Here is a 57,341-nt window from a genome sequence, read left to right on the forward strand (position 1 = left end):
TGGTTTCGCCCTTTGCGCAACCGGCCCCCGTGCGCCGCAGTGCGCCGCCGCCCGTTGCGGGCAGCACGGCTGCGCGCGCGGCCGCCGCGGCCGCGCCGCAAGCGCGTCAGCAAAAGCCGCAACGTCCGTTCGTCTGGCCGACGAAGAGCACGCCCAACACGGCGCAACGCACGCCCGGAACGCGGTTCGGCATGCAATTCAGTGCGTCCGCAACCGCACCGCTCGCGGACGCCAGCCAGGTCACGCCGGCCTATTCCCGCCCGGCGCACGGTGCGGCATCCGCGCCGCAGGCACCGCTCTCGACGAGCGTGCTCGAAACCTTGCGCTCGATCGAGGAAAACGCCGCCCGCTGGACGACGCTCGCGGGTGCGAGCCTCGCACGCCGCAACAGCATCGACCAGCCCGCTGCGCACACCGACGTGCCCGCCCATGCAGGCGCTGCCGTCGCGCCCGGCGATGCGAGCCCTGCCCCGGCGAGCGCGCAGTTTCCGCTCATCGCACCGCAGATCGCGCAAGCGCCGCAGACGGCGGCGCAAGATGAAGCGGCCCCGGCTGATGCAGCAGGCGAAGATTCCGCCGTGCCTTCCGGAGTGACTTCCGCCGTGCCTGCGGACGCCGCACCGGCGCAATTCGCTCAAGAGCCCATGAGCATGCGCGACGATGCAGCGCCCGCTTCGCCGTTTCTGGCGCAGCCGGACGAATCCGTCTTTGCGCCCGTGACGCCTGCGGCCCCGATGGCGGCGGTTACACGACTCGACACCTCCGAGTCTGGGGAACCGTGGACTTACGCCGACGACGCCTCGACCCCGATCTCCCTGCCCTCGTTCCTCATCGATGCGCAAGAAGACGACGCGCCGCCGGCTGCTGTTGCATCGGCACCGGCATTCGCCGCGCAGGCCGTGGCCGAAACAACACCAGCGGAAGTCGCCCCGGTCGCGCCCGCCGCAACGGCAACGTCGCCCGCTGCAACGCCACCGGCAGAACCGCCCGCAAGCTCGCCGATCCACTGGCCGAGCTTCGATCAAGGCATGCCATGGGTCTTGCTCGACGATGAACCCAACGCAGCCGAACCGGCAATCACAGCCGCCGACGAAGCCGCCTCGACCGCAGAGCAATCGCCTCACGTGACCGGCCTTCCGGTGTCTGAAGGCACTGCCGCGACTATTGCCGCGCAGTCGCCCGTGCCGCCCCGGCATGACGACGCCGCAACCGTCACGCACGAGCAGTGGTGGCAGCAATCGCCTCACGTGACCGGCCGTCCGGCGCCTGAAGGCATTGCCGCGACTCATGCCGCGCAGTCGCCCGTGCCGCCCCGGCATGACGACGCCGCAACCGTCACGCACGAGCAGTGGTGTGAGCAATCGCCTCACGTGACCGGCCTTCCGGCATCTGAAGACATCGCCGCGACTCATGCCGCGCAGTCGCCCGTGCTGCCCCAAAAGGACGATGCCGCAACGGTCACGCACGAGCCGCCGCTGCCAGAGGCAACGCGCGATGCGTCCGAACCGGAAAGCGCCGAAAACGTCATCCGCTTCCCGCGCATTGCGAGCGAACCGTTGCACGCTGTCCAGCCCACACCGGCAGGTGCCAGCGCCATCGCACAGGATCCACCTGAGAGCGCCGCGCAGCCCGACGACGCTCCGCTCGACCACGATGCGCCGACGCTCACGCCGCATGCCAGCGCTTTCACGCCGGCGTTCCTCGTTGAAGTGCCGTCGTTTCTCGCCGCCGCGCCGGTTACCACGCATCCGGCGCCCGTTACGCCGGCAAACTTCGCGCCCTGGTCGCCTGTGCTTGCCCCCACCCCGCCGATGCCGGTCTCGTTCGCTGCCGCGTCCGTCCGCGCGACCGATGCGCCCGCTACCGCGGCCTCCGGCTCGCAGTCAGAAGAACCGTGGCAGCCGGGTCCTGCGGCACCGCACGCCACCACGGCGGCGCCGGCATCCGCAGTGGCTGGCCCCGCAAGCGCGCCCGCCGTGACCACGACTCCCGCGCCGGAGCCCGTGCCTGGCGCAGCGTCGTTCGTTGCAACGGCCACCGGAGCTGAACCGCAATCCGCCGCGCCTGCGACGACCACCGCGCACGATGCAACGGCGGCCCAGGCGCCCGCGAGCATTGCAGCAGGCGGCTACGTCAGTGCGCCCCCGCCCTGGGCGCAACCACAACCGGCCACAACCACAGCCCAACCACCGGCCGCGACGGTGGACCAGGACAACAGCGCGCCAACCGCGCCTGGTGGGCCTCAGCCCGAAGCGGCGCCGCGCCAGCCCGTGCGCGGCCATGCGCCGACCTCGTTCGAGTTCCAGCCGCTCAGCGCATCGGCGGTCGAACTGCCCGGCCTCGATCTGCTCGAATGCGCCTCGTCCGAAATCGAGCCCGTCTCCGAGCAGAAGCTCGCCGAAACGAGCCAGCTGATCGAGCAGCGCCTGCAGGAATTCAAGGTGCCCGTCATCGTGGTCGGCGCCTCGGCGGGCCCGGTCATCACGCGCTTCGAAGTCGAGCCCGCGCTCGGTGTGCGCGGCAGCCAGATCGTCGGCTTGATGAAGGACCTCTCGCGCGGCCTCGGCCTCACGTCGATCCGCGTGGTCGAGACCATCCCCGGCAAGACCTGCATGGGCCTCGAGCTGCCCAATGCGCGCCGGCAGATGATCCGTCTCTCGGAGATCCTCGAATCGGCGCCGTACCATCGCTCGCAGTCGAAGCTCACGATCGCGATGGGCAAGGACATCGTCGGCCATCCGATCGTCACGGACCTCGCCAAGGCGCCGCACATGCTGGTCGCGGGCACGACCGGCTCGGGCAAGTCGGTGGCGATCAACGCGATGATCCTCTCGCTCCTCTACAAGGCCACGCCCGAGGACGTGCGGCTCATCATGATCGACCCGAAGATGCTCGAGCTCTCCGTGTACGAGGGCATTCCGCATCTGCTCGCGCCCGTGGTCACCGACATGAAGCTCGCCGCCAACGCGCTGAACTGGTGCGTGGGTGAGATGGAGAAGCGCTACCGGCTGATGTCGGCCGTGGGCGTGCGCAATCTCGCGGGCTTCAACCAGAAGATCCGCGACGCCGAAGCGCGCGAGAAAAAGATCGGCAATCCGTTCTCGCTCACGCCCGAGGCGCCCGAGCCGCTTTCGCCGCTGCCGATGATCGTGGTGGTGATCGACGAGCTCGCCGACCTCATGATGGTCGCGGGCAAGAAGATCGAAGAGCTAATCGCGCGTCTCGCGCAAAAGGCGCGCGCCGCCGGCATCCACCTGATCCTTGCGACGCAGCGTCCTTCGGTCGACGTCATCACGGGTCTCATCAAGGCGAACATCCCGACGCGCGTGGCCTTCCAGGTGTCCTCGAAGATCGACTCGCGCACGATTCTCGACCAGATGGGCGCCGAGTCGCTGCTCGGCCAGGGCGACATGCTGTTCCTGCCGCCAGGCACGGGCTATCCGCAGCGCGTGCACGGCGCGTTCGTCGCCGACGAGGAAGTGCATGCCGTGGTCGAGTATCTGAAGCAGTTCGGCGAGCCCGAGTATGTCGAGGGCATTCTCGACGGGCCGGCCGGCGAAGGCGCGCCGCAGGACCTCTTCGGCGACTCGCCCGACGCGGAAGCCGATCCGCTCTACGACGAGGCCGTGGCGTTCGTCGTGCGCACGCGGCGCGCGTCGATCTCCTCGGTGCAGCGGCAATTGCGCATCGGCTATAACCGCGCCGCGCGACTTGTCGAGCAGATGGAAGCGGCGGGCCTCGTCTCGCCGATGGGCATCAACGGCAGCCGCGAAGTGCTCGTGCCGGGCCAGGCCGAGTAAGGCTCGCGGCAGTCGAAACCAGCAATGCAAAACGCCGTGCCGGATTCGTCCGGCACGGCGTTTGTTTTTTGTCCGCGACAAACCGCTTGCAGAGCGATCAGGGCGCGACGAACTTGAAGTCGACAGGCGAGCCGATATCGATACGCTTCGGATTCGGCTCGAGCAGCCCCGTCTCCTGATTGCGGCGGAACACGTAGGCCGTGTCGCTGTTCTGGTTGCCGACGACGAGCCACTGGCCGCTCGGATCGATAGCGAACTCGCGCGGCGACTTGCCGAGGCTCGACTGACGGCCCACACGCTTGAGTTTGCCGTTGTGCGTGTCGACGGCGAAGATCGAGATATCGTTGGCATCGCCGCGGTTCGAGACGTACAGGAACTTGCCGTCCGGCGAGAGGTGCAGCGCCGCCGCGCCCACCGCGCCCTTGAAGCCCGGCTCCGCCAGTTTCTCGACCTGCTCGAGCGTCATGCGCCCGTCGTGGTAGCCGAACACGCTCACCGTGGCGGCCAGCTCGCTCGTGAGGTACGCGAAGCGGCCGTCGTTGCCGAAGACGAGGTGACGCGGGCCCGAGCCGGCCTTCACGTCGGTGTAGCGCCACTCGGCCGGGCTCACGAGGCCGCGGCTGCCGTCGGGCGTGTAGCGGTAGGTCCAGAGCTTGTCGGTGCCGAGATCCTGGGTGAAGAGGTAATGGCCATCTGGCGAGAACACTGTGGAATGCACGTGCGCGTTGTCCTGGCGCCCCTTCACCGGACCGCTGCCCTCGTGGTGCACGGTGAGCACCGATGCCCCAAGCTTGCCGTCCTGCTCGACGGGCAGCACCGCGAAGCTGCCGCCGGGGTCCGCCGCCACCGAATAGTTGGCGACGAAGAGATAGCGGCCGTCCGGCGAGAGTTTCAGATAGCACGGATCGTTGCCCTGCGCGGACACCTTGTCGAGGAACGTGAGCTGGCCGCTCGCGGCGTCGAAGCCGAACGCGCTCACGTCGCCGCGCAGGCTCGCCGGGCCGTTGTCGCCGGGCAGCTCGTTTACGGCATAGACGAAGCGCTTGTCCTGGCTCACCACGAGATACGACGGATTCACCGTCTTCGCGACGCTCACCTGCTGGGCGTCGCCCGTCTTCGAATCGAAGCGATAGACGTAGATGCCCTCGCTCTTGCCACCGGTATAGGTGCCGACGAGCAGGTCGTAGACGCCATTGGCTGCCGCGTCGGCGGGCGCCGTGCCCGCGCTGGTCTGGGCGAGCGCCTGGGTTGCGGCGAGCGTTGTGGCAACTGAGGCCATGATGGCAATACCCTTGATGATCTGATGAATGAGGCCGCGCTTCTTCGCGCGCGGCGCACGGTGCCGATACGCAGGCACGGGCATGGCGATTGCGGCGTCATGGGCCTGAAACATGTCGACCTCCTTTTTTCTTGTCGAAGCTGGGGCGGATCGGCAGCGCGCGGCGGCACGAGTCGGTGCGAGTCGATGCAACCGAGCGTTGCGCAAACACCGATGTGCCGGCGCCAACGTTTGAGGGATTGAGGCCCAGTATAAGAGAGCTTGCGCGTGGCTGGGCGTTGCGCGCGCAGCCCGCCTCCCCCCACCGGCTTCGCAACACCGGCCTTGCACCCCCCAGGGAGAAAACATGGACCTCCATCTCGCCATCGGCCCGCTCGTCTCGCTCATCGCCGGCATCCTGATCCTCGTGGTGCCGCGCCTGCTCAATTACATCGTCGCGTTGTATCTCATCATCATCGGTCTCATTGGGCTGTTCGGCACGAACGGGCATCTCGGGCATTTTTGATGCTTGCGGCCGCGGCGTTGGAATCTTCGCGAAAGTGCGGTGAAAGTTCCCGCACGAGTGATTTGTGCGCGACAGGCAGTAAAACGCGTTGCGCGAGGCCCCCCGCACCCACTAATCTTGTGCGTGCCCGTGCCGTATCCGCTCCAGGCACAATGCTGTCAATCTGCTTACCATGCCTGCACTCATCGAAGACTATGCAATGATCGGCGACGGCCACACGGCCGCGCTCGTGTCCCGCGAAGGCTCCATCGACTGGCTCTGCTGGCCGCGCTTCGACTCCGGCGCGTGCTTCGCGGCACTGCTCGGCACCGAAGAGAACGGCCGCTGGCTGATCGCGCCGGCCCCGCCGGCCGACGGCTCCAAAGCCGAAGTCAAGACCACGCGCCGCTATCGCGGCGACACGCTGATCCTCGAAACCGACTTCGAGACGCCCGAAGGCGCCGTCACGCTCATCGACTTCATGCCGCCCGGCAACGGCTGGAGCGAGCTCGTGCGGATCGTGGTGGGCCGGCGCGGCACCGTGCGCATGCAGTGCGAGCTCGTGCTGCGCTTCGACTACGGCTTTTCGGTGCCGTGGGTGAGCCGCCTCGCTTACGAGAGCGGCATCAAGGCAACCGTCGGCCCGGACACGGTCGTGCTGCGCACGCCCGTCGACCTCGAAGGCGAGAACATGCGCACCGTCGCCGAATTCGACGTGAGCGCAGGCGAGCGCGTGCCGTTCTCGATGGCCTACGCGGCCTCGCATCTGCGCCCGCCGCCGCCGCGCGATCCGTTCACGGCGCTCGCGCGCACCGAGAACTTCTGGGAGGAGTGGTCGGCGCGCAGTACCGTCGAGGGCCGCTGGGCCGAACCCATCCGCCGCTCGCTCATCACGCTCAAGGCGCTCGCCTTCGAGCCCACCGGCGGCATCGTCGCGGCGCCCACCACCTCGCTGCCCGAGCAGCTGGGCGGCTCGCGCAACTGGGACTACCGCTATTGCTGGCTGCGCGACGCCACCATCACGCTGCTCGCGATGATGCGCGGCGGCTACTACGACGAGGCGCGTGCCTGGCGCGCGTGGCTCGGCCGCGTGATGGCAGGCTCGCCCTCGCAGTTGCAGATCATGTATGGCCTCGCCGGCGAGCGCCGCCTGCCCGAGTTCGAGCTCGACTGGCTGCCGGGCTACGAGGGCTCGAAGCCCGTGCGCGTGGGCAACAACGCGGTCGGGCAGTTGCAGCTCGACGTCTATGGCGAAGTCATGAACGCGCTGCACCTCGCGCGCGTGGGCGGCCTGCAGGCCGACGAAACCGCGTGGTCGATCCAGTGCGCGATGCTCGAGCATCTCGAGAAGATCTGGACGGAGCCCGACGAAGGCATCTGGGAGACGCGCGGCGGGCGCCAGCACTTCACCTTCTCGAAGGTCATGGCGTGGGTGGCGTTCGACCGCTGCATCCGCTCGGCCGAGAAGTTCGACCTGCCGGGCCCGCTCGATCACTGGCGCGAGCTGCGCGACACCATCCACGCGACCATCTGCGAGCGCAGCTTCAATCCTTCGCTCAACTCGTTCACCCAGATCTACGGCGGCACCGATCTAGACGCGAGCCTCCTGCTCATGCCGCTCGTGGGCTTTTTACCGGCCTCCGACCCGCGCATCGCGGGCACGGTCGCGGCCATCGAGCGCGACCTGATGTGCGAAGGCTTCGTGATGCGCTACCGCACCACCGACTTCAACGACGGCTTGCCGCCCGGCGAAGGCACGTTCCTCGCCTGCAGCTTCTGGATGGTGGACAACCTCGCGCTGCAGGGCCGCATGGACGACGCGCGCAAGATGTACGAGCGCCTGCTCGCGCTCGCCAACGACGTCGGGCTGCTCGCCGAGGAATACGACCCGATCGCTGGCCGGCTTGTGGGGAATTTCCCACAGGCGTTCTCCCATGTGGCACTCGTTCATACGGGTCTGAATTTGATGCGCCATGAGCAGGAGATGGCCCGGGCGACGGGGCATCCGGCGGTTGGCGGCGTTCTGCCGATCGATTCCGATCTGGCAGCGGCGACAAACAACGCATCGTAAAAGTACGAAACCGCACGCAAAGCCCCCATACACCGGCGTCAAGTGCGCTACACTTGGAATCTGGGTTGCTGCGTTGCACAACGAACTGGAATTCGCCGGAAGTCAGGCTGCGGATTCCGGCACGAGGATTCTCGTTCGCTCGCGGCAAGCCGTATGCCGTGCCGCTGAACCGGCCGGCCCCAAAGCCGATAAACAGGCTGACCGACCAACTAGTGGCCCGCTTCTGCGCCGCGCAATCCCTGCGCGGCCCGGGGGCGAACCGCCCCTGATGCTGGAGCGTCCATGCTCTACCAAATCCGTGAATTTCAGCGCGCCTTGCTGAGCCCGCTTACCGCGTGGGCGCAAGCCGCCTCCAAGTCGTTCTCGAATCCGTCGAGCCCGTTCTCGCTCGTGCCGGGCGCCACACGCCTCGCCGCGGGCTACGAGCTGCTCTACCGTCTCGGCAAGGACTACGAGAAACCCGAGTTCGACATCCGCCAGATCGAGAAGGATGGCTTCAACATCCCGATCGTCGAGCAGACCATCATCGAAAAGCCGTTTTGCCGGCTGTTGCGCTTCAAGCGCTTCGCCGACGATCCGTCGGCCGTCTCCGCGCTCAAGGACGAGCCCGTGGTGCTCGTGTGCGCGCCGCTCTCGGGCCACCATTCGACGCTCCTGCGCGACACCGTGCGCACGCTGCTGCAGGACCACAAGGTCTATATCACCGACTGGATCGACGCGCGCATGGTCCCGCTCGAAGCCGGTCCGTTCCACCTGGACGACTACATCGCGTACATCCAGGAATTCATCCGCCATATCGGCGCGAAGAACCTGCACGTGCTTTCGGTGTGCCAGCCCACGGTGCCGGTGCTCGCAGCCATCTCGCTCATGGCGAGCCGCGGCGAGCCCACCCCGCTCACCATGACGATGATGGGCGGCCCGATCGACGCGCGCCGCTCCCCCACGGCAGTCAATTCGCTCGCCACCGAGCATTCGATGGAATGGTTCGCGAACAACGTGATTCACACGGTGCCCGCCAACTATCCGGGCGAAGGGCGCGAGGTCTATCCGGGCTTCCTGCAGCACGCGGGCTTCGTCGCGATGAATCCGGGCCGCCACACCAGCGCGCACTGGGACTTCTACAAGAGCCTCTTGCGCGGCGACGAAGAGGATGCCGAAGCACATCGCCGTTTCTATGACGAATACAACGCGGTGCTCGACATGGCCGCCGAGTACTACCTCGAAACCATTCAGACGGTGTTCCAGGACTTCAGCCTCGCCGAAGGCACGTGGGACGTCGCGGGCGAGCGCGTGCGGCCGCAGGATATCCGCGAGACGGCGCTCTTCACGATCGAAGGCGAGCTCGACGACATCTCGGGCTCCGGCCAGACACACGCCGCGCACGACCTGTGCACCGGCATCCCCGAGCACGAGAAGCATCACCTGACGGCGGAAAAGTGCGGCCACTACGGCATTTTCTCTGGCCGCCGCTGGCGCACGATCATCTATCCGCAATTGCGCGACTTCATCCGCCAGCATCAACGCACGAAGCAGAATGCAAAGGAAAGCGCCGTAGCGTGACCTCGACGCTTTCGGGCGCCAACGAAGCTCGAAGCCTGACACAAACGCAGGCCAACGCAATGCCGGACGCCGCGCTCTGTTCACTCAGAGCGCGGCGTTTTTCATTGGCCCGTCAGTTGCGGCTCATTTGCGCATCAAGAACGCGAGCAGCATCTCGGTGTTGAGCTGAATGATCTCGGCGCGCTCGGCGCTCGTGCTGAAGTCGCGTCCGAGCGTGGCGTTGAGCGTGTAGCGGTTGGACACGATGTAGTAGCCCATGCCCGAGAGCGTCACGTACAGGCGCAGCGGATCGACGTTCGCGCGAAAGAGCCCGGCGGCCTCGCCGCGCGCGAGGATGGAGCCGAGCGTGGCGACGATCGGCGAGACCATCTCGTGGATGCGGGTGGACTTCTGCATGTAGCGCGCCTCGTGCAGATTCTCGTTGTTCACGAGCCGCAGGAGGTCGGGATGATCGCGGTAGTAGTCCCAAACGAAATGCGCGAGCCGCGTGATCGCCTCGACGGGTGCGAGCCCGGCCAGGTCGAGTGCGCGTTCGGCTTCGTTCAGCGCGCCGAATGCGTGCTCCAGCACGGCGGTGAACAACTGCTCCTTGCTGCCGAAGTAGTAGTAGAGCATGCGCTCATTGGTTTCCGCGCGGCGCGCGATCTGGTCGACGCGGGCGCCGAACAGGCCACCGCTCGCGAACTCTTCCGCTGCGGCAAGCAGGATGCGGCGGCGCGTGCCTTCAGGATCTCTTTTGATTTTCGTCTGATTCATGGTGGCAGGATCGCTCGATAGGCGCGCGGCTTCCCACTTTGCGCTGCCGGGCCTCTCCAAACCCATCGTGCGGCAGCGTGGCATGGAGCGCGCCGGGTTAATGGACTGACACCCTTCGCTTCCCGGTCTTTCTTTGTTTGCAGTCGTCTTGACCCCTCGCCCGACGCTGCGTATTTGACGCCGTCCTGCGGACTCGATCCGATGTCGTGCGCGGGTGGTGCAAGCACGGCCCGAACATTCGAATTAAGTGCTTTGATTATGGCACATGGCCCGCCGATGGCAATGCGGGAAATCGGCGATAATGCGGGCTTTGGCGGCGCATGTGCGGGCCCGCCCTGACATCGCAACCGTGAACGATTCCAAGACCCTGGCAGATCGCATCGAAGATCTGCTGCCCCAGACTCAATGCACCAAGTGCGGCTACGACGGCTGCCGGCCTTACGCCGAAGCCGTCGCCGCCGGCACCGCCAACTACAACCAGTGCCCGCCGGGCGGCGCCGAGGGCGTTGCGCGCCTCGCGAAGCTGCTCGGCAAGCCGGTCATCCCGATCAATCCCGTGAATGGCGTCGAACGGCCGCGCCCCGTGGCCTTCATCGACGAGCAGCTGTGCATCGGCTGCACGCTGTGCATGCAGGCGTGCCCCGTCGATGCGATCGTCGGCGCGCCCAAGCAGATGCACACCATCGTCAAGGACGAGTGCACGGGCTGCGACCTGTGCGTCGCGCCCTGCCCCGTGGACTGCATCGCGATGATTCCAGTGACCGGCGAGGCAACGGGCTGGGACGCCTGGAGCCAGCAACAGGCCGATGCAGCACGCTTGCGGCACGACCGCCGTCAGGCGCGGCTCGCCGCCGAACGCGACGCAGCCGTTGCGCGCGCCGCGGCACGCCGTGCGGCAGCGGCGTCCCCGGTTGCCGCTTCGGGCGCTGCCGGAGGCGCGGCGGCTACTGTGGCCGGGAGTGCACCTGCAGGCGCCGACGATGCCGAAGCGAAGAAAAAAGCGATCATCCAGGCAGCGCTCGAGCGCGCGCGGCGCAAGAAAGCGGAGCTGGCCGAGCATGGCGTTGCCCCGCGCAATACCGAGCACGTGAGCGCCGACGTGCAGGCGCAAATCGACGCCGCCGAGGCACGCCGGAAGCGCCTGGGCATCGGCGCCGAAGCAGATGTTGCAGGTGCTCCAGCGCAGGCTGCCTCCAGCGAGACCACGGGCGCCTCAACTGCCCCTGCCACCCCCGCTGCAGCCGAGCCGCCCGCGCCGGACGACGGCCAGCAAGAACACCAGGACCGCAGCGAGCGCGACGAGCAGGACAACCACCCGCACGACGACAAACCCGCATGAGCCGCATGAACCGCATGAGTCACATCAAGCGGACGGCCCTCGCAGACAAGCCATGAACGCCACCAAGCGCCGCGCCATCTACGAAACGCTCCAGAGCCTCAACCCGCACCCGACGACCGAACTGGAGTTCACGACGCCCTTCGAACTCCTGATCGCCGTGATGCTCTCCGCCCAGGCCACCGACGTCTCGGTGAACAAGGCCATGCGCAAGATGTTTCCGGTGGCCAACACGCCGCAGACGGTGCTCGCGCTGGGCGAGGAAGGCGTCGCCGACTACATCAGGACGATTGGCCTTTACCGCACCAAGGCGAAGAATGTCATCGCCACCTGCAAGATCCTGATCGAGCAATACGACGGCGAGGTCCCGCAGACGCGCGAAGCGCTCGAGGCGCTGCCGGGGGTCGGGCGCAAGACCGCGAACGTGGTGCTCAACACGGCGTTCGGCCATCCGACCATCGCCGTGGACACGCATATCTTCCGCGTCGCCAACCGCACCGGCCTCGCACCCGGCAAGGACGTGAAGGCGGTGGAAACCGCGCTGGAGAAGGTCACGCCGGCCGAATTCCGTCAGGACGCCCACCACTGGCTGATCCTGCACGGCCGCTACGTGTGCAAGGCGCGCCGCCCGGAATGCTGGCATTGCGTGATCGAGCCGCTATGCGAATTCAAGCCGAAGACGCCGCCGCCCGAGCTCTGACGCACCCGCTGGCGCCCCGGCGCCGGTGCGCGCACCGGCGTAAAATCGGCGCTTGAGCCACCGCATCTGGCGAATTTGCGCCGATTCGGGCCCTCGCCAGCAGCCCTCACCAACGCACGTTTTCAGCACGATTCACGATGTTCAATCCCAGCCGCGACGAAGTCCGCCAATTTTTCACCGAGACCTGGCGCAAGCAGCGCGCGGGCGAAATCCTCACGCCGCTCGAGGCGATCGCCGCCGACTGGATCGTCGAGCACCCCGAGTACCACGCGCAGCTCGCCGACGCTGAAGCCGCCGCCGCACAGGACTATTCGCCCGAGCGCGGCCAGAGCAATCCCTTTTTGCATCTGTCGATGCATCTCGCCATCAGCGAGCAGCTCTCGATCGACCAGCCGCCGGGCATCCGCGCGGCGCACGACCGGCTCGCGGCGCGTCTGGGCTCCACGCACGACGCGCAGCACGCCATCATGGAATGCCTCGGCGAGACGATCTGGGAGGCCCAGCGCACCAATACGCCGCCCGACACCGACGCTTACCTCGCCCGCATCGAACGGCGCGCCTCGCGCGACTGAACTACGGCCGAGGTCGGGCTGAGGTTTGGGACGAGCATGAAAAAAGCACCCCGTGCGAGGCGGCAAGGCGCATCTCAGGGGGTGCTTCGCATTCGTATTTGCGCGAGCGCGCCATGCATATCGCATGACGCCTCTGTCATCAGGACGCGCCCGCGCGCACGCTGCGCTTACTTTTTCTCGACCAGATCGCCCTTGAGCGATTCGACGTAGGCGGCCAGATCCTTCAGGTCGCGCTCCGAGAGGCTCTGCACCTGCGCCTGCATGATCGGATTGTTGCGGCCGAGATTCGGGTTGCCGGTGCCCATCTGATACTGGCGCAGCGCCCAATAGATGTAATCGGCGTGCTGGCCCGCGAGCTTCGGATACTCGGGGCTCACCGGCTTGTTCAGGTTCACGCCGTGGCAGGCCGCGCAGTTGTGGCTGTCGGCGAGCACCTTGCCGTTGGCGGCGTCGGCGGCGTATGCCGGCTGCAGGGCAAGCGCGGCCGTGAGCGCTGTGCCGGCGCAAACCGCAGAGGCGATCTTGAGAAGCGAGGCGCGGGCGGCAACAACGCCGCGCTCAGACATGTGCTCGGCCGTGTAGGGCTTGTTCATGGATTCTCCTGTCCTGTCCCGTGCCGGTTACTTCTCGGGATTGTTTTTCGTGGCAGCCGTCTGCGACGAGTAATACGCCGCGATATCGGCGATGTCCTGGTCGGACAGCGTCGTCGCGATCGCATGCATCGTCCCGAAGTGGCGGTCGCCCTTCTTGTAGCCGTGCAACGCGTTTTCGATGTATTGCGCGTTCTGGCCGCCCAGGATTGGCACGTGATAGACCTCGGGATAGGCGGTGCGGTAGTCGGGAATACCATGACAGCCGATACACATCGCAACCTTGCCCTGCCCTGCCTTCGCGCTGCCCACGACATCCGCGTGTGCCGTGGCCGCGAAGCCCGCCAGCACTGTCAATGCGCCAAACATGACGTGCTTGCCGACAATTTTTTTCATAGCATCCAACCTGGCTTGAGGGGATTCGAACGCCCGAACCGCAGGCCACGGCCTGCGCCGCATTACTGCTTGTTTTACTTTTGGGTCGCCGTGCAGGCCGAAAAAAATCGGTCCGAGTATACCGCGACGCCCCGCCGCACGTCCACCGGGCGAGCGCCGGGGCAATGCCCGCTCACGCCCGCCGGACGGGGCTCGGGCGTGAATGAGAAAATTCGCGAGCGGTCTGGCAGGGTGGCGTGCGGGTCATCCCTGATGTGTCCCGCGCGCTTCATACAAGCCGCAAACGGGTGCCGCATCGGGCGGACCCAACGATACGCGAGCGCCCCCCGGCCCAACACCCCTTCTGACTTATACTGGGATTTTTTTAGCGAGCGGTTCATCATGCGCGCCACGCGTTTCGAAGGCTCTTCGCAGTACGTCGCCACCGACGACCTCAAGCTCGCGGTCAACGCCGCGATCACCCTCAAACGGCCGCTCCTCATCAAGGGCGAGCCCGGCACCGGCAAGACCATGCTGGCCGAGGAAGTGGCGGCGGCGCTCGACATGCCGCTCATGCAGTGGCACATCAAGTCCACCACGAAGGCGCAGCAAGGCCTCTACGAGTACGACGCGGTCTCGCGCCTGCGCGACTCGCAGCTCGGCGACGAGCGCGTGAAGGACATCCGCAACTACATCGTGAAGGGCGTGCTGTGGCAGGCGTTCGAGTCGGAGCAGCAAAGCGTGCTCTTGATCGACGAGATCGACAAGGCCGACATCGAATTCCCCAACGACCTGCTGCGCGAGCTCGACCGCATGGAGTTCTACGTCTACGAGACGCGCGAGCTCATCAAGGCGAAGCAGCGCCCGCTCGTGATCATCACGTCGAACAACGAGAAGGAGCTGCCCGACGCGTTCCTGCGCCGCTGCTTCTTCCACTACATCAGCTTCCCCGACCCGGCCACGATGCAGCGCATCGTCGAGGTGCACTATCCGGGCATCCGCCGCGATCTGCTCAACGCGGCGATGGAAAGCTTCTTCGAGCTGCGCCAGGTCGCGGGCCTGAAGAAGAAGCCGTCCACGTCCGAGCTGCTCGACTGGCTCAAGCTGCTGCTCGCCGAGGACATTCCGCCCGACGCCCTGCGCGCGGCGGACGGCTCGAAGTCCATGCCGCCGCTCGCCGGCGCACTGCTCAAGAACGAGCAGGACATGACCCTCTTCGAGCGGCTCATCTACATGAACCGTCACAACCGCTAACACACCGCCAGGAACAGCCGCCAGGACAGCCGCAAGGCGCGGGGCACGCTCGCAAAGCCGGAGAACCAGCATGCTGATCGACTTCTTTTACACGCTGCGCGACGCGAAGCTGCCGGTCTCCGTGAAGGAGTACCTCACGCTCGTCGAAGCGCTCAAGGAGCGCGTGATCGCGCCCTCGCTCGACGACTTCTATTACCTCGCGCGCATGACGCTCGTGAAGGACGAGCAGTACTTCGACCGCTTCGACCAGGCCTTCGGCGCGTACTTCCGCGGCATCGAGAAGAAGTCGGAGCTCGCCTTCGAGATTCCCGAAGACTGGCTCAAAAAGAAGCTCGAGCGCGACTTCACACCCGAGCAGCGCGCGCAGATCGAGGCGATGGGCGGGCTCGACAAGCTCATGGAGCGCCTCAAGGAGCTCTTCGAGGAACAGAAGGAGCGCCACGAGGGCGGCAGCAAGTGGATCGGCACGGGCGGCACCTCGCCCTTCGGCAACGGCGGCTATAACCCCGAGGGCATCCGCATCGGCGGCGAAGGCGGGCAGCGCAGCGCCGTGAAGGTGTGGGACGCGCGCGCGTACCGCGACTACGACGACCAGGTCGAGATCGGCACGCGCAACATCAAGGTGGCGCTGCGGCGCCTGCGCCGCTTCGCGCGCGAAGGCGCCGCCGAAGAGCTCGATCTCACCGACACGATCCGCAGCACGGCCGCCAACGCCGGCTGGCTCGACCTCAAGATGGTCCCGGAACGCCACAATAACGTGAAGGTGCTGATGCTGCTCGACGTGGGCGGCTCGATGGACGATCACATCAAGCGCACCGAGGAGCTGTTCTCGGCCGCGAAGGCCGAGTTCAAGCACCTCGAGTTCTACTACTTCCACAACTGCGTCTACGACTACCTGTGGAAGAACAACCGCCGCCGCCACGCCGAGCGCACGCCCACCTGGGACCTGCTGCACAAGTTCACGCCCGACTACAAGCTCATCTTCGTCGGCGACGCGACCATGAGCCCCTATGAAGTGCTGCAGCCGGGCGGCTCGGTCGAGTACAACAACCCCGAGGCGGGCGCCGTGTGGCTGCGCCGTCTGGCCGACCAGTTCCCGCATTTCGCGTGGCTCAATCCCGAGCCCGAGCGGCTATGGGAATACCGCCAGTCGGTGTCGGTCATCCGCGAGATACTCGGGCATCGCATGTATCCGCTCACGGTCGCCGGGCTCGAAACGGCCATGCGCGTGCTGAGCAAATAGCGCCACCTAACCATCTTCGCCCTGTTTCACAAGGTTTCGCCGCGTAGCCCGAAGCGCGCGGCCAGACCGTTGCGCACACAACCATAAAACGAGGAGATTTCCAGCATGACCGCGCCTTCGTCCCCGGACCTGCCTTCGACGTTCCGGCCGGGACCACTGCGGCCCTTTGCCGACACGTCGGTTGCCACGATCGTCGCGGGCTTCGTCGCAATGATGACCGGCTACACGAGCTCGCTCGTGCTCATGTTCCAGGCCGGCCAGGCCGCGCATCTCTCCCCGGCGCAGATTTCCTCGTGGATCTGGTCGCTCTCGATCGGCATGGGCGTGACGACCATCGGGCTATCGCTCTGGTATCGCGCGCCCACGGTGATCGCCTGGTCGACGCCGGGCGCGGCGCTCCTGATCGCCTCGCTGCCGCATGTGCCCTATGCCGAGGCCATCGGCGCGTATATCGTGTGCGCCCTGCTGCTTACGGCCGTGGGCGTGACCGGCTGGTTCGACGCGCTCATGAAGCGCGTGCCCGCCGGCATCGCGGCGGCGCTGCTCGCGGGCATCCTGTTCGAGATCGGCATCGAGATCTTTCACGCGGCGCAAGTGCAGACGCCGCTCGTGCTCACGATGTTCTTCGCGTACCTGCTGCTCAAGCGCTGGGTGCCGCGCTATGCGATCGTCGGCACGCTCGTGGTGGGCGTGGCAACCGCCGCGGCGCTCGGGCTGCTCGACTTCAGCCACTTCCGCGTGGCGCTCGCCAAGCCTGTGTTCACGATGCCCGCGTTCTCCGTTTCGGCGATCGTGAGCATCGGCATTCCGCTCTTCGTCGTGGCGATGGCCTCGCAGAACGTGCCCGGCATCGCCGTGCTGCGCGCCGATGGCTACAACACGCCCTCCTCGCCGCTCATCGCCACGACCGGCATCGCCTCGCTCGTGCTCGCGCCGTTCGGCTCGCACGGTATCAATCTCGCGGCCATCACCGCGGCGATCTGCACCGGACCGCACGCACACGAAGACCGCACGAAGCGCTATATGGCGGCCGTCTGGTGCGGCATCTTCTATCTGATCGCCGGCATCTTCGGCGCGACCATCGCGGCGCTATTCGCGGCGTTTCCGCCGGCGCTCGTGGTCTCCATCGCGGCGCTCGCGCTGTTCGGCTCGATCATGAGCGGCCTCACCAACGCCATGCAGAACCCCAAGGAGCGGGAAGCAGCGCTCGTGACGTTCATGGTGACGGCTTCCGGGCTCACGCTGCTCTCCATCGGAGCGGCGTTCTGGGGGCTCGTGGCGGGCGTGATCACGCAGGTGATCCTGACCGCGCGGCGGGCCTGATTGCGCGGGGATCGACGATGCATTAGCGATACCGCGGTGCACGTCATCGCACCGCCACCCGATCCGCCATAAAATGATGGCGTAGGCCGTGCCCACCGGCACGGCATCGCGCGCCGCCCGCGCTCCGTCCCCGTACTTGCGGAAGACGGTGTCCGATGCGGCGACGCAGCGCCTCTTCGCGTTTTCAGGCGTTTTCAGGCGTTCTGCATTTCGCGTTCCGCCCTTCGCGCCGGGAGCCAGCAGCTCGGGCGCGCGAGGCCGTTCAACTCCTACCGACGCCGGCGCGCATGCGCCTACAAGGCCTGACATGACTACCGCACTCGATCAGCTCAAGCAGTACACCACCGTCGTCGCCGATACGGGCGACTTCCAGCAGTTCGTCCAATACAAGCCGCGGGACGCGACCACCAACCCGTCGCTGATCCTCAAGGCCGTGCAGAAGGCCGAGTACCGGCCGCTGCTCGAAAAAACCGTGCGCGATCACGCGAACGAGTCGGTCGAATCGATCATCGACCACCTGCTGGTCGCCTTCGGCACCGAGATCCTCAAGATCATTCCGGGCCGCGTCTCGACCGAAGTGGACGCACGCCTCTCGTTCGACACGAAGAAGTCGATCGACAAGGCGCATCACATCATCGACCTGTACAAGCAGGCCGGCATCGCGCGCGAGCGCGTGCTGATCAAGCTCGCCTCCACGTGGGAAGGCATCCGCGCGGCCGAAGTGCTGCAAAAGGACGGCATCCGCTGCAACATGACGCTGCTGTTCTCGCTCGCGCAGGCCGCCGCGTGCGCCGAAGCGGGCGCGCAGCTGATCTCGCCGTTCGTCGGCCGCATCTACGACTGGTACAAGAAGGCCAAGGGCGCCGACTGGGACGACGCCAAGGACGGCGGCGCGAACGATCCGGGCGTGCAGTCGGTGCGCAAGATCTACGCGTACTACAAGAAGTTCGGCTACCAGACCGAGGTCATGGGCGCGAGCTTCCGCAACACCAGCCAGATCGTCGAGCTGGCCGGCTGCGACCTGCTCACGATCAGCCCGGACTTGCTGCAGAAGCTTCAGGACAGCACTGAGAAGGTCGAGCGCAAGCTCGTGCCGGAAGCGTTCAAGGACGCGCAGATCGAGCGCGTGGGCGTGGACGAGGCGTCGTTCCGCTTCCAGCTCAACGAAGACGCGATGGCGACGGAGAAGCTCGCGGAAGGCATCCGCGCATTCGCCGCCGACTCGATCAAGCTCGAAAAGATGATCGAGGAGCTGCGCGGGCGGTAAAGCCCGCAGGGCCCTGCACCAGGCGCTCATGGACTGCGCGGCGGATCGTGCGGTCGATCTCGCGTAGTGCGCATCGTCATCCAGGCCCGCTTCGACATCCGCACGAAGCTGCTACTGAGCCTCCGCCGGGGCCGCACATGCAACATGTGCGGCCCTCTTGCATTTCGCGCCTGACCGGCGCCCCGATTTTTCCGGCGGCAAGCGGCGCAAACTCCATTCCCGTCTGCGCTCTCGCAAACCCTGACGACACATGCCCCCAAAAAGTGCATGCGGCCATCCGGAGCGCCTAGAATCAGGGCAGCGGCGCAACATGCCGCGCCACCCCGGCCCCGCTCTGCCGCGCAGCGTCACCCAAGCCGCGCGGCGCTCCTTCATTGGGCCGGTCAACCAACCCGTCCAGTGCGCAAGGAAATTGACGATGCAAATCCAGCCCTATCTGTTCTACAACGGCAACTGCGAAGAGGCGATCGCGTTCTATCGCGAGGCGCTCGGCGCGCAGGAGCTGATCAAGATGCGCTTCAAGGACGCGCCACCGAACCCCGAGCAGCCGATGGCGCCCGAATTCGCCGAAAAAATCATGCACGCAACGATCCAGGTCGGCGACGCCCAGCTCCTGATGTCCGACGGCGGGTGCATGACGCAGAACGACAAGTTCGCCGGCTTCGGTGTCTCGCTCACCGGACCCGACGCCGCCACAGCGCAGCGCTATTTCGACGCGCTCGCCAAGGGCGGCCAGGTGACGATGCCGTTCCAGAAGACCTTCTGGTCGCCCGGCTTCGGCATGCTGACCGACAAGTTCGGCGTGCCGTGGATGGTCAGCGCGCCTCCGCTCGAAAGCCCCGCTGCCTGAGCGGCGCCATCACGTTTGCGGACGCGCGCCTCACACCATGCGGTGCATATGCGCGCGTTCGATGTTCCATCTCGGCTCGGTTTCGAGGAGCAAGGCACGCAGTTGCCCCACCTGCTCCTCGAAGCGCTGTTCGAGCCAGTAAGGCCCCTGCATCTCCGGCGCGAGCGGCGCGGCACCCTGCTCCAGTGGCGCAACACCTGGCAGCCCCGCTGGCACTCTTTCCGGGACCGCGCCCGGCACGCCGCCGCCTGACCCAACCTGGCCACCCATGCCACCCGACGCGGCCTCGAGCGCGCCCGCACGCAACGCACGCGCGGCCGCCTCCGGATGCCGCGTGCCGCCAAAACGCAGCGCCCGGGCCGTCGCCAGCAGCGCTTCGCGCACGCACGCGCTGCGCCCAGCGAAGGCCACCCGCACGAGCCGCTGCTCGTAGTTTCCGAGGCCCGTCGACATCATCTCCAGCGAGCTCAGCAGCGAGCGGTGCAGGCGCTGCACCTGCTCGAGCCGCGTGAGCGGCACGTCGATCTCTTTCGCGACCGAAGGCATCAGGGCGCGCAGCTGCACGAGCCGCCCATTCAGGCGCCGGAAGGTCTCCACCTGCGCGTCGGTGTCCACGTGCGCTCCGCTCACCACCTGTGCATAGACACGCGCAATCTCGCGCAAATTGTCGGCAAGCCGGTAGCGCCACGAATAGGTGGCGTGCAGCGGCAGCGCGAACGAGAACGCCAGCGCGATCACGATGCCGATCATCACATTGAGCGTGCGCCACAGGCCCGTGTCGATGTGGTTGTCGCCGTGGCCCGCGACGATGCACATCGTGATGGCTGTGAGCAGCGGCACGTAGCCCGCCTTGCCGATCGCGTAATAGCTGCACACGGCCGCGACGATGGCCATGAGCGAATACGTGAGCCAGGTGAAGCCCGTCACCGCCTGCACGACGATCAGCGTCAAGCCGATCAGAGCGCCGAGCACGGTGCCGAGCGCCCGTTCGGCGGCCTTCTTGCGGATGTTGCCATGATGCTGGAGCCCGCCGATCACCACGAGCAGCGTGACCGACGCCCAGATGCCGTGCGGGATGTCGATGCCCGTTGTGGCGAAAATCGACACGAGCATTGCGAGCCCGACGCGCACGCCGTGAATGATCCCGGCATTGCGGTAGCGATAGAACGGCGAGGTGAGCGCGCGCCAGACGCGCGCCACGCGTGAGCGCCGGCGTACGGGCTTGCGGCGCACGGGCTTGCGGCGGCCGGCGGCGCTCGTGCCCTGGCGCGACGCATCGTCAGTGGCGGCGGAGGATGCGGTGTCGGGGTCGTGGTCGGACGAAGCCATGGCGCGCTCGAAGCCTGCTGGACGTGATGCAAGTGGGCGAAAGATCGGCGCAGAGCCGGGAACGGCGCCGCCCAGGAGGTTCGTCCCTGCAAGCATCGTGCACCAGAAAAACAAATGCCCGCAACCATGACGTTGCGGGCATTGCGCATGAAGCGGGTTGCGCGCGCGGGGGCCCAAGCCCTGGCGCGCGCCGGATCAGCTCTCGATCGGGTCGAGATAGTCCTCGGGGCGCGTGCGGTCCTCGCCCTTTTGCATGCCGACCAGATGCACGAGCACCGAGACCACCACCGCCACCACGAGGTTCACGACCAGCGACCACACCGCCGCGTAGCCCGGCACATCCATGCCGAACAGATGCACGACGAAGATCGAGCCCTTGAGGTGCAGCGAGATGGCCATCCACGTGCCGGTGGCGATGCCCGCCGCCCAACCGAGCAGGAGGCCGCGCCAGTCGAGCATGCGCGTGTAGAGGCCGAGCACGATGGCGGGCAGCGTCTGGATGATCCAGATGCCGCCGAGCAGCTGCAGCTGAATCGCATAGGTGAGCGGCAGGCCCAGGATGAACGCCACCGCGCCCACTTTCACGATCAGCGAGACCAGCTTGGCGACATTGGTCTCCTGCTCGTGATTCATGTTCCGGTTGATGAACTCCTTATGGATGTTGCGCGTGTAGAGGTTGGCGGCCGCGATCGACATGATCGCCGCCGGCACCAGCGCGCCGATGCCGATGGCCGCGAACGCCACGCCCACGAACCACGACGGGAAGTACTGCAGGAACAGCGCCGGGACCGCGAAGTTCGGGCCGAAGGCCTTGAAGTACGGCGCGTACTGCGGCATGTCCTTCACGCCCGAGGCGAGCGCCATGTAGCCGAGCAGCGCGAGCAGGCCGAGCACGAGCGAGTACGCGGGCAGCATGGCCATGTTGCGGCGGATGGCATTGCCCGACGAGGACGAGAGAATCGCCGTGACGGAGTGCGGATACAGGAACAGCGCGAGCGCCGAGCCCACCGCGAGGGTCGCATAGGCGCTATAGCCGTTCAGGCTCGAAGCATCCGGGGCCTTGAGCAGCAGCTTGGCCGGCGGCACCGCGCTGAAGATGTGACCGAAGCCGCCCATTTGCGCGGGAATCACGATAATCGCCACGATGATCGTGATGTAGATGAGCACGTCCTTCACCACGGCGATCATGGCCGGCGCGCGCAGGCCCGAGGTGTACGTGTAGGCTGCGAGAATCGCGAACGCGATGATGAGCGGCAGGTCGCCGACGAAGCCCGTCGTGTCGAAGCCGAGCGCGCCGATCACCACTTCGATACCCACCAGCTGCAGCGCGATGTACGGCATGGTCGCGACGATGCCGGTGACCGCGATGGCGAGCGCGAGCATGCGGCTGCCGTAGCGCGCGCTCACGAAGTCGGCCGAGGTGACGTAGCTGTGACGCTTGGCGATGGCCCAAAGCTTCGGGAACACCACGAACGCGAACGGATAGATCAGGATCGTATAGGGCAGCGCGAAGAAGCCCGTTGCGCCCGCACCGAACACGAGCGCCGGCACCGCCACGAAGGTGTAGGCCGTATAGAGGTCGCCGCCGAGCAGGAACCACGTGACGATGGTGCCGAAGCGCCGGCCGCCGAGACCCCACTCGTCGAGATGGGCGAGGTCGCCCTTGCGCCAGTGCGCAGCGAGGAAGCCGACAATCGTGACACCGATGAACAACAGGACGAAGACGAAGGTTGCGATGACGTTCATTGCGCCCCCCCTGCCTTGCCGGCGCCCTTCGAACCGTCCTTGGTCTTGAAATAGACGAGCGCGGTGATGACGGCGCTGATCAGCACCCAGAGCAACTGATACCAGTAGAAATAGGGGAAGTCCCACAGCGTGGGCTCGACCTTGTTGTACGACGGCACCCAGATCATGGCGATCCAGGGCAAGAGCAACAACCAGAGCCAGTGCTTGCTGGCTTTCCCGGCGTCGGCGTCGTGAGCCATGACGTCTCCTCGTTACTTATGTAGTTATGGGGGTTTGGGTGCGGTCCACCGCCCGATATGGGCCGGTTCTTGGCCCGCGAGATCGTGCCTCGCAAGGTCCCCGAAAGCGCAGAAAAGAGTAGCGAGGCCGCGGCGGCGGGTCAAGAAGGGCGGACCCCAATTTAGACCACGTTGTCAAGACACAACTGGTACCGCGTTTGACCTGAAATTGTCAGCCATTAGAAAGGTGGTTGTGCGGGGCGAAAAAAAGACCGGCCCCATCGGTCATGTGGCCGGTCTTTCCTTGCGCATCCGGCATCCGCCGGCGCACCGTCATGCGCAGCGTCTTGCGTCGCTGGCGTCAGATAGCGAACGCTTCGCCGTTCGTGCCGCTCTTGCGGTTTTCGGCGTCGGCCTCGCGCAGCGACTTCACCCACTGGTGCGCCGGCAAGCCGAGCTTGCTTTCCAGCAGGCGCGCGCGCTTGTCGAGCGCTGCCCAGCTCACCTCGAGCGCCGGGCCCGAGAACGCCAGCGCGACGCGGTTGCCGTCGTGCACTTCGGGCAGCGCGATCACTCGGCCGTCGAACGCTTCCTTCAGGCGCTTCATGTTGCGCACGTAGCTCGGGTGGTCGCCGAACAGGTTGATAGTGGCGACGCCCGCATCGGCGAGGCACGCGCGCGCCGCGCGATAGAACGCCACGCTGTCGAGCACCGGACCGCGCGCGGTCGCGTCGTAGATATCGATTTGCAGCGCGCCGATCGTGCCGTGGTTCGCGCGGTCGTGCACGAAGTCCCACGCGTCGAGCTCGCGCACGGCGAGGCGCGCGTCGTCTTGCGGCATCTCGAACATCGTGCGCGCGGCCACCACGACCGCCGGGTTCAGCTCGATCGCCTCGACCTTCGCGGGACGCAGATAGCGATGCGCGAACTTGGTCAGCGCAGCGGAGCCCAGACCCAGTTGCACGATGCGCGCGGGCGTGGCGAGGAACAGCAGCCAGGCCATCATCTGCTGGGCGTACTCGAGCTCGATGTGCTGCGGCTTGGACAGACGCATTGCGCCCTGAACCCACTCGGTGCCGAAGTGCAGATAGCGCACGCCGCCCTCTTCCGAGAACGTCACGGGCGCAAAGCGCGGCTTGCGCGGCGCTTCGATGACCGGTGCGTTGTCGAGCCCGGCGTCGGCCTGCTCGGAGGCGGCCTTGCGGGCCTTCGCTGCATTGGCGGTCTTGCTGCGGGTCTTGCTGAATGCGCGCGCTTCAGCCGAAGCGCGCTTGATGAGATTCGTCATGTGAAGATGTCTTGCTTGTAAGGAGCAGATGCGAAATCCGCTGCGTTTTTCCGGTGCAAAATCGCTTGCGAATTCAAACGCAACGTCAAACGCAACTACGCGGGCGACCGAGAGCATAGCATTCGCGGCGTATTGGACAGCGTTTGGCCGACAGTGACCGTCCGTGCAAGCTGCCATCTCCACGTCGAGCGGTGACGGCATTGCGCGAATTTGCTCGGCCCCTGATGTTCAGGAACGCCTATAGTGTTTGAAGGAATCGCGCCGGCAGGCAATACGCCGGCTGTATTTCTTCGGAGGAAAAAGAATGAGCAATGGCGATCCTGTCGATCAGGCTGCGGAAGATACGCGCGCGCTGGCCATGGACTATTTCGGCATAGGAGACTCCGAAGCCGAAACATTGATGAAACTGGCCAAACGCTGTGCGCAGACCGCAGGTATTCCACTGGCCGGCACTGGCGGCATCGCACTGGCGGGAGTCGGCTCAATCACCGTGCCATTGGTAGGATCGGTTCCAGGCTATCTAGTAGGCGCTCTGGCCGGATTTGTTGGCGGCACTACTGCCTGCATGATTGCGCGTGGCTCCACTGCTGAGCACGTACGGCAGATCCTGAGTGAGAACAGCTTGACCGAAGAGCAGTTTAAATCCGGCGTATTGGCGCTCCTCTCCACGGCACATGGAAAAGCAGGTTACGTGTCGAAGATCTGAACGTCTCACGACGAGGCTTGCGCTCTTCAACTACCGAGTGCTCCCGTCTGAGCGCAAGAAGGGCGAGTCATGCCCTTCGAGACAACTGCGCAGCGTACGCCAGACCGCTAATTTCTGAGCGTAGGGAACAGACGCGTAAGCTGGGCTGCTCGACGGCAACCGGATGAGCCGATACCGATCAGCCTTCTCCCCCAGCGCCCGCACTCCAATCTTCTCCGCCGTTCCACCATTGAACGCGATTGCGACGAGATTCGGCAATGTTTCGATAAGCGCGACAAGGTCGTTACTCGCATGGTTGCGAATGCGACTATCCAGGCTCCCGATGCGCTGAGCTTGCGCCACGACGTCCCACAATCCGATGCGATGCTCGAGCAATGTCTCGAGACGCTTCAGATAGTCCATACCGACCAGATCGCGTCCTATCACCTCGCCCACCAGATGCCAGAAGCGGTTCTGCTTGTGCGCGTAATACTGCTGATGCGCGAGCGACGCCTCGCCCGGCAAGCTGCCGAGAATCAGCACGCGCGTATGCGCATCGACGACGGGTGCAAAGCAGCGCTTGAGGCTCATTGGTGAAGGCTCGCTGTGTGGAGCGGCCGTGCTCAACGCGCCGCGTGTTGCGACGGATGAGAGGCCCGCGAGGCCGTATGGCCAAGCGGCCCGCGCTCGCGCGCCGAATGCGCGGGTAACGCAGGCTGCGCATCGTGTGCGAGGCGCGCCCACAACGCGGGCAGCATGCATTCGGTCACGAGCAGCGGCGCGCCGTGGCGCTCGAACACGGAACGTCGCGCGACGAACCCATGCGGCACGTGCCCGTGCGTTTCGCGCGCGGCAAGCGCATGCAGCGGATGCCGCGCACTCACGCGCCGGCTCACGAGCGCCGAGCGCGCGACGCCGCTATCGGTGTAGAGCAACTCCGCGAGCGGGCGTGTGCGCAAGCGGCGCATAGCCTGCCAGATACCATGACTCGCCACGAGCGGCGTCACACTGTGCGCGGCCACGAATGGCACGCCATCGACTTCGAGCACGATCTCGCGCACCCATGCCCGTCCGCGCGGTGCGAGGCCGAGCGCGGCGCATTCGTCGGGCCAGGGCATGTCGACGGCTTCGCGCGTCACCCGCACCACAACGTGGCCGAGCGCGCGCAGATGCGCGGTGAGCGAACCGCCGCGCGTGAGCCAGTCTTTCTGATCGGCGCTGAAGGCCGCGAGGGGCGCGACGCGCCAGTGCGCGTCGGCGGCATCGAATCGGATGGGCATGGCGCGCATTATAGGCCGCGCATAGGGTGGCGTGCCGGCAGACTCGCCGCCCCCATTCCAGGTGCGCTCAACGGGCAATCTCAGCGCTGTTCCATACCGCGAATCCCACGCCAGCGACTTCCACCAACACACTAATGGTGCGAAGCCCGGGTCGACGCTTCAATGGCTTGCTCGACGGACGTGAGCGCAAAGCGCGCCGGGTTGACGTCGCCATCGAACGCATCGATCAAGCGCATCGAAAATTCGCGTGGATCGTTGGCCGGAACCTGCAGCGGCTTGCCTGGCTTTCCGGAAACGATCACCACCACGACGTGACTATCGCCGCCGAAATGAATTTGCAGAAGCCAGCGCCGCCGCCCCTCCTGCAAGTAGAGATCGAGCCAGTCGGGTTCGGTCTGCTCCCATCGGCTGCTCAAATTCGAACGATGAAAGAATGCCGAAAGACGCCCCCAGAGACTCTGATGCGCTCTCAGGACGTGATCGACCTCAAGGGCGAATTTTTGCCAGCGGAGCAGGACATCCGGAATTCGCGCTTCGCGTGCGTCGTCTGAGCACGAGAGAAGGCCGCTTTCCTCAACGAGCGTGCGGGGCGCGTGCGCTTGCACCATGCCGCCACTCGCCGGTTGGAGCCGCCCTTCCAGATACGCGCCGCCAGAACCTTCGAGCATGCCCGTGCGGCGCGATTGCGTATCCTGCGCTCCCATCGCCTTCCCGACTGTGGCCGGGTTATCGAGCAGTTCGCGATCTGAGTGGCGATAAGCGTGAAACCTTTGCAGCGGCTTGAAATTGTCGTTACGCGCGTCGCCCTCGTCGAGCGACGGCCCCGCTGATCTCAGCGTGCAGAAAAGACGCTCGGTCTGCGTTTCGTCTTCCAGCAACGCGGCGAGACGCTCCATGGCGAGCGTGCGGCTGGCGTCATCGCACAAGTTGCCGTCGACGCCGAGAAATGCTAACAACGCTCGCGTTTCCTCAACGGAAAACTGCGGTGCTGCGAAATCGTGTCGCTCGACTCCTCGTTCTCGATCGTTGCCAGTCATTCAACTCTCCCAAACCAGGCGCCGATCATCGTGGGTGGCGCAGAACCGTCTACCCGCCTGGTCGTCCATATAAAAGTACTCGCCAGGCATGGGGCGCCTGCAAGGCGATATGTAGCGCTTCGGATTGCGGATACGCGTCATGCCGCAGCGCTCGCCATAAAACTCGATCAACTTGCGTCCGCCTTTAGGATCCGCATGCAGAAAAACCGAAGCGTCGTTGTCGAGGTCGAGGCGCATCTGAATGGCGGTGTCGATGAGCGCCCTGGCGACACCCGCGACCGGGTCTAAACGCATGGTGACATAGAATTCCGCCGGGGCGTCCGCGAGGTACCAGACAAACCCCATTTTCGACCGATCTCCCTGCACGGGCGAGCCATAGGCAGGCACGGCTGTCAGAAGGCCAATCGGGATTCCACCGCTCGTGCTGGACAATTCGAGGCACCACGCATGAGCCTGCTCGCGCGCACTTGAAAGCGGCCGTAGATAGTTGTGACACTTGGCCAGCAGGAAAATTCGCTCCCAATCCCAGCCAACGTCGGCCCGAATGGCGCCGAGATCAATTCCGGCGGGATGAAGCCAATCGACGGGAACGGATGCCGGCCACTCGTCGTACAGCGCCTTGATCAACGGCTGAACATGGCGATTCCAGTATCTGACATCGGCCGAAGCCATTTGCCGGATATTAATGAGGCAGGAGCCAGTGCGGCTGTCCTGGCTGCCATAGGACGGCAGGCTTTTCAAAGGACGTTTGAGTTTGTTCAGGAGCATTGCGCAGTCCATGGATGCATCACGCGGTACACTGATGCATCCATCCTCAACGCTCAGAACCCCTGCACAAAACCAGAAAATTCCGAAAAATGCCGCCCGCGTAAGCCACGCGCGCGGCATTCAAGTACGAACATCAACCCGCCCGCGCAAGCAACAGCGCGTTGGTCCGCTTCACGAAGCTCGCCGGATCGTCGAGCGCGCCGCCCTCGGCGAGCAGCGCCTGATCGAACAGCAGATGGCACCAGTCGCCGAAGTCCGCGCTATCCGTGCGCAGCGCCTTCACGAGCGGGTGCTCGGGATTGACTTCGAGAATCGGCTGCATCTGCGGCGCCTGCTGGCCCGCGGCCTTGAGCATGCGCTGCAGGTAGCCGCTCATGTCGCCTTCGTCGGCCACGAGGCAGCTCGGCGAATCGGTCAGGCGGAACGTGAGACGCACGTCCTTGGCCTTGTCCTTGAGCGCTTCCTTCATCTGCTCCACGAGCGGCTTGAGCTCTTCGCTCACCTTCTCCTGCTGCTGCTTTTCCTCGTCGTTGAGCGCGCCGAGATCGAGGTCGCCGCGCGCCACGCTCGCGAGCGGCTTGCCGTCGAATTCGTTGAGGAACGAGAGCATCCACTCGTCCACGCGGTCCGTGAGCAGCAGCACTTCCACGCCCTTCTTGCGGAACACTTCGAGGTGCGGACTATTCTTCGCGGCCTGCCAGGTATCGGCGGTCACGTAGTAAATCTTCGACTGCTCGGGCTTCATGCGCGCGACGTAGTCGGCGAGCGAGACGGTCTGCTCCGCCGTGTCGTTATGCGTCGACGCAAAACGCAGCAGCTTCGCGATGCGCTCGCTGTTCGCGTGGTCTTCGCCCACGCCTTCCTTGAGCACCTGGCCGAACTCGGTCCAGAAGGTCGCGAACTTCGCCTTGTCTTCGTCCTTCGCTTCGGCGTCGGTCTGCGCCGCGGCCATCTCTTCGAGCATCGAAAGCACGCGCTTGGTCACGCCGTCGCGAATCGCCTTCACGTCACGGCTTTCCTGCAGGATTTCGCGCGAGACGTTCAGCGGCAGATCCGCCGAGTCGACCACGCCCTTCACGAAGCGCAGGTAGTTCGGCAGCAGTTGCTCGGCGTCGTCCATGATGAAGACGCGCTTCACATAGAGCTTCAGGCCGCTCTTGTGGTCGCGGTTCCACATGTCGAACGGCGCGTGCGCCGGCACGTAGAGCAGTTGCGTGTATTCGCTGCGGCCTTCGACGCGGTTATGCGTCCACGCGAGCGGATTCTGGTGATCGTGCGCGAGGTGCTGATAGAACTGCTGGTACTGCTCGTCGCTGATGTCGTTCTTCGCGCGCGTCCACAGGGCGCTCGCCTGGTTGATGGTCTCGTATTCGTCCTTCGTGACCATCTCGCTCTTTTCGGCATCCCATTCTTCCTTCTTCATCTCGATGGGCAGACCGACGTGATCCGAGTACTTCTGGATGATCGACTTCAGCTTCCACGCGGAAAGCAATTCGTCTTCGTCTTCACGCAGGTGCAGCGTGATGGTCGTGCCGCGCTGGGGGCGCTCGATCGCCTCGACCGAGAATTCGCCCTCGCCCGCGCTCGTCCAGCGCACGCCTTCGGCGGCCGGCAGGCCCGCGCGGCGGCTTTCGACGGTGATCTTGTCCGCGACGATGAAGCCCGAGTAGAAGCCCACGCCGAACTGGCCGATGAGCGCCGCATCCTTTTGCTGGTCGCCCGAGAGCTTGCCGAAGAATTCCTTGGTGCCCGAGCGCGCGATCGTGCCGAGATTGGACACGGCTTCGTCGTGGCTCATGCCGATGCCGTTGTCGTCGATGGTGACGGTGCGCGCAGCCTTGTCGAAGCCCACGCGGATGCGCAGGTTCGGATCGTTTTCGTAGAGCGCGCCGTTCGCGAGCGCCTCGAAGCGCAGCTTGTCGGCGGCGTCCGACGCGTTCGAGACCAGCTCGCGCAGGAAGATTTCCTTGTTGCTGTATAGCGAATGGATCATCAGGTGCAGAAGCTGTTTCACTTCCGCCTGGAAGCTCATGGTTTCTTGTGCCATGGTCGGGGGTCCTCGTTCGTTGCAGTCAGTAGGGTTGGCCGCGTGCGCAGTGCTGCGGCGCGTTGAGCGCGCATGTGGGGACGCGCCGCACCAGTTTCAAGAGCGCCGGCTTCAAGAGCGCCGGGCCAAAGCGTACCGGGCAACAAGTGCCGGGCTATGGTGCCGGGCTAAAGAGCGCCAGACTCAACGGCGCGGAATCAGGCGCGCCGCGCCACGCCGTCCAGATAGCCGGCGAGGAACGTCGGCAGCGCCGGATCGCCGCAATTCGCGATGTTAAAGCGCATCCACGTGGTCGGCGACTGGTGCGGCGAGAACAGGCTCCCCGGCGTGAGCAGGAAGCCCGCCTCGTGGCCGGCGGCGGTAAGGGCGTCGGCGTCCACGCCAGTGTCGGCCCACAGGAACATGCCCGCGCCCGGCGCGATGAAGAGCCTGCATCCCGCGCGCTCCAGCATGCGCGCGGCCTTGTCGCGCACGGCGTCCAGCCGCGCGCGCAGGCGCTCCACGTGGCGCCGGTAGTGGCCTTCGGTGAGCACGCGAAAAAGCACTCGCTCGTTGAGCTCGGGACTCGTCATGCCGACCAGCATTTTCTGGTCCGCGACCGCCTGCGCCACGTCGAGCGCACTGGCGATGAAGCCCACGCGCAGATTGGGCGCGAGCGTCTTCGAAAAGCTGCCGAGATAGATCACGCGGCGCAACTGGTCGAGGCTCGCGAGGCGCGTGGCCGGATAGCCCGCGGGGCACAGGTCGCCGTAGATATCGTCCTCGACGACGAGGAAGTCGTACTGCTCCGCGAGGCGCAGGATGCGAAACGCCTGCGCCGCCGTGAGCGAGGTGCCGGTGGGATTCTGCAGCACCGAGTTGATGACGAGCAGCTTCGGCCGCCAGGTCTCTACAAGCGCCTCGAGCGCGTCGAGGTCCGGCCCGTCGGGCGTGTACGGCATGCCCACGAGGCGCGCGCCCTGCGAGGCGAAGCGGCCGAACATCTGGAACCACGCGGGGTCGCCCACCACGACGGTGTCGCCGGGCTGCACGTACAGGCGCGCGAGCAGGTCGATGGCCTGGGTGACGCCCGAAACGAGCACGACCTGGTCGGGCGTCGCACCGATTTCGAACTCGGCGAGGCGCGTCTGCAACTGCTGGCGCAGCGGCAGGAAGCCCTGCGGCGAGCCAAAGCCGAGCAGCTGCGCGCCGCTCTGGCGGCCGAGCGAACGCATGGCGCCCGCCAGCAGCTCGCCGTCGAGCCAGCGCGCGGGCAGGTAGCCGAGCCCCGGCCCCTTTTCCGGATGCGTCGACGAATGGAGCATGTTGCGCAGCAGCCAGACCACGTCGAGGGTGGGCGGTGGCGCGGGCTCGGCCGCCCCGTTTGCATCGGGGCCGGGCGCGGCGGGACGGCGCTCGTGCGGCGCCACGACCGCGAGCCGCTCGCGCACGTAGAAGCCCGAGCCGCGCCGCGAATCGAGGTAGCCCTGCGCAACGAGGCGCTCGTAGGCCTCCACCACCGTGAAGCGCGAGACGCCCTTGTCGAGCGCGAGCTTGCGGATGGACGGCATGCGCATGCCGGGGCGGAACACGCGCTCTTCGATGCGGCGGCGGCCCCACTGGACCAGCTGGTCGACGAGCGTGGTCGTGGCCGCGTCGTGCGGCGCCGGAATCTGGTCAAGGGGTACGGACGACATGGCGGCTCCAACTGTACCGAACACTATCGGAGCGATTGTACCGTTACTGTCCGCCACCATACCGGTACATTTCTTTGCGTACAGGCCGGTAAGGTGCCGGCAATCCCGCCGACGCGCGTGCGCCAGGCTTGCGGTCCTTCCCGGACCTCGCGGCCGATTGCGCTCGAAGTGTTCCGCATGGCCCACGTGCTTCGGTTCGGCTCGTTTTCCAGACGATTCTCTTATGACCGCCACGCCGCTCAGTCTCGATCATCTTGTCGTTTCCGCCCGCACGCTGGACGAAGGCGTGCAGTACGTCGCCGATACGCTGGGCGTGGCGCCCGCGGGCGGCGGCGCGCATCCGCTCATGCGCACCCACAACCGCCTGCTCGGGCTGTGGGGCGGCGTCTACCTGGAGGTGATCGCAATCGACCCCGCCGCGAGCCCGCACGCCGCCGGCCGCTCGCGCCTGTTCGCGCTGGACGATCCCGCTGTGCAGGCGCGCCTCGAAACGGGGCCATACCTCTCGCACTGGGTCGCGCGCGTCGGGCCGCCCAAAAGTCTCGAACGCTGGCGCGGCCAGTACCCGCAGCGCATCCCCGATCTCGTGCCGATGACACGCGGCGATCTGAGCTGGCAGCTCACCGTGCCGCTCGACGGCGCGTTCCCGTCCTGGCAGGGCGCGGGCGACGGCATCCTGCCCTCGCTGATCCAGTGGGACACGTCGCGTCATCCGTCGCAGACGCTCGGCGACAGCGGCATCGTGCTCAGGTCGCTCACGGGCTTCCATCCGCAGACGCAAACCGTGCGCGAGCAGTTGAACTGGCTCGGCGCGGCGTCGCTGATCACGGTGGAAGAAGCCGATACGGCGGCGCTCGTCGCGCAATTCGAAACGCCGTCGGGGCTGCGCACGCTTGGCGCACCCCTGCGCTGAGCAATCGAGCCTCATCAGCGACGAAGAACCCGATCCGCACGGCAAGCGCGCCCGCGCGCGCCGACTGAGCGGGATTCGCGTCATAATCAAAAGCTTTCGGCGGCCCGGGCGCCCGGCTCCATGCGCGTGCGCACCGCCTCAGTCCGGGCTCATCCGGGCCCACCCAGGCCCATCCAGGCCAACCCGCCCGACCTCAACAAGGAGACCCCATGGACCAAAGCGATCTCAAGGCTGCCCCCGCGTGGCAACTGTCCGAGCGTGCGATCAAGCTGACCAGCTCGGCGATTCGCGAAATCCTGAAGGTCACCGAGCGGCCCGAGGTCATTTCGTTCGCCGGCGGCCTGCCCGCTCCGGCCACTTTCCCGGCCGAGGAAATGCGCGCGGCCTCCGACCGCATCCTGCGCGATAACCCGACGGGCGCACTCCAGTACAGCGCGACGGAAGGCTATCTGCCGCTGCGCGAATGGGTCGCCGAGCGCTACTCGGTGGGCGGCGCGAAGATCCGTCCGTCGCAGGTGCTCATCACCACGGGCTCGCAACAGGCGCTCGACCTGCTCGGCAAGGTGCTGGTCTCGCCGGGCAGCCCGGTGCTGGTCGAAACGCCTACCTATCTCGGCGCGCTGCAGTCGTTCTCGCTCTACGAGCCGCGCTATGTGCAGGTGCCCACCGACGAGCAGGGTCTCGTGCCCGAAGGTCTCACGCCCGAGCTCACCGCCGGCGCGCGCCTGCTCTACGCGATCCCGAACTTCCAGAACCCGACGGGCCGCCGCCTGCCGCTCGAACGCCGCGAGGCGCTCGCACAGTTCGCGCAGCGCGCGAGCTTCCCGGTCATCGAGGACGATCCCTACGGCGCGCTCGACTACGCGGGCAAGCCGCTGCCCACGCTGCTCTCGATGGCGCCCGAGCACGTCGTGCATCTGGGCTCGTTCTCGAAGGTGCTGGCGCCGGGCCTGCGCGTGGGCTACATCATCGCGCCCGAGGAATTGCACTTCAAACTGGTGCAGGCGAAGCAAGCCACCGACCTGCACACGCCGAGCTTCACGCAGCGCATCGTCCACGAAGTCGTGAAGGACGGCTTTCTCGACACCCATATCCCGAAGGTGCGCGCGCTCTACCGCGACCAATGCGCAGCGATGCTCGACGCGCTCGCGCAAAACATGCCCGAAGGCGTGAGCTGGAGCCGTCCGGAAGGCGGCATGTTCATGTGGGTCACGCTGCCCGAGGGCATCGACACCATGAAGCTGCTCGAAGACGCCATCGCGCAAAATGTGGCCTTCGTGCCGGGCGCACCGTTCTTCGCAGGCGAGCCGCAGCACAACAAGCTGCGCCTGTCGTTCGTGACGGTGCCGCCCGCGAAGATCGAAGAAGGCGTGGCGAAGCTCGCGAAACTGATCCGCGCGCGCATCTGATGCGCGTGCACGTGAACCGATAACCCCAACCGTAAAAGGACTCCTGATCATGGCTGATATCAACGTCTACGACCGTCTCGAACAGCTCGGCATCGAACTGCCCCAGGCCGGCGCACCCGCGGCCGCCTACGTGATGAGCGCGCAGAGCGGCAACACCGTGTACCTCTCGGGCCACATTGCGAAGAAGGACGGCAAGGTGTGGGCCGGCAAGCTGGGCGAGTCGCTCACGACCGAGGAAGGCAAGGCCGCGGCGCACTCGATCGCGATCGACCTCATCGCGACGCTGCACGCCCACACGGGCGACCTCAACAAGGTCAAGCGCATCGTCAAGCTGATGAGCCTCGTGAACTCGACGCTCACCTTCACCGAGCAGCACATCGTCACGAACGGCGCCTCCGAGCTGATCGCCGACGTGTTCGGCGAGAAAGGCAAGCACGCGCGTTCGGCGTTCGGCGTCGCGCAGATTCCGCTCGGCGCGTGCGTCGAGATCGAGCTGATCGCCGAAGTCGAGTAAGCGCTCCCTGCAAAGCGGAGCGGTCCGGCCAGCTTGGCCAGGTCAGGCGCGCTCCGGCCAGCCTGGTCGGGGCAGGATCGGCCAGGCCGGCCCGCTCCTGCACAGCCCCCCTCCAGCGCACACGCCGCCCGGTGTGTGCGCCACCATCGCGGCGAGCGCGCGGTGCAGCACGGCGCGCGAGCCGCTTCTCTCCGTCTCACGCCTCTTTCTCGCGCCATGACCCTACGCAGCGTCCGCTTCAAACAGGTCGACGTGTTCACGTCGCGTCCCTTCAAAGGCAATCCGCTCGCCGTCGTATTCGACGCCGACGGGCTCGATCCAGCACAGATGCAAGCCATCGCGCGCTGGACCAATCTTTCCGAAACCGCCTTCCTGCTCGCCCCCACCGACACACGCGCCGACTATCGCGTGCGCATCTTCACGACGCAAGGCGAATTGCCCTTCGCGGGCCACCCGACGCTTGGCACGGCGCATGCGTTCCTCGACAGCGGCCGCCAGCCGAAGACACCGGGCCACCTCGTGCAGGAATGCGGCGCGGGTCTCGTCGAGCTGGCCGGGCGGCACTCCGCTGAGCGGCACTCCGTCGGGCGGCGCTCCGCTGGGCGGCACTCCGTCGGGCGGCACTCCGCCGGACCGCACTCCGATGAGCGCGCCGGCGACACCATGGACACCTGGGCGTTTGCCGCGCCGCCCGCGAAGATGACGCCGCTGCCCGAGTCGCAATACGACGCGCTGCGCGCCGCCCTGCGCTCGGACGCGATCGATTTCAGTGCAGCGCCGTGCGGCGTCGACAACGGCGCGCCGTGGCTCGTCGTGCGCCTGTCTTCCGCGCAGGCGGTGCTCGCACTCGACATCGACTATGACGCGCTCGCGAGCATCGCCGCGAGTGTGGGCGCGCAAGGTCTCGCGGCCTACGGCGCGCATGACGCCAACGGCCCGGCCACCTTCGAGGTGCGCTGCCTCATGACAGGCCTGGGCATTGGCGAAGACCCAGTGACCGGCAGTGCCAATGCCGCCATTGCCATGTTGCTCGCGCAGCAAAACCGCCGCCCCGGCAGCCGCTATACGGTGCGCCAGGGCACCACGATGGGGCGCGACGGCCGTGTCCTCGTGGACTACGACGATGCAGCGGGCAAGATCTGGATCGGCGGCACATCGCTCACGGTCGTCGACGGCACGATCGAGCTCGAATGAGCGGCACATTTGCAGGCATGCATTCTGCGTAGGCTCGGACTGCATCAAGCTCGGGCACACTATGCGCAGCCTCGTGTCTATGCGCCGCAGATCACGTGAGCGTCCCCGTTTACCCACGACTGGCGTATACCCGGGGACCGATGGCTTCCTTATTCATTGCCCAACCATTAAGATCCAAACATCGGACGCAAGGAAGCGTCCGATGTTCCGTGTTCGCGCACTTCGCGCTACTTCCTCAGCCATACCGCATTCGATGCCGCCGATCCAACCGAGCGCTTTGTCGTCGTCCCGGCCGCCGCATCAGCGGCGCGACGGTGCGCGCGTGCGGCGGGTGAGATGAACGAGAACTGGCGCCCCTTCACGCGCGACGTCGGCCTGCGCGGTGCGCCCGGGCCGGCCTACACGCGCCCGCGCACGCTGCTCGCCATTCCGCTGCTCGGCGTGCTGGTGCTGATCTTGCTGTGGGCCGTGATCTTCACGCGCCTCGCGGTCGAGAAGGAAGCCACCCAGCGCGAGGCCACGGCCTCCGCGGCCATCCTCTCGGCGGCGCTCGAGCAGCACACGGTGAAGGCGATCCACCAGGTCGACCAGATCACGCGCTTCGTGAAGTACGAGTTCGAAAAGTCTCCCGACCATTTCAATCTCATCGCCACGGTCGAGAAAGGCGTCGTGCAGAGCGACTCGCTCGTGCAGGTATCGATCATCGACGAGCACGGCAAGCTCGTCGCCAACACAGCCGATCCCCATCCCAAGCCGATCGACCTCTCGGACCGCGAGCACTTCAAGGTGCACGAGCACGAGAACGACGACCAGCTCTTCATCAGCAAGCCGGTGCTCGGCCGCATCTCGGGCCACTGGACCTTGCAGATGACGCGCCGCCTCAATCATGCGGACGGCTCGTTCGCGGGCGTGGTGGTGGTCTCCGAAGACCCGAGCTACTTCACGAGCGACTTCTACAACAACGCCGCCATCGGCCGCGACGGCGTGATCGCCGTGATCTCGGACACCGGCGCCGTGCTTGCGCGCCGCACCGGCAACGCGGAGCGCGCGAGCGGCGCGTTCTCGGCGAGCGGCGTCTACCCGATTGCCGAGCACGTCTCGGGCACTTACGTCGATCCGATCGACCACGTCACGCGCATCGTCTCGTACCGCCATATCGACGGCTATCCGCTCGCGGTGCTGGTTGGCCTCTCGCAAGCCGAGCAGTTTGCGGACTACAACCACACGCGCAACGTCTACCTGATGATGGCGACCTTCATCTCGCTCGCCATGCTGTCGTTCTTCGCCGTGGCCACGGGGTTGATCGGCAAGCTGCTCGGGCGCGAGCGCGAGATGTCGCAACTCGTGCAGTACGACCTGCTCACGGGCCTGCCCAACCGCTACGCCACGCTGCAACGGCTGCGCCACGAAGTCACGCAACCGGGCAATCTCGGGCGCCTCGCGATTCTCTTCATCGACCTCGACAACTTCAAGACGGTCAACGACACGCTCGGCCACAACGCGGGCGACATCGTGCTGCAGATGAGCGCCGCACGCCTCGCCGACGCCGTGGGCGGCGCCGGCACGCTCGCGCGCATCGGCGGCGACGAGTTCGTGGTGATCGTCAAGGGCGACGAGATCGAGAAACGCGCGAGCGCGCTCGCCGAAGTGACCAACGCCGCGTTCACGCATCCGTTCGACGTGCGCGGCAGCGCCTTCGTGCTGCATGCGAGCACGGGCATCGCGCTCTTTGCCGTGGCGCACGAGAGCGAGATCGACCTGCTCAAGAAGGCCGACCTCGCGATGTACGCCGCCAAGGAAGCCGGCCGCAACTGCTTCCGCTTTTACTCGCCGCAGCTCGCGCACCGCGCCGATCACCTGATGAAGTGGGAGCAGCAGTTGCGCATCGCGCTCGGCGAAGGGCAGCTGTTCCTCGCCTACCAGCCGAAGATCGATTTGCGCCGCCGCTGCATCACCGGCTTCGAGGCGCTGGTGCGCTGGAACCATCCGCAATACGGGCTCATTCCCGCCAGCGAATTCATTCCGGTAGCCGAATCGACGGGCCTCATCGTGCCCGTGGGCGACTTCGTGATCCGCACCGCGTGCGCACAGCTCGCGCAATGGCAGCAGCAAGGCTATGAAACGTTCTCGCTCGCCATCAACATCTCGGCGGTGCAGTTCTGGCGTGGCGACCTCTATGAAACGGTCGCGCACGCGATCGAGGAGACCGGCATCGCCGCGCACAAGCTCGAGCTCGAAATCACCGAGACGGCGATGATGGAGTACCCCGAGCTCGTCTCCGAGAAGATCTTCGCGTTGAAGCGCCTTGGCGTGCGCGTCGCGCTCGACGACTTCGGCACCGGCTATTCGTCGCTTTCCTACCTGAACCGCTTCGCAGTCGACACGCTCAAGGTCGACCGCTCGTTCGTGCAGGCGATCCCGGCCGACCGCAGCGTCTGCGTGATGGTCTCGGCCATCGTCAATCTGGCGCGCTCGCTCGGCCTCACCGTGGTCGTGGAAGGCACCGAGACCGAGGAGCAGATCGCGTGGCTCTCGGCGCTCGGCCCGATCGAGGCGCAGGGCTTCCTGTTCTCGCGCCCCGTGCCGGTGGAAGGCGTGCCTGCGCTCATCGAGCGTTTCGGGGTGTGCGGCGCCTCGCAGTCAGACGCGCACGATGCGCGCAACGAACGCGTGAGCGACGCTTCGCAGCCGCGCTAAAGCGGCGCCCTCTCCCGCTTCCTTTCTGCGGCACCGTCCCCCACTTCCTTCCTGCGCCGCTCTACCCGCACTTCGCTAGCGTGCGCGGGCACCGGTAAAACCGCCGAAGAACGCCCGTGCGTTGTCCTCGAGGCTTTCGAGGTGGTAGCCGCCTTCCTGCACGATCACCGATGGCAAGCCCAATGCGCCGATCGCCTGGCCGAGCCGGCCGAAGCCCTCGGTGCTCACCGCCACCTTCGACTGCGGATCGTCCTTGTAGATGTCGAAGCCGAGCGCCAGCACGAGCGCGTCGGGCTGGAAGCGCCTGAGCACGCGCAGCGCCGCGTCCACGCGCTCGAAGAACGCGTCTTCCGATGCGCCATGCGGCATCGGCAGGTTGACGTTGAAGCCCATGCCCGCGCCCGCGCCGCGCTCGTCCTCGTAGCCCGCGACCACCGGATAGAAGTTGGTCGGGTCGCCGTGGATCGAAACGTAGAGCACGTCGTCACGGCCGTAGAAGATCTCCTGCACGCCCTGGCCGTGGTGCATGTCGGTGTCGAGAATCGCCACGCGCCCAAAGCGCTGCCTGAGCGACTGCGCCGCGATGGCCGCGTTGTTCAGGTAGCAGAAGCCGCCCGCCGCGTCCGCACGCGCATGGTGGCCAGGCGGACGGCTCAGCGCGTAGCTCTCGCGCGCACCCTCGTTGACGCACGCGGCCGCCGCCAGCGCGCTCTGCGCCGACCAGTACGCCGCGCGCCAGGTGTTCGCGCCCACCGGGCAACTGCCGTCGGCGAGATAGCGCGCCGCCTGGGCGAGCACGCCGCGCAGCGGATTCGGCTCGCGCACGTAGATGTTCGACATGACTTCGTCGCCCCAGTCTTCGGGCATGCGCTTCCACTCGGCGTGCGCTTCTTCGAGGAAGCGCAGATAGTTCATGTCGTGCACGGCGGCAATCGGCGCGGTGCCGAAGTCGGCGGGCTCGCTCACCTCGAAGCCGAGCGCGCGCGTGGCGGCGACCAGACGCGCGGCGCGCTCCGGCACTTCCTGCGGCGCGCGCATCTGGCCGCGCGAGAGATAGCTGCGGGGATGATGCAGCAGCTGTTCGGGATGAAACCAGGTCTTCATGCTCAGAGTTCCTTCAGGTTTGGCCCATGCAACCGGGTGCGCGCGCCGGGTGTGCGCGATAAATCGCGCTCCGGTGCAGCATGCCTCATGCAGTTTCATGCAGACACGGCTTGCGCCGCACGCACGCGCACGCCGGCGCGCGCAGCGACCGCGTTGAGCAACACGTTCGTGCCCGCCGTGACGTCCTCGGGCAGCGCGTCTTCGGCTTCGTTGTGCGAAAGGCCGTCCACGCAGGGGATGAAGACCATCGCCGTCGGGCAATAGCGCGCGAGGTGGATCGCGTCGTGACCCGCGCCGCTCACGATGCGCTCGTTCGAATAGCCGAGGCACTCGACCGCTTCGGCCACGAGCGCGACGCAAGCCGGATCGAACGGCGTGGCGGGAGACGTCCAGCAATGCGCGATCTCCACGCCAAGCCCGCGCGTGCCGCCCACAGCCGCGCAGACCGCACGCAGGTCCTGCTCCATCGCGTCGATCTGGGCATCGTCGTGATGGCGCAGATCGACCGTGAACGTCACGTTGGCCGCGATCGTGTTGCGCGACGAATTCGCAATCTGCACCTGCCCGATCGTCACGAGACCGAGCGGCGCATGGCGCGCCATCACGCGCTCGATTTCCATCGCCATGTGCGCCGCACCGAACCAGGCGTCCTTGCGATAGCGCATCGGCGTCGTGCCCGCGTGCGCGGCCACGCCCGACACCGTCACGTCGAACCAGCGGATCGCCTGGCCGCCCGTCACCACGCCGATGGTCGTGCCGTTCGCCTCCAGGATCGGGCCCTGCTCGATATGCGCCTCGAAGTAGGCATCGACGGCCACGCCCTGCACGGGCCGCGTGCCGCGCGCGCCGCACGCGTCGAGCGCCTCGCCGAGCGTCACGCCATCGGCGTCGCGGCGCGCGAGCGCGTCTTCGAGCGTCATTGCGCCCTGGAACACCGCCGAGCCGAGCATCGCAGGCGTGAAGCGCGCGCCTTCCTCGTTGGTCCACGAGCAGATCTCGATGGGCTTTTCGGTCACGGCACCGGCGTCGTTGAGCGCGCGCACCACCTCGAGCCCGGCCAGCACGCCGTAGACGCCGTCGAAGCGCCCGCCCTCGGGCTGCGTATCGAGATGGCTGCCCATCAGCACGGGCGCGGCCTGCGCATCGGCGCCTTCGCGCCGCGCGAACAGGTTGCCCACCTGATCGGTCCACACCGTCATGCCCGCCTCACGGCACCAGTGCGCAAACAGCTCGCGGCCGCGCCGGTCTTCTTCGGTGAGCGCGAGACGGCGCACGCCGCCGCCCGCCGTCGCGCCGATGCGCGCCATTTCAGTGAGGCTCGCCCACAGACGCGGGCCATCGATATGCAAGAGGTCTTTCATTGTTAAACCCATCTCCGGTCGATTTTTTGTTGATAGCTGTACTGATGCATCAATGCGAAATCAGTGCGAACTCAATGTGAATTCAATGTGAACTGAGCGCCTCTGCGGCCGCCTCGTCGTGCGCATGCGCCGCGCGGCGCGCGTCGAGCGCGACGATGCACACCAGCGACACACCCGCGAGGCAGGTATAGAACACCGCGAGCGGCCACCATTGGCCCGCATAGCGATGCGCGAGCCAGGTGCCGACGAGCGGCGTGAGACCGCCGGCCACCGCGCCGCACACCTGATAGGAGAGCGAAATGGCCGAGTAGCGCACGCGCGTGGGGAACACCCCCGAGACGAAGCCCGCGATCACGGAATAGAAGCTCGCCATGCAGACCACGGCGATGGCGATGCCGATCACCATCGGCACGACCTTGCCGCTCTGCACGAGCACGAACATCGGGTACGGCGAGAGCATCGCCGCGAGGGCCGCGCACTTCAGGAAGCGCGCGCCGCCCATGCGCTCGGCGAGCCACGCGGCGATGGGCTGCGCGAGGAACTGGATGATCGCCACCGCGAACAGGCAGTCGAGGATGAGCGAGCGCGTGATGCCAACGTACTGCGTCGTGTACGCGATCATGAAGGTGTTGGTGAAGTACACGCCCGCGATGCCGATGGTGTTTGCGCCGATGCACAGCAGCACGAGCCCCCATGCGGACTGGAACACTTCCGCGACCGGCAGCTTCACGGTGCGGCGCTGGTCCTTGAGCTTCTCGAACTCGGGCGACTCGTTCACGCCAAGACGGATCATGATGCCCACCACGAGCAGCACCGCCGAGATGAGGAACGGCAGGCGCCAGCCCCACGAAAGGAAGTCGGCCTTGTCGAGCGAGGTGACCGAGCGGAACGCCAGCAGCGAGAGGATCAAGCCCGCCGGAGAGCCGAGCTGCGCAAACGAGGCGAAGAAGGTGCGGCGGCCGGCGGGCGCATGCTCGGCCGCCATCAGCACCGCGCCGCCCCACTCGCCGCCCACGGCCACGCCCTGCACGATGCGCAGCAGCACGAGCAGCACCGGCGCGAGCATGCCGACCTTCGAATACGACGGCAGCAGGCCCACGCAGACGGTGGCGACGCCCATCATCATGAGCGTGGTCATGAGCGCCTTCTTGCGGCCGATGCGGTCGCCGAGATGGCCGAAGATCAGGCCGCCGAGAGGCCGCGCGAAGAAGCCGACGGCAAACGTGGCGAACGACGCCATCGTGCTCACGAAGCGGTCCTCGGACGGGAAATAGAGCTCGCCGAACACCAGCGCGGCGGCCGTGGCGTAGATGTAGAAGTCGTACCACTCGATCATGGTGCCAATGAACGCCGCTGTGGCGGCACGCACCGGTTGTCGGGCGGAAGTTTGCGGGGTGGTCATGGGGGGTGTCTCCTTGTGCTTTCGTCGTGCGTGCGGCTTGTCGCAGGACTTGCAATACGCATGAAAGCTTTATCGCCGGCCAGAAAACATTAGTCAAATTTCGAGTTATTATTCGGCACATAAATCTGGCTAATGATCAAGCCGAAAACCAGCGAGGAGACTGCCCATGCGCGCCGACATCACCCGCTTTCTCAACGACCGGCTCGACTGGAACCTGCTGCGCACCTATCTCGCGATCATGCAGGAGCGCAGCCTGAGCCGCGCCGCCGCGCGCCTCTACGTAACGCAGCCCGCCGTGAGCCAGGCGCTCAAGCGGCTCGAAGACGCGCTCGGGCGCAAGCTCATCGAGCGGCGCGGCACGCATTTCGTGCCGACCCAAGCCGGCGAAGAGGTCTATCGCATCGCGAGCGACATTTACGGCACCATTTCGCAGCTCGAAACCGGGCTCGACGAGCGCACCACCGACATCACCGGCTCGATCCGGCTGCTCACGGTGAGCCGGATCGAATCGCGCGTCTACGACGAGTTCCTCGCCGAATTCCACTCGGCGTATCCGCGCATCGATCTGCAGATCGAAGTCATGCGCTCCTCGGACATCATTTCGTCGCTGTTGCAGAAGACCGCGACCGCGGGCCTGGGCCTGTGCCGCACGCCGGTCGAGAAGCTCGAGATGCGCTGCTTCCTGCGCCAGCGCTACGCGATGTTCTGCGGCCGGCACCACCGGCTATTCGGTCTCTCGCAACTGATGATGGAAGACCTGCTCGCGGAAAATTTCGTGTCGTTCACGAGCGACCAGATTGGCGACAGCCTGTCGCCGCTCACGGTGTTTCGCGATCAGCGCGGCTTTACGGGGAGAATCGTGGCGTCGTCGCCGAGCCTCGACGAGGTGCGGCGGCTCATCTTCGCGGGCTACGGCATTGGCTGCCTGCCCGAGCACATGGTGAAGGACGATCAGGCGCGGCAGCGCCTGTGGCGCTTGCCGCCCGAGGAAGGTCTCATGGACGTCGACATCCACCTGCTGTGGCATCGAGAGCGCAAGAGGAATGCGGCCGAAGAAGCGTTCTTCGACGCGATGGAGCGCTGCATGCAGCGCCATGCGCTCGCGGAACGGCTATAGCGCGCGCCGCGAGCGCTCGATAGAAGCGCTCAGAAAGCGCTCAGAACCCGCGCGACATGACCGCGACGCCGATCGTCACGACACCCAGCACCAGATTGACGATAACGAGCCGGCGCACGGTGCCCACGGCGCGCGCGCCGTCGGGCCACTTCTGCGCCTGCACCGCGCGGCGGATGCGCGGAAACACGGCGAAGCGGATATGGCCGAAGATCAGCATCATGATCACGCCGAGACCCGCCATGGCGTGCAACTGCCAGGTGGCGTGGCCGCCGCCGAACTGCATCAGCAGAAAGCCGCCGGTCAGCAGGATCACGATCACGGCAATGCCCACCCAGTTGAAGAAGCGGCCGAACACCGATTCGATGAGCGGCAGCCGCAGTTGCGGCGAAAGGTCTTCGAGCGCCGGACGCAGACAGAAGTGCGCGAACACCATGCCGCCCACCCAGACGGCAACGCTCAGCAGATGCAGAAAGAGCGCGATTTCGATCGCGTGACCCATGCTTGAAATTCCCTGTTCGTAAAAATATCCGGCTGTCGGCCGAAGTTAGTGCTTCAGCACTTACCCCGGCCCCATGCAAGGCTCGAACCGGGTTGCGCGGCATTATTTCATGCCACGTTGAGGTTCGCGCCCGATGTGCGCGCCGAATCCTCCGGCGCGCGCATTGCAGTCGCTCGAGCGCTTACTGCGGCAGCACCGGACGCATGCCCGTGACGACCTTGAGCTTCGAGTCGGGCGCACGGCCCTTGCGCGCCCGCTTGCCGATCTGCGGCGAGAGCACCGCGCCGGCCATCAGATCCTCGCCGGCCTTGCCGCCACGGCCCGTGCCTTCCAGCACCACGCCCGAAGCGGTGATCGCGAGCGCCTGCACGAGTTTTTCCTTCTCGTCGAGCTGCATCAGCGTCACGCCGCGCCCGCCGCCCGAGAGCGTCTTCATCTCGTCGAGGCCGAACACGAGCAGGCGACCGCCCGACGACAGGCACGCCACCTGGATCGCATTGGGCAGCATCGGCATCGGTGCGAGCGGCACGCAGCCTTCGTCGATCGTCATGAACGCCTTGCCGGCCTTCACGCGGCTCACCATGTCGCCGATCTTTGCGATGAAGCCAAAGCCGTTGCTCGACGCGAGCAGCAGTTGCTGTTCCGCATTCGCCGCGAAGTAATGCAGCAGATGCGTGCCCGCCTCGAGCTCGATGAGCGAGGTGACCGGCACGCCGTCGCCGCGGCCGCCCGGCAATTGCGCAATCGACACCGAATAGACGCGCCCCTTGCTGCCCCACGCGATGAGCGTGTCCGGCGTGCGGCACTGGAACGCCGCGTAGAGCCCGTCGCCGGCCTTGAACGTGAAGCTTTGCTGGTCGAGGCCGTGGCCCTTCAACGCGCGCACCCAGCCCTTCTGCGAGACGACCACCGTGACCGGCTCGTCCACCACGCGCACCTCGAAGCTCGCGCGCTTTTCCTGCTGGATCAGCGTGCGGCGGTCGTCGCCGTACTGCTTCGCGTCGGCTTCGATCTCCTTCACGATGAGCCGCTTCATCGACGACTCGTTCGCGAGCAGCTCTTCGAGCTTGGCCTTCTCTTCGCGCAGCTCCGCGAGCTCCTTCTCGATCTTGATCTTCTCCAGCCGCGCCAACTGGCGCAGACGGATTTCGAGAATGTCCTCGGCCTGGCGCTCGGAAAGCCCGAATGCGCTCATCAGCGCGCTCTTGGGCTCGTCCGACTCGCGGATGATGCGGATGACCTCGTCGATATTGAGGAAGACGATCATCCGCCCTTCGAGGATGTGGATGCGGTCGTCGACCTTCGTCAGGCGATGCTGCGTGCGGCGCGTGACCGTCGCGAAGCGGAAGCCGATCCACTCGCCGAGGATCTCGCTGATGCCCTTCTGGCGCGGCCGGCCATCGGCGCCGATCATCACGAGGTTGAGCGACGCGTTCGATTCGAGGCTCGTGTTGGCGAGCAGCGAGTTGACGAACTCGCCCTGGTCGATCTTGCTGGTCTTCGGCTCGAACACGAGGCGCACGGGCGCGTCCTTGCCCGACTCGTCGCGCACGGCGTCGAGCAGCGCCAGCATCGACTGCTTGCTCTGCAACTGCTCGGGCGTGAGCGTCTTCTTGCCGAGCTTGAGCTTGGGGTTCGTCAGCTCTTCGATCTCTTCGAGCACCTTCTGGCCCGACGTGTTCGGCGGCAGCTCGGTCACCACGAGTTGCCACTGGCCGCGTGCGAGATCCTCGATCTTCCAGCGCGCGCGCACCTTGAGGCTGCCACGGCCCGATTCGTAGGCCGCCGCGATTTCCGCCTCGCTCGAAATGATCTGGCCGCCGCCCGGGAAATCGGGCCCCGGCAGCCTTTCCATGATCTCCGCATGCGAAAGCTTCGGATTCCGGATCATCGCCACCGCTGCCGACGCGACTTCGCGCAGGTTATGCGAGGGCATTTCCGTGGCGAGGCCGACCGCAATGCCCGATGCGCCGTTGAGCAGCAGCATCGGCAAGCGCGCGGGCAGCGTCTTCGGCTCCTGGAACGAGCCGTCGTAGTTCGGCATGAAATCGACGGTGCCCATGTCGATTTCGTCGAGCAGGAGCTTCGCGATGGGCGTCAGGCGCGCTTCGGTGTAACGCATGGCCGCCGCGCCGTCGCCGTCGCGCGAGCCGAAATTGCCCTGACCGTCGATGAGCGGATAGCGCATCGAGAAGTCCTGGGCGAGACGCACGAGCGCGTCGTAAGCCGACTGGTCGCCGTGCGGGTGGTACTTGCCGAGCACGTCGCCGACCACGCGCGCCGACTTCACGGGCTTGGCGTTGTCGCCGAGACCCATCTCGTTCATCGCGAACAGAATGCGTCGCTGCACCGGCTTCTGGCCGTCGCAGACGTCGGGCAGCGCGCGGCCCTTCACCACGCTCACCGCGTAGTCGAGGTACGCGCGCTCCGCGTAGTGGCCGAGCGTGAGCGTGTCGCCGTTCGGCGCGTCGGTCACTTCAGCAAAGAGATCGTCCATGTTTCAGTCAGTCCGTAATCTTGTATGAGCGTATAGGTGCGCAAGCGTGTGCGCTCAGATATCCGCTTCGACTTCGTTGCCCTTCTCTTCGAGCCACGAGCGGCGCGAGGCCGCTTCGCCCTTGCCCATCAGCATGGTCATGCGCGCAACCGTAGCCTCGTAGTCGAGGTCGCCGAGCGCGATGGGCGAGAGGCGCCGCGTGTCGGGGTTCATCGTCGTGTCCCAGAGCTGCTCGGCGCTCATTTCGCCAAGGCCCTTGAAGCGGCTGATGGTCCATTGCGTCTCGCGCACGCCGTCCTTGCGCAGCTTGTCGAGGATCGCCTCGAGCTCGCCTTCGTCGAGCGCGTAGAGCTTCTGCGCGGGCTTCTTGCCGCGCGCGGGCGCATCGACGCGGAACAGCGGCGGGCGCGCCACGCACACGTGGCCGCGCTCGATCAGCTGCGGGAAATGCTTGAAGAAGAGCGTGAGCAGCAATACCTGGATGTGCGAACCGTCGACGTCCGCGTCCGAGAGAATGCAAATCTTGCCGTAGCGCAGGTTCGAGAGATCGACGGTGTCGTCGGGGCTGTGCGGATCGACGCCGATCGCCACCGAAATGTCATGCACTTCGTTATTGGCGAACAGACGGTCGCGCTCGGTTTCCCACGTGTTGAGCACCTTGCCGCGCAGCGGCAGGATGGCCTGGTATTCCTTGTCGCGGCCCATCTTCGCCGAGCCGCCCGCCGAATCGCCCTCGACGAGAAAAAGTTCGTTGCGCGCGATATCGGTCGACTCGCAGTCGGTGAGCTTGCCGGGCAGCACGGCCACGCCCGAGCTCTTGCGCTTCTCGACCTTCTGGCCCGCGCGCGTGCGCGCCTGGGCCTGCTTGATGACGAGGTCGGCGAGCTTCTTGCCGTGCTCCACGTGCTGGTTGAGCCACAGCTCGAGCGCGGGGCGCGAGAACGACGAGACGAGCTTCACGGCGTCGCGGCTATTGAGGCGCTCCTTGATCTGCCCCTGGAACTGCGGGTCGAGCACCTTGGCCGAGAGCACGAACGAGACGCGCGCGAACACGTCCTCCGCCAGCAGCTTCACGCCCTTGGGCTGAAGGTTGTGCAGCTCGACGAAGCTCTTCACGGCCTGGAACAGACCGTCGCGCAGGCCGCTCTCGTGCGTGCCGCCCGCGGGCGTCGGAATCAGGTTGACGTAGGACTCGCGCGTGAGCGGGCCTTCCTCGCTCCACGCGACCACCCACGCGGCGCCCTCGCCTTCGGCGAAGGTGTCGTCGGTGGTGCGGGCGTCTGCATAGCGCTCGCCCTCGAAGAGCGGGATCAGCAGGTCGGCGCCACCCATGCCTTCGAGCAGATAGCCGCGCAGGCCGTCTTCGTACTTCCACGAGAGACGCTCGCCGGTCTTCTCATTGACGAACTCGACCTCGACGCCGGGCAGCAGCACCGCCTTCGAGCGCAGCAGGCGCTGGAGCTCGCCAAGCGGCAGATTGGGCGAGTCGAAATACTTCGGATCGGCCCACGCTCTCACGCGCGTGCCGGTCTTTTTCTCGTCGCGCGCGGCGTTGCGCGTGGTGAGGGGCTTCACGACGTTGCCGTCCGAGAAGCCGATTTCGGCGACCTTGCCGTCGCGCCAGACCGTCACGTCCAGACGCGTCGAAAGCGCGTTGGTGACCGAGACGCCCACGCCGTGCAGACCGCCCGAGAACGTGTAGGCGCCGCCGGCGGCCTTGTCGAACTTGCCGCCCGCGTGCAGGCGCGTGAAAACGATTTCGACGACGGGCACCTTCTCGTCGGGGTGCAGCCCGAACGGAATGCCGCGGCCGTCGTCATCGACGGAGACGGAGTGGTCGGCGTGCAGCGTGACCGTGATGCGCTTGCCGTAGCCGCCGAGCGCTTCGTCGGACGCGTTGTCGATGACTTCCTGGATGATGTGCAGCGGATTCTCGGTGCGCGTGTACATGCCCGGCCGTTGCCGGACGGGCTCGAGGCCCTTGAGCACCTTGATCGACGCTTCGCTATATCCAGCGTTTGCAGCGTTTGACTTCTTCGTTGACATGGTGATCCGCAGGGGGTTGTCCGTGCGCTTGTCCACAGGTCCTGTGGACATCTGCGGGGACAACGCGTTGAGTGTTCAAAAAAACCGTGACGAAACAACGGGCTGAGCGCGCTGCGCAACTGCCGGGCAGACATCGCCGGGCCGGCGCGCGCTCGCACAGTCGCTCCGATTCGCGAGGTATTGTACTGATTTGGGCTTGCACGGCAATTTGGAAAGGGGTCGGCCGTTCGGCCGAGGGGTGGCGAGGCGCTTGAGTCGCGTAGAATGGGGTGCATACGGCATGCCGCCTGCAGACGCCGTTTCAGCCGGTTTGTTGCGCAATCTGGAGGAGTGGAGCGCCCATGAAACCATCCGAAGCATTACACGCGCATCGTGCTGAAATCCGGCAGATCGTCGCGAGCCATCACGCAACGAATGCGCGTGTGTTCGGCTCGTCGGCGCGTGCAGAAGACGACGAGGACAGCGATCTCGATCTGCTGATCGACCCGACGCCGGAGACGACGCTTATCGACCTCGCGCAAATCCAGTTGCGGCTCGAAGCGCTGCTGGGTGTGCGAGTGGACGTACTTACGCCAAAAGCGCTACCCGAGACCTTCCGCGCCCGCGTAGTTGCCGAATCGGTGCCGGTATGAGAAAGAAAGATTTCCGCACACCCGATTACCTGCAACATATTCTCAACGCTATCGAACGCATTCGCGCATACACCGCGCCGCTGTCACACGAAAGCTTCGAGGCAACACCAATGGCTGTCGATGCCGTCGTTCGCAACATCGCGATCATTGGAGAAGCCGCACGCAATATCGCACGTGGCGACCCAGACTTTGCCGCAGCGCATCCCGAGATACCGTGGGAGGCCATGTACGGCATGCGCAACCACGTGACACATGGATATTTTGCCGTCGACATCGAGATTGTCTGGAGCACCGTACAGACGTACTTGCCCGACCTGGAGCGCAAGCTCTCGCGCCTGAGTCAGAAATAAAAAAAGCGGCCTTCATCAGGCCGCCTTCTCCCGCCTGCGCCAGCTTTTCACTTCACTTGCGCTTGCTCTCCAGCTCTTCCCACCGCTCCAGCGCCATCAACAATTCCTCATCGATCGCGGCATAGCGCTCGGTGAGCCGCGTGCCCTCCTGCGCATCCTTCGCAAAAATCGATCCATCTTCGATCTTCGCGCCGATTTCCTTTTGCTCCGTCTCCAGCGCCTCGATGCGCTTGGGCAGCTCCTCGAGCTCGCGTTGCTCCTTGAACGAAAGCTTCACGGTGCGCTGTGCATTGCGGCCCGCCGCGCTCTCCTTCGGTGCGGCGGCCGCGGGTGCCGCTTCCTTCGGCGCGCGCGCATCGGCAAGCTCCTGCGCGCGGGCGCTCTGGGTCTGCCAGTCGGTGAAGCCGCCCACGTACTCGCGCCAGCGCCCTTCGCCCTCCGACGCGATCACCGAAGTCACCACGTTGTCGAGGAACGCGCGGTCGTGGCTCACCAGCAACACGGTGCCGTCGTAATCGGTCAGTAGCTCTTCGAGCAACTCGAGCGTGGGAATGTCGAGGTCGTTGGTCGGCTCGTCGAGCACCAGCACGTTCGCGGGGCGGGCAAACAGACGCGCGAGCAGCAGGCGGTTGCGCTCGCCGCCCGAGAGCGACTTCACGGGCGAGCGCGCGCGCTCGGGCGAGAACAGGAAGTCGCCGAGATAGCTCATCACATGCTTCTTCGCACCGTTGATCTCGACCCAGTCGCTGCCTGGGCTGATGGTATCGGCGAGGCTCTTCTCGAGGTCGAGCTGCGCGCGCATCTGGTCGAAATACGCGACCTGCAGGTTCGTGCCCACGCGCACCGTGCCAGCGTCCGGCTTCAGCTCGCCGAGGATCAGCTTCAGCAGCGTGGTCTTGCCCGCGCCGTTCGGGCCGACGAAGCCGATCTTGTCGCCGCGCATCACCGTGGACGTGAAGTTATCGACGATCGTGCGATCGCCGTAACGCTTCACGACGTCCGTGAGCTCCGCGACGATCTTGCCCGACTTCTCGCCCTGCGCGACGTCGAGCTTCACGTTGCCCTGCACGTTGCGGCGCTCCTCGCGCTCGTGGCGCATCTGCACGAGGCGCGCGATGCGGCCCACGCTGCGCGTGCGGCGTGCCTCGACGCCCTTGCGGATCCACACTTCTTCCTGCGCGAGCAGCTTGTCGAACTTCTCGTTTTCCACGCGCTCGACTTCGAGCTGCTGCGCCTTGCGCTCCTGGTACTGCGAGAAGTTGCCCGGATACGAAAGCAGCTTGCCGCGGTCGAGCTCGACGATGCGCGTGGCCACGCGGTCGAGGAACGCGCGGTCGTGGGTGATGAACAGCAGGCTCGAGCGCTGCGCGACAAGCAGCTCTTCGAGCCAGCGGATGCCGTCGAAGTCGAGGTGGTTGGTCGGTTCGTCGAGCAGCAGCACGTCGGGCTGCACGACCAGCGCGCGCGCGAGCGCCACGCGCTTTTGCATGCCGCCCGAGAGCGCGCCCACGCGCGCGTCGGCGTCCAGCCCGATCTGCGCGAGCGTGGTCGACACGCGCGTGCGCCAGTTCCAGGCGTCGGCGTGATCGAGCGACGACTGCAGCGCATTCATGCGCGCGAGCAGCGCGTCGTGCTCCGCGCCTTCGGGCGTGTCCGCGAGCTTGTGCGCGACCACGTCGAATTCGTCGAGCAGCGCGCGCACGCCCGCGAGCCCGGAGGCGACGGTGTCGAACACGGTGGCATCGGCGTCGAAATCGGGCTCCTGCGGCACGTAGACGGTCGAAAGATCCTGCTGGCGCGTGACGAGGCCGTCGTCGGGCCTGGCGAGGTCGGCGACGATCGTGAGCAGCGACGACTTGCCCGCGCCATTGCGGCCGATTAGCCCGACGCGCTCGCCGGCTTCGAGCGAAAAGTCCGCGTGGTCGAGCAGCGCGACGTGGCCGAACGCGAGTTGCGCGCCGGTGATGGTGTAAAGCGACATGAATGGGGACCGTTGCCTGCGTTGGAGAGCAAGCGCGTATTGTACCGGGGCGCATCGGGTGCGCCGCGCTGGCCCCGTTGCTTCGATTTTCGCCGGGGCATTCGTCATGACAGTCACCCGCACGGGCGTGCCCGGCCGATAGCGGCGCCGCGAGCCCGCCGCGCACGGCCGGAGCGCCATTTTCCGGTAATATCGCGGCTCGCCCGCCGCCCCGCCTCAACCGGGCCAGGATGGCTAACGGGGCCATATGGGGCTATCTGTGGCTAATCTGTAGCTATATAGGCGGGCAAACCCGCGGGCAACGAACCGCGGAAAACTGCGTCGAACTGGAACGAAAGGTGTGTTGTGAGCGAAGTGATCGAATACAAGAGCTGGGTCTGCCTGATCTGCGGCTGGGTCTATAACGAAGAAGAAGGTCTGCCCGACGAAGGCATCGCCGCGGGCACGCGCTTCGCGGATATTCCCGACGACTGGCGCTGCCCGCTGTGCGATGTGGGCAAGGCCGATTTCGTCGCCGTGGAGTTCTGAAGCGCGCGCTGCGCGGGGTGGCATTTTCCAGCCGGATGGCGTTTGCTATACTCTTGCGCCTGCACCGCGCAACAAGACTTTGTGCGCAGACTCCGCGCCATGACGGGTGACTTGGGAAACATGGCGGTCTGGCGGAGTGGGAGCTTGTGCTCCTCGCAGCGGATTTGACGGCTCCCTGTAGTTCAATGGATAGAACAAGTGCCTCCTAAGCGCTAGATGCAGGTTCGATTCCTGCCAGGGGGACCAGCCGCCCGCATCCTCACCACGCCGCTCGCCCTTGCCGGCCCTGCCGGCGCGGCCGTCCCGATATCCCCCGTTATCCCGTTACGCACCCGCTGCGCACCCTGCGCGAGCCGATCGCCGATCCCGCGCGCCGCGCAGCGTCCTCTTTCCAGGCTGATTCACCATGGACATCAACAAGCAACTCGCCGCCCTCACCCATTCCGAACTGCAGACCGCCGGCGCCAGCCAGGCCACCGCGATCGCCGTGAGCGTCCTGCTGCGCCATCTGAGCTCGCCGGAGCTCGTCAAGCTGCTGTCGTCGGCGTTCGAGAATCATCAGGCCGTCATGCTGCAAACGCCGTGGCCCGAGCAGATGCTCAACTCGTTCGAGGCCACGCGCCGCTTCCTCGAAGGCGCCGCGCAAGGCCCGGCGCCCACGCCCGAAACTCCGGAGGAGTGAACCGGCCGCGCGAGGTCGCCGGCGAGCCGCCGGACCTCGTCGCCCAGGTGCACCGCAGCCTTTCGGGCCGGGGCCCGGCGGCCCGCCGCACCCGGGGGCGCCGCCGCTCTCAAGGCGGCCATGGCCGTTGCGTCGCGCCGCTCACAGCGGCTTGTCAATTGTTAACGTTCATGGGCTCCGGCATCGCCTACGATGGTCTCCAACAGCAAGCAAAACGAGACCAACGCCATGACCTCACCCTACGTATTCGCGCTGATGGCGGCGCTCGGCACCGTCGTCGTTTCGTCGATGACGATGCTTCTGTTGCGCTGAGCCCGACGGCAATGTATCCGGCTGCGGGTAAACATGGATCCATCCGCCCCTAAAGTCAGGGACGGAATTGCCGTAATCTCCGAACATGGACACCCAACGTCCCCTCCCGGCCGGCCACCTGATGTCGAGTCTCATCGACCAGGATATCGCCCATATTCGGCGCGTCATGCCGCTGTCGCTCTCGGGCGACCTCGCCGGTGCGATCCTCCCCGCCTCCTACTGGCGCAAGCGCCTGCACCAACTGCTCGACACCGGGCACGTCAATAAAGGCCAGCTCGCCGATATCGACAGCCTGCTGATCCAGATCGACCTGCACGAATTGAACGCTGCCACGGCGGCAGCAGCCAACGCGAAGCACGCCATCGGCAAAGCCGCCGGCCACTGAGCCGCGCACCGCCTCGCGTGCGTCCCGCGCATGGTGCGCGGCGTCCGCGCGCATCGCCTTCGCGTCTTGTGCCACTCTCTGCGGAATTCCTGGTGCCGGGGGTCACCCATCGGTCATAATGTCCGCCAAAATACCCAGAGAGGACTTCGTGCACCCGGCCCATTCGCGAGACCTGCTTCAGCAGGCACGCCAGCGCTTCACGCAGCAGCAGATCGCCGCTCATGTCGGCAAGGACGTCAAGACCGTGCGCCGTTGGGAAAAAGGCGAAACGCCGTGTCCCGCCATGCTCGAAGCGGCGCTGCGCGAGCTCTTGCATAGCGCCGAGCCGAACGCGAGCGCTGGCGCGGGGTCGCCCGCCATGCCGCCCACGCGCTTTCGCTTCGTCGACCTGTTCGCGGGCATCGGCGGCATTCGCATGGGCTTCGAGGCGCACGGCGGCACCTGCGTCATGACAAGCGAGTGGAATCCGTTCTCGAAGAAGACCTATCTGGAGAACTACGCACAGAAGGACGGCGAAGGCCATGCGTTCGTCGGCGACATCGTCGAATTTCCCGCCGCCGACGTGCCCGAGCACGACGTGCTGCTCGCGGGCTTTCCGTGTCAGCCATTCTCGATCGCAGGCGTCTCGAAGAAAAACGCGCTCGGCCGGCCGCACGGCTTCGAGTGCACCACGCAGGGCACGCTCTTCTTCGACGTCGCGCGCATCATCGCCGAGAAGCGGCCCGCCGCCTTCCTCCTCGAGAACGTCAAGAACCTCCTTTCGCACGACCACGGCCGCACCTTCGACGTGATCCTGCACGTGCTGCGCGACGAGCTCGGCTACGACGTGCACTACCGTGTGATCGATGGGCGCCATTTCACGCCGCAGCATCGCGAGCGCATCATCATCGTCGGCTTTCGCGAGCCCACGCCGTTCACGTGGGATGCGCTCGGCCTGCCCGAGGAAGGCCCGCGTCTCGCTTCGGTCCTGCATCGCACCGACGGCAGCGAACCCATCCTGCCGTGGGACGGCGAGCGCTTCTTCGATCACGCGGCACGCCAGGTGCAGCCGAAATACACGCTCACGCCCGGACTCTGGGCGTATCTGCAGCAATACGCGGAAAAGCATCGCGCGGCCGGCAATGGCTTTGGCTACGGCCTCGCGTTTCCCGGCAGCGTCACGCGCACGCTCTCCGCGCGCTATCACAAGGACGGCAGCGAGATTCTCGTGCATCAGGGCGAGGGCTTGCGCCCGCGCCGCCTCACGCCGCGCGAGTGCGCGCGCCTGATGGGCTTTCCCGACACCTTCCGCATTCCCGTGAGCGACACCCAGGCGTATCGCCAGTTCGGCAACAGCGTCGTGATGCCGGTGATGCGCGAGGTGGCGCGCACGATGATGCCGCATCTCGATGCGGCGCTGGCCGGCGCCCGCACGGCCGTCGCGCCGGCCTGAAGGCCGGCCCGGGCGAAGCGCAACAGGCCCGCCATGGTCGACGTCGTCGACACCGCCACGCGCAGCCGGATGATGTCGGGCATCCGCGCGCGCAACACGAAGCCCGAGAGGCTGGTGCGCAGCCTCTTGCACCGGCGCGGCTTTCGCTTTCGTCTCGACGTGCGCGAGCTGCCGGGGCGCCCCGATATCGTGCTGCCGCGCTATCGCGCCGTCGTGTTCGTGCACGGCTGCTTCTGGCACGGCCATCAGTGCGCGCTCTTCAAGTGGCCGGCCACGCGGCCGGAGTTCTGGCGCGCCAAGATCGCGCGCAACCGCACCAACGACGCGAAGGCCCTCGCCGCGCTCGCGGCCCAGGGCTGGCGCGTGGCCGTGATCTGGGAATGCGCGCTGCGCGGCGCGGCACAGGATCCGCAGGCCGTCGTCGAGCGGCTCGCGCGCTGGCTCGAAGACACCGAAAGCGTCTGGTTCGAGGCGCGTGCCTGAGCCTTGCTTGCAGCCAAAACGCCAAGCCCCGCAGTGATAAACTGGACCGGCTGTCGGCGCCCCCCGGCAATACCGGCAATGCCATGCCTGCCACAGGGTTCCCGACACGTCACGCCCGACGTGTGACGCCCAGCGTGTGACGCCCGCCACATCCACTTCAGAACTGAACGATAAGGAGGCAACCGATGGCTGATTTTCGACTCTGGTCCGACGACTTTCCGAGTAACGGCTTCATGCCGAAGGCGCAGGAGTTCGACGATCGGGCCTTCGGCGTCGATGGCGACAACGTCTCGCCCGCGCTGCAGTGGGACGCGCCGCCCGCCGACACGCAGAGCCTCGCGCTCACCGTCTACGATCCCGACGCGCCCACGGGCAGCGGGTTCTGGCACTGGGTGGTCGTCAACATTCCTGCCGATGTGCGCTCGCTTGCGCGCAATGCGGGCAAGGCCGATGGCAGCCTGTTGCCGCAAGGCGCCGTGCAGGTACGCAACGACTACGGCACGGTCGGCTTCGGGGGCGCCGCGCCTCCGCGCGGAGACAAGCCGCACCGCTATATCTTCCGCATCCATGCGCTGAAGATCGCGCAGTTGCCGGTGACGCCCGAGACCACCAACGCGGTCGCACGCTTCATGACGCATCTGAACGAAGTGGATTCGACCACTTACGTCGGGCTCTACGAACTGAAGTAACGGCAGCTTGCGTGCGCGGGCCGCATGGCGCACGGCGCCGATGTGTGCAATGACGCGCCGCGCACGCACAACTACCAACACATCCGGCGGTGCGCGGGCTCGACGCGCGCCACCCCTCTGATCGATGCCCACATCCACGCTTTCCGCCTCACGCGCCGATCCCGTCGATCCCTCCGACGACCTCGAGACCGGACTGCCCTTCCCGCAACGCTATTACGCGATCCTCGTGGTCGCGCTCGGCATCACGCTCGCCGTGCTCGACGGCGCGATCGCCAACGTAGCGCTGCCGACCATCGCACATCACCTGAACGCGAGCCCCGCGAGCTCGATCTGGATCGTCAACGCATACCAGCTCTCGGTGACGATCTCGCTGCTGCCGCTCGCCTCGCTCGGCGACCGCATCGGCTACCGGCGCGTCTACCTGTGGGGCATGGCGCTCTTCACGATTGCCTCGCTCGGCTGCGCGCTCGCGACCTCGCTGCCGGCGCTCGCGATTGCGCGCACGGTGCAAGGCTTCGGCGGCGCAGGGATCATGAGCGTGAATACCGCGCTCGTGCGCATGATCTATCCGCGCACGCAGCTCGGGCGCGGCATCTCCATCAACGCGATGGTGGTGGCGATCGCCTCGGCGGTCGGCCCGACACTCGCCTCGGGCGTGCTCGCCATTGCGTCCTGGCCCTGGCTCTTCGCGATCAACGTGCCGATCGGCATCGCCGCCCTCGTACTGGGTATGCGCGCGCTGCCGGTCAACGAACGGCACCCCGCGCCCTACGACCTGCTGAGCGCCGTGCTCAACGCCATCGTGTTCGGGCTCCTGATCTTCGCCGTCGACGGCCTCGGCCACGGCGAGAGCCGTGCGTGGGTCGCGCTCGAATTCGCGCTCGCGCTCGTGATCGGCTGGTTCTTCGTGCGGCGCCAGCTCACGCAGCCCGCGCCGCTCCTGCCCGTCGATCTGCTCGCCAATCCGGTGTTCGCGCTGTCGATCGGCACCTCGGTCTGCTCGTTCTGCGCGCAGATGCTCGCGTTCGTCGCGCTGCCGTTCCTGCTGCAGGACACCTTCGGCTTTTCGCAGGTGCAGACGGGCCTGCTCATGACGCCGTGGCCGCTCGTTATCATCGGCGCCGCACCGCTCTCGGGCGTGCTGTCCGACCGCTATCCCGCCGGCATGCTCGGCGGCGTGGGGCTCGCGCTCTTCGCGCTCGGGCTCGTCTCGCTGGCTTCGCTCGCGACGCTCCACGCGCAGCCCACCGTCGTGGAGATCGGCTGGCGCATGGCGTTGTGCGGCGCGGGATTCGGCATCTTCCAGTCGCCCAACAACCGGCAGATTCTTTCCGCCGCGCCGCGCGAGCGCAGCGGCGGCGCGAGCGGCATGCTCGGCACCGCGCGGCTCACGGGCCAGACGCTCGGCGCGGCGCTGGTCGCCCTGATCTTCGGTGTGGCGCCGCAGCATGGGCCGACTGTGGCCCTCTACGCGGCGACCGCTTTCGCGGCCCTCGCGGCGCTCGTGAGCGTGCTGCGGCTCATGCCGGGGCGCGGCGCGCCCGCGCAGCGCTAGCGCGCAGGCGCCCCTGCGCGGCCAG

The 57,341-nt window shown here is 66.2% G+C and carries 49 protein-coding genes and 1 tRNA gene; 29 read left to right on the forward strand and 21 right to left on the reverse strand.

The features are described 5' to 3' along the window. The coding region (locus tag EYW47_RS41400; RefSeq protein ID WP_276322960.1) for a DNA translocase FtsK at window positions 1-3,800 on the forward strand (3,800 nt) is incomplete at its 5' end. Between the two features lie 97 nt (window positions 3,801-3,897). Here EYW47_RS41400 and EYW47_RS24375 read toward each other — a convergent pair. Then, window positions 3,898-5,079 carry a lactonase family protein gene (locus EYW47_RS24375; protein ID WP_240763907.1) on the reverse strand — a complete coding sequence of 394 codons (1,182 nt, stop codon included), beginning with the start codon at window positions 5,077-5,079 and terminating at the stop codon, window positions 3,898-3,900. Between the two features lie 346 nt (window positions 5,080-5,425). Between EYW47_RS24375 and EYW47_RS24380 the strand changes: the two genes are divergently transcribed. The 3 genes from EYW47_RS24380 to EYW47_RS24390 all read left to right on the forward strand — a co-directional run bounded on the left by EYW47_RS24380 (window position 5,426) and on the right by EYW47_RS24390 (window position 9,194). Beyond that, window positions 5,426-5,584, forward strand: coding sequence for a DUF3096 domain-containing protein (locus EYW47_RS24380; protein ID WP_133197413.1), 159 nt, complete (start codon window positions 5,426-5,428; stop codon window positions 5,582-5,584). A 172-nt stretch (window positions 5,585-5,756) separates the two neighbouring features. Continuing rightward, the gene (locus EYW47_RS24385) at window positions 5,757-7,634 is read left to right on the forward strand and encodes a glycoside hydrolase family 15 protein (protein ID WP_133197414.1); all 1,878 of its coding nucleotides are present in this window, start codon (window positions 5,757-5,759) and stop codon (window positions 7,632-7,634) included. 282 nt (window positions 7,635-7,916) lie between these two features. Continuing rightward, a complete protein-coding gene (locus tag EYW47_RS24390) occupies window positions 7,917-9,194 on the forward strand; it encodes a polyhydroxyalkanoate depolymerase (protein WP_133197415.1) in 1,278 nt (425 codons plus the stop codon). A 123-nt stretch (window positions 9,195-9,317) separates the two neighbouring features. Here EYW47_RS24390 and EYW47_RS24395 read toward each other — a convergent pair whose 3' ends face one another. Then, the gene (locus tag EYW47_RS24395; protein ID WP_133197416.1) at window positions 9,318-9,950 is read right to left on the reverse strand and encodes a TetR/AcrR family transcriptional regulator; all 633 of its coding nucleotides are present in this window, start codon (window positions 9,948-9,950) and stop codon (window positions 9,318-9,320) included. 349 nt (window positions 9,951-10,299) lie between these two features. Here EYW47_RS24395 and rsxB point away from each other — a divergent pair, with 349 nt between their 5' ends. The 3 genes from rsxB (at window position 10,300) to EYW47_RS24410 (ending at window position 12,558) form a co-directional block, all read left to right on the forward strand. Continuing rightward, entirely contained in the window at window positions 10,300-11,289 is a 990-nt protein-coding gene (gene rsxB / locus EYW47_RS24400; RefSeq protein ID WP_165976665.1) for an electron transport complex subunit RsxB, read from the forward strand. A 52-nt stretch (window positions 11,290-11,341) separates the two neighbouring features. Next, window positions 11,342-11,986, forward strand: a complete 645-nt coding sequence (gene nth, locus EYW47_RS24405) for an endonuclease III (RefSeq protein WP_133197418.1) — start codon at window positions 11,342-11,344, stop codon at window positions 11,984-11,986. 137 nt (window positions 11,987-12,123) lie between these two features. After that, on the forward strand, window positions 12,124-12,558 hold the full coding sequence (locus tag EYW47_RS24410; RefSeq protein ID WP_133197419.1) for a DUF1841 family protein: 435 nt from the start codon (window positions 12,124-12,126) through the stop codon (window positions 12,556-12,558). 167 nt (window positions 12,559-12,725) lie between these two features. Here the strand turns inward: EYW47_RS24410 and EYW47_RS24415 are convergent, their stop codons facing one another. Together EYW47_RS24415 and EYW47_RS24420 are read right to left on the reverse strand one after the other, a co-directional pair. Beyond that, on the reverse strand, window positions 12,726-13,124 hold the full coding sequence (locus EYW47_RS24415) for a c-type cytochrome (protein WP_133197554.1): 399 nt from the start codon (window positions 13,122-13,124) through the stop codon (window positions 12,726-12,728). Between the two features lie 54 nt (window positions 13,125-13,178). Further along, the gene (locus EYW47_RS24420) at window positions 13,179-13,544 is read right to left on the reverse strand and encodes a c-type cytochrome (protein WP_133197420.1); all 366 of its coding nucleotides are present in this window, start codon (window positions 13,542-13,544) and stop codon (window positions 13,179-13,181) included. Between the two features lie 381 nt (window positions 13,545-13,925). On the opposite strand from EYW47_RS24420, the gene EYW47_RS24425 reads away from it, so the two are divergent. The 5 genes from EYW47_RS24425 (at window position 13,926) to EYW47_RS24445 (ending at window position 19,460) form a co-directional block, all read left to right on the forward strand. Further along, window positions 13,926-14,777: an AAA family ATPase gene (locus tag EYW47_RS24425; protein ID WP_133197421.1), complete on the forward strand. Its 852-nt coding sequence runs from the start codon at window positions 13,926-13,928 to the stop codon at window positions 14,775-14,777. A 70-nt stretch (window positions 14,778-14,847) separates the two neighbouring features. Further along, window positions 14,848-16,020 (forward strand): vWA domain-containing protein, encoded by a 1,173-nt coding sequence (locus EYW47_RS24430; protein ID WP_133197422.1) that lies wholly within the window; start codon window positions 14,848-14,850, stop codon window positions 16,018-16,020. Window positions 16,021-16,125: 105 nt separating this feature from the next. Beyond that, complete coding sequence (locus EYW47_RS24435; RefSeq protein ID WP_133197423.1) at window positions 16,126-17,343, forward strand: benzoate/H(+) symporter BenE family transporter; 1,218 nt, start codon at window positions 16,126-16,128, stop codon at window positions 17,341-17,343. Window positions 17,344-17,650: 307 nt separating this feature from the next. Further along, window positions 17,651-18,610, forward strand: a complete 960-nt coding sequence (gene tal / locus EYW47_RS24440) for a transaldolase (RefSeq protein ID WP_133197424.1) — start codon at window positions 17,651-17,653, stop codon at window positions 18,608-18,610. 418 nt (window positions 18,611-19,028) lie between these two features. Then, a complete protein-coding gene (locus tag EYW47_RS24445; protein WP_133197425.1) occupies window positions 19,029-19,460 on the forward strand; it encodes a VOC family protein in 432 nt (143 codons plus the stop codon). Between the two features lie 30 nt (window positions 19,461-19,490). Here EYW47_RS24445 and EYW47_RS24450 read toward each other — a convergent pair whose 3' ends face one another. The 4 genes from EYW47_RS24450 to EYW47_RS24465 form a co-directional block, all read right to left on the reverse strand. Continuing rightward, window positions 19,491-20,789 carry an FUSC family protein gene (locus EYW47_RS24450; protein ID WP_133197426.1) on the reverse strand — a complete coding sequence of 433 codons (1,299 nt, stop codon included), beginning with the start codon at window positions 20,787-20,789 and terminating at the stop codon, window positions 19,491-19,493. 195 nt (window positions 20,790-20,984) lie between these two features. Continuing rightward, window positions 20,985-22,535 (reverse strand): monocarboxylate uptake permease MctP, encoded by a 1,551-nt coding sequence (mctP, locus tag EYW47_RS24455; RefSeq protein ID WP_133197427.1) that lies wholly within the window; start codon window positions 22,533-22,535, stop codon window positions 20,985-20,987. After that, window positions 22,532-22,774: a DUF3311 domain-containing protein gene (locus EYW47_RS24460; protein ID WP_133197428.1), complete on the reverse strand. Its 243-nt coding sequence runs from the start codon at window positions 22,772-22,774 to the stop codon at window positions 22,532-22,534. The genes mctP and EYW47_RS24460 overlap by 4 nt, the downstream gene beginning before the upstream one ends. A gap of 340 nt (window positions 22,775-23,114) precedes the next feature. Next, window positions 23,115-24,041 carry a class I SAM-dependent methyltransferase gene (locus EYW47_RS24465; protein ID WP_133197429.1) on the reverse strand — a complete coding sequence of 309 codons (927 nt, stop codon included), beginning with the start codon at window positions 24,039-24,041 and terminating at the stop codon, window positions 23,115-23,117. Between the two features lie 304 nt (window positions 24,042-24,345). Here EYW47_RS24465 and EYW47_RS24470 point away from each other — a divergent pair, with 304 nt between their 5' ends. Next, a complete protein-coding gene (locus tag EYW47_RS24470; RefSeq protein ID WP_133197430.1) occupies window positions 24,346-24,747 on the forward strand; it encodes a hypothetical protein in 402 nt (133 codons plus the stop codon). Between the two features lie 30 nt (window positions 24,748-24,777). Here EYW47_RS24470 and EYW47_RS24475 read toward each other — a convergent pair whose 3' ends face one another. The 6 genes from EYW47_RS24475 to EYW47_RS24500 all read right to left on the reverse strand — a co-directional run bounded on the left by EYW47_RS24475 (window position 24,778) and on the right by EYW47_RS24500 (window position 31,534). After that, entirely contained in the window at window positions 24,778-25,317 is a 540-nt protein-coding gene (locus tag EYW47_RS24475) for a DNA-deoxyinosine glycosylase (protein ID WP_133197431.1), read from the reverse strand. Between the two features lie 32 nt (window positions 25,318-25,349). Continuing rightward, window positions 25,350-26,006 (reverse strand): chorismate--pyruvate lyase family protein, encoded by a 657-nt coding sequence (locus EYW47_RS24480; RefSeq protein WP_133197432.1) that lies wholly within the window; start codon window positions 26,004-26,006, stop codon window positions 25,350-25,352. Between the two features lie 131 nt (window positions 26,007-26,137). Next, window positions 26,138-26,962, reverse strand: coding sequence for a hypothetical protein (locus tag EYW47_RS24485; RefSeq protein ID WP_133197433.1), 825 nt, complete (start codon window positions 26,960-26,962; stop codon window positions 26,138-26,140). A gap of 81 nt (window positions 26,963-27,043) precedes the next feature. Then, window positions 27,044-27,811, reverse strand: a complete 768-nt coding sequence (locus tag EYW47_RS24490; protein WP_133197434.1) for a hypothetical protein — start codon at window positions 27,809-27,811, stop codon at window positions 27,044-27,046. Between the two features lie 133 nt (window positions 27,812-27,944). Beyond that, complete coding sequence (gene htpG, locus EYW47_RS24495) at window positions 27,945-29,858, reverse strand: molecular chaperone HtpG (RefSeq protein WP_133197435.1); 1,914 nt, start codon at window positions 29,856-29,858, stop codon at window positions 27,945-27,947. A 197-nt stretch (window positions 29,859-30,055) separates the two neighbouring features. After that, window positions 30,056-31,534, reverse strand: a complete 1,479-nt coding sequence (locus tag EYW47_RS24500) for an aminotransferase-like domain-containing protein (RefSeq protein ID WP_133197436.1) — start codon at window positions 31,532-31,534, stop codon at window positions 30,056-30,058. 223 nt (window positions 31,535-31,757) lie between these two features. Here EYW47_RS24500 and EYW47_RS24505 point away from each other — a divergent pair, with 223 nt between their 5' ends. The 5 genes from EYW47_RS24505 (at window position 31,758) to EYW47_RS24525 (ending at window position 38,261) form a co-directional block, all read left to right on the forward strand. Next, on the forward strand, window positions 31,758-32,447 hold the full coding sequence (locus EYW47_RS24505; RefSeq protein ID WP_133197437.1) for a VOC family protein: 690 nt from the start codon (window positions 31,758-31,760) through the stop codon (window positions 32,445-32,447). A 209-nt stretch (window positions 32,448-32,656) separates the two neighbouring features. Further along, complete coding sequence (locus tag EYW47_RS24510) at window positions 32,657-33,856, forward strand: aminotransferase-like domain-containing protein (RefSeq protein ID WP_133197438.1); 1,200 nt, start codon at window positions 32,657-32,659, stop codon at window positions 33,854-33,856. Between the two features lie 49 nt (window positions 33,857-33,905). Then, window positions 33,906-34,370, forward strand: coding sequence for a RidA family protein (locus EYW47_RS24515; protein WP_028219359.1), 465 nt, complete (start codon window positions 33,906-33,908; stop codon window positions 34,368-34,370). Window positions 34,371-34,586: 216 nt separating this feature from the next. Continuing rightward, a complete protein-coding gene (locus tag EYW47_RS24520; protein WP_133197439.1) occupies window positions 34,587-35,564 on the forward strand; it encodes a PhzF family phenazine biosynthesis protein in 978 nt (325 codons plus the stop codon). A 336-nt stretch (window positions 35,565-35,900) separates the two neighbouring features. Continuing rightward, entirely contained in the window at window positions 35,901-38,261 is a 2,361-nt protein-coding gene (locus tag EYW47_RS24525; RefSeq protein ID WP_133197440.1) for a bifunctional diguanylate cyclase/phosphodiesterase, read from the forward strand. 75 nt (window positions 38,262-38,336) lie between these two features. Here EYW47_RS24525 and EYW47_RS24530 read toward each other — a convergent pair whose 3' ends face one another. From EYW47_RS24530 to EYW47_RS24540, 3 genes are all read right to left on the reverse strand, one after another. Next, a complete protein-coding gene (locus EYW47_RS24530; RefSeq protein WP_133197441.1) occupies window positions 38,337-39,365 on the reverse strand; it encodes a histone deacetylase family protein in 1,029 nt (342 codons plus the stop codon). 95 nt (window positions 39,366-39,460) lie between these two features. Then, window positions 39,461-40,726, reverse strand: a complete 1,266-nt coding sequence (locus EYW47_RS24535) for a Zn-dependent hydrolase (protein WP_133197442.1) — start codon at window positions 40,724-40,726, stop codon at window positions 39,461-39,463. 82 nt (window positions 40,727-40,808) lie between these two features. Further along, window positions 40,809-42,128, reverse strand: a complete 1,320-nt coding sequence (locus EYW47_RS24540) for an MFS transporter (protein WP_133197443.1) — start codon at window positions 42,126-42,128, stop codon at window positions 40,809-40,811. A 166-nt stretch (window positions 42,129-42,294) separates the two neighbouring features. Between EYW47_RS24540 and EYW47_RS24545 the strand changes: the two genes are divergently transcribed. Continuing rightward, entirely contained in the window at window positions 42,295-43,245 is a 951-nt protein-coding gene (locus tag EYW47_RS24545) for a LysR family transcriptional regulator (protein WP_133197444.1), read from the forward strand. Between the two features lie 40 nt (window positions 43,246-43,285). On the opposite strand, the gene EYW47_RS24550 is transcribed toward EYW47_RS24545, so the two are convergent. The 3 genes from EYW47_RS24550 to EYW47_RS24560 all read right to left on the reverse strand — a co-directional run bounded on the left by EYW47_RS24550 (window position 43,286) and on the right by EYW47_RS24560 (window position 48,287). Continuing rightward, window positions 43,286-43,744, reverse strand: a complete 459-nt coding sequence (locus EYW47_RS24550; RefSeq protein WP_133197445.1) for a CopD family protein — start codon at window positions 43,742-43,744, stop codon at window positions 43,286-43,288. A 181-nt stretch (window positions 43,745-43,925) separates the two neighbouring features. Beyond that, window positions 43,926-46,241 carry a DNA topoisomerase IV subunit A gene (gene parC, locus EYW47_RS24555; RefSeq protein WP_133197446.1) on the reverse strand — a complete coding sequence of 772 codons (2,316 nt, stop codon included), beginning with the start codon at window positions 46,239-46,241 and terminating at the stop codon, window positions 43,926-43,928. A gap of 54 nt (window positions 46,242-46,295) precedes the next feature. Further along, on the reverse strand, window positions 46,296-48,287 hold the full coding sequence (locus EYW47_RS24560; RefSeq protein ID WP_133197447.1) for a DNA topoisomerase IV subunit B: 1,992 nt from the start codon (window positions 48,285-48,287) through the stop codon (window positions 46,296-46,298). Window positions 48,288-48,628: 341 nt separating this feature from the next. On the opposite strand from EYW47_RS24560, the gene EYW47_RS24565 reads away from it, so the two are divergent. Both EYW47_RS24565 and EYW47_RS24570 read left to right on the forward strand, forming a co-directional pair. Further along, the gene (locus EYW47_RS24565; RefSeq protein ID WP_133197448.1) at window positions 48,629-48,919 is read left to right on the forward strand and encodes a nucleotidyltransferase family protein; all 291 of its coding nucleotides are present in this window, start codon (window positions 48,629-48,631) and stop codon (window positions 48,917-48,919) included. Continuing rightward, window positions 48,916-49,269 (forward strand): HepT-like ribonuclease domain-containing protein, encoded by a 354-nt coding sequence (locus EYW47_RS24570; RefSeq protein WP_133197449.1) that lies wholly within the window; start codon window positions 48,916-48,918, stop codon window positions 49,267-49,269. Before EYW47_RS24565 ends, EYW47_RS24570 begins: the two co-directional genes overlap by 4 nt. 52 nt (window positions 49,270-49,321) lie before the next feature. Here EYW47_RS24570 and EYW47_RS24575 read toward each other — a convergent pair whose 3' ends face one another. Then, a complete protein-coding gene (locus tag EYW47_RS24575) occupies window positions 49,322-51,250 on the reverse strand; it encodes an ATP-binding cassette domain-containing protein (protein ID WP_133197450.1) in 1,929 nt (642 codons plus the stop codon). Between the two features lie 345 nt (window positions 51,251-51,595). On the opposite strand from EYW47_RS24575, the gene EYW47_RS24580 reads away from it, so the two are divergent. The 8 genes from EYW47_RS24580 (at window position 51,596) to EYW47_RS24615 (ending at window position 57,316) form a co-directional block, all read left to right on the forward strand. Beyond that, a complete protein-coding gene (locus EYW47_RS24580) occupies window positions 51,596-51,778 on the forward strand; it encodes a rubredoxin (RefSeq protein ID WP_133197451.1) in 183 nt (60 codons plus the stop codon). Between the two features lie 171 nt (window positions 51,779-51,949). After that, window positions 51,950-52,024, forward strand: a tRNA-Arg gene (locus tag EYW47_RS24585). A 160-nt stretch (window positions 52,025-52,184) separates the two neighbouring features. After that, entirely contained in the window at window positions 52,185-52,460 is a 276-nt protein-coding gene (locus EYW47_RS24590) for a hypothetical protein (RefSeq protein WP_133197452.1), read from the forward strand. Between the two features lie 397 nt (window positions 52,461-52,857). Continuing rightward, entirely contained in the window at window positions 52,858-53,157 is a 300-nt protein-coding gene (locus tag EYW47_RS24595) for a hypothetical protein (RefSeq protein WP_240763895.1), read from the forward strand. 118 nt (window positions 53,158-53,275) lie between these two features. Beyond that, window positions 53,276-54,589, forward strand: a complete 1,314-nt coding sequence (gene dcm, locus EYW47_RS24600; RefSeq protein WP_133197453.1) for a DNA (cytosine-5-)-methyltransferase — start codon at window positions 53,276-53,278, stop codon at window positions 54,587-54,589. A gap of 33 nt (window positions 54,590-54,622) precedes the next feature. Then, the gene (locus tag EYW47_RS24605) at window positions 54,623-55,072 is read left to right on the forward strand and encodes a very short patch repair endonuclease (protein ID WP_133197454.1); all 450 of its coding nucleotides are present in this window, start codon (window positions 54,623-54,625) and stop codon (window positions 55,070-55,072) included. Between the two features lie 185 nt (window positions 55,073-55,257). Then, the gene (locus tag EYW47_RS24610; RefSeq protein WP_133197455.1) at window positions 55,258-55,761 is read left to right on the forward strand and encodes a YbhB/YbcL family Raf kinase inhibitor-like protein; all 504 of its coding nucleotides are present in this window, start codon (window positions 55,258-55,260) and stop codon (window positions 55,759-55,761) included. Between the two features lie 124 nt (window positions 55,762-55,885). Beyond that, a complete protein-coding gene (locus EYW47_RS24615) occupies window positions 55,886-57,316 on the forward strand; it encodes an MFS transporter (RefSeq protein WP_133197456.1) in 1,431 nt (476 codons plus the stop codon). Window positions 57,317-57,341: the final 25 nt, after the last annotated feature.

Origin of the sequence: Paraburkholderia silviterrae (assembly GCF_004353915.1) — a bacterium.
GTDB lineage: Bacteria > Pseudomonadota > Gammaproteobacteria > Burkholderiales > Burkholderiaceae > Paraburkholderia > Paraburkholderia silviterrae.

Coding starts and splice junctions, on each gene's coding strand:
- EYW47_RS24375 (WP_240763907.1), bottom strand. CDS start 5,079: ATGGCCTCAGTTGCCACAACGCTCGCCGCAACCCAGGCGCTCGCCCAG.
- EYW47_RS24380 (WP_133197413.1), top strand. CDS start 5,426: ATGGACCTCCATCTCGCCATCGGCCCGCTCGTCTCGCTCATCGCCGGC.
- EYW47_RS24385 (WP_133197414.1), top strand. CDS start 5,757: ATGCCTGCACTCATCGAAGACTATGCAATGATCGGCGACGGCCACACG.
- EYW47_RS24390 (WP_133197415.1), top strand. CDS start 7,917: ATGCTCTACCAAATCCGTGAATTTCAGCGCGCCTTGCTGAGCCCGCTT.
- EYW47_RS24395 (WP_133197416.1), bottom strand. CDS start 9,950: ATGAATCAGACGAAAATCAAAAGAGATCCTGAAGGCACGCGCCGCCGC.
- nth (WP_133197418.1), top strand. CDS start 11,342: ATGAACGCCACCAAGCGCCGCGCCATCTACGAAACGCTCCAGAGCCTC.
- EYW47_RS24410 (WP_133197419.1), top strand. CDS start 12,124: ATGTTCAATCCCAGCCGCGACGAAGTCCGCCAATTTTTCACCGAGACC.
- EYW47_RS24415 (WP_133197554.1), bottom strand. CDS start 13,124: ATGTCTGAGCGCGGCGTTGTTGCCGCCCGCGCCTCGCTTCTCAAGATC.
- EYW47_RS24420 (WP_133197420.1), bottom strand. CDS start 13,544: ATGAAAAAAATTGTCGGCAAGCACGTCATGTTTGGCGCATTGACAGTG.
- EYW47_RS24425 (WP_133197421.1), top strand. CDS start 13,926: ATGCGCGCCACGCGTTTCGAAGGCTCTTCGCAGTACGTCGCCACCGAC.
- EYW47_RS24430 (WP_133197422.1), top strand. CDS start 14,848: ATGCTGATCGACTTCTTTTACACGCTGCGCGACGCGAAGCTGCCGGTC.
- EYW47_RS24435 (WP_133197423.1), top strand. CDS start 16,126: ATGACCGCGCCTTCGTCCCCGGACCTGCCTTCGACGTTCCGGCCGGGA.
- tal (WP_133197424.1), top strand. CDS start 17,651: ATGACTACCGCACTCGATCAGCTCAAGCAGTACACCACCGTCGTCGCC.
- EYW47_RS24445 (WP_133197425.1), top strand. CDS start 19,029: ATGCAAATCCAGCCCTATCTGTTCTACAACGGCAACTGCGAAGAGGCG.
- EYW47_RS24450 (WP_133197426.1), bottom strand. CDS start 20,789: ATGGCTTCGTCCGACCACGACCCCGACACCGCATCCTCCGCCGCCACT.
- mctP (WP_133197427.1), bottom strand. CDS start 22,535: ATGAACGTCATCGCAACCTTCGTCTTCGTCCTGTTGTTCATCGGTGTC.
- EYW47_RS24460 (WP_133197428.1), bottom strand. CDS start 22,774: ATGGCTCACGACGCCGACGCCGGGAAAGCCAGCAAGCACTGGCTCTGG.
- EYW47_RS24465 (WP_133197429.1), bottom strand. CDS start 24,041: ATGACGAATCTCATCAAGCGCGCTTCGGCTGAAGCGCGCGCATTCAGC.
- EYW47_RS24470 (WP_133197430.1), top strand. CDS start 24,346: ATGAGCAATGGCGATCCTGTCGATCAGGCTGCGGAAGATACGCGCGCG.
- EYW47_RS24475 (WP_133197431.1), bottom strand. CDS start 25,317: ATGAGCCTCAAGCGCTGCTTTGCACCCGTCGTCGATGCGCATACGCGC.
- EYW47_RS24480 (WP_133197432.1), bottom strand. CDS start 26,006: ATGCCCATCCGATTCGATGCCGCCGACGCGCACTGGCGCGTCGCGCCC.
- EYW47_RS24490 (WP_133197434.1), bottom strand. CDS start 27,811: ATGCTCCTGAACAAACTCAAACGTCCTTTGAAAAGCCTGCCGTCCTAT.
- htpG (WP_133197435.1), bottom strand. CDS start 29,858: ATGGCACAAGAAACCATGAGCTTCCAGGCGGAAGTGAAACAGCTTCTG.
- EYW47_RS24500 (WP_133197436.1), bottom strand. CDS start 31,534: ATGTCGTCCGTACCCCTTGACCAGATTCCGGCGCCGCACGACGCGGCC.
- EYW47_RS24505 (WP_133197437.1), top strand. CDS start 31,758: ATGACCGCCACGCCGCTCAGTCTCGATCATCTTGTCGTTTCCGCCCGC.
- EYW47_RS24510 (WP_133197438.1), top strand. CDS start 32,657: ATGGACCAAAGCGATCTCAAGGCTGCCCCCGCGTGGCAACTGTCCGAG.
- EYW47_RS24515 (WP_028219359.1), top strand. CDS start 33,906: ATGGCTGATATCAACGTCTACGACCGTCTCGAACAGCTCGGCATCGAA.
- EYW47_RS24520 (WP_133197439.1), top strand. CDS start 34,587: ATGACCCTACGCAGCGTCCGCTTCAAACAGGTCGACGTGTTCACGTCG.
- EYW47_RS24525 (WP_133197440.1), top strand. CDS start 35,901: ATGAACGAGAACTGGCGCCCCTTCACGCGCGACGTCGGCCTGCGCGGT.
- EYW47_RS24530 (WP_133197441.1), bottom strand. CDS start 39,365: ATGAAGACCTGGTTTCATCCCGAACAGCTGCTGCATCATCCCCGCAGC.
- EYW47_RS24535 (WP_133197442.1), bottom strand. CDS start 40,726: ATGAAAGACCTCTTGCATATCGATGGCCCGCGTCTGTGGGCGAGCCTC.
- EYW47_RS24540 (WP_133197443.1), bottom strand. CDS start 42,128: ATGACCACCCCGCAAACTTCCGCCCGACAACCGGTGCGTGCCGCCACA.
- EYW47_RS24545 (WP_133197444.1), top strand. CDS start 42,295: ATGCGCGCCGACATCACCCGCTTTCTCAACGACCGGCTCGACTGGAAC.
- EYW47_RS24550 (WP_133197445.1), bottom strand. CDS start 43,744: ATGGGTCACGCGATCGAAATCGCGCTCTTTCTGCATCTGCTGAGCGTT.
- parC (WP_133197446.1), bottom strand. CDS start 46,241: ATGGACGATCTCTTTGCTGAAGTGACCGACGCGCCGAACGGCGACACG.
- EYW47_RS24560 (WP_133197447.1), bottom strand. CDS start 48,287: ATGTCAACGAAGAAGTCAAACGCTGCAAACGCTGGATATAGCGAAGCG.
- EYW47_RS24565 (WP_133197448.1), top strand. CDS start 48,629: ATGAAACCATCCGAAGCATTACACGCGCATCGTGCTGAAATCCGGCAG.
- EYW47_RS24570 (WP_133197449.1), top strand. CDS start 48,916: ATGAGAAAGAAAGATTTCCGCACACCCGATTACCTGCAACATATTCTC.
- EYW47_RS24575 (WP_133197450.1), bottom strand. CDS start 51,250: ATGTCGCTTTACACCATCACCGGCGCGCAACTCGCGTTCGGCCACGTC.
- EYW47_RS24590 (WP_133197452.1), top strand. CDS start 52,185: ATGGACATCAACAAGCAACTCGCCGCCCTCACCCATTCCGAACTGCAG.
- EYW47_RS24595 (WP_240763895.1), top strand. CDS start 52,858: ATGGACACCCAACGTCCCCTCCCGGCCGGCCACCTGATGTCGAGTCTC.
- dcm (WP_133197453.1), top strand. CDS start 53,276: ATGTCCGCCAAAATACCCAGAGAGGACTTCGTGCACCCGGCCCATTCG.
- EYW47_RS24605 (WP_133197454.1), top strand. CDS start 54,623: ATGGTCGACGTCGTCGACACCGCCACGCGCAGCCGGATGATGTCGGGC.
- EYW47_RS24610 (WP_133197455.1), top strand. CDS start 55,258: ATGGCTGATTTTCGACTCTGGTCCGACGACTTTCCGAGTAACGGCTTC.
- EYW47_RS24615 (WP_133197456.1), top strand. CDS start 55,886: ATGCCCACATCCACGCTTTCCGCCTCACGCGCCGATCCCGTCGATCCC.